The sequence below is a fragment of the Gardnerella sp. Marseille-Q9185 genome, from assembly GCF_046508745.1.
Lineage (GTDB): Bacteria > Actinomycetota > Actinomycetes > Actinomycetales > Bifidobacteriaceae > Bifidobacterium > Bifidobacterium greenwoodii.
Genome location: NZ_JBKFWK010000006.1, coordinates 1 through 57,671, shown reverse-complemented (window position 1 = coordinate 57,671; position 57,671 = coordinate 1). Strand labels below are relative to the sequence as shown.

The following is a 57,671-nucleotide window of genomic DNA, read 5'->3' as shown; positions in this document are numbered from 1 at the left end:
GCAGTCTTGATACCACCACTAACGAAACGTACAAGCAGCAGATCATTGATCACATTAATGAATTGTACAAGCAGCGTTTTGCTGGGCATCTTGTTGCGTTATTTGCAAAGTGCTACATTGGCTACCCTTACGTTGACCATTACATTTCGCTTGATGGTGGAATTGTTGAGCATTACACAGACAGTGATACTGTGCCTCCGCTATTCCAGCCGGCTCGAAGTTTAGCGGCTTCTCCGCAATACGCTTATATTGAAATTTATTCGGATGGAGAAGTGGTTCCTGTTGCTGAAGACGGCACGGAAAGATAATGAATTTCATAAAAAATAGTTAATCGAATGAGGCAGAACTTGATATAATTTATAGCATTGTTGCTATTTTGCGGCAGTGAATTGCCTTTTAAGAGAGGGAGACGACATGGAGGAAACTGTAGATCCTCGTGCGCTACAAAAGTATTTGGATAATATAACTTCGTCTATTTACCAAGTTGACAGCAAAGTTAATCTTGTTAGCGGAGAAGTAAGTCGAGTTGGTAAAGATCTTAATGAAACACATTCTGAGTTAAAAAAGCTAAGCGAAGCCTTCTATGAATATGTTGATGCAGCTAAGCGAGCCGCCATTGCTCAACGTGCAGAAACTAAGTTGGGTAATCTTAAAAGTGAGCTTGATCGACAGTACGGTCATTACGATAAAGTTCGTCGTACTTCGATTGGTGTTTTGCAAGCATTTGATGTTGCTAACGTAAGCGACGCGGTTGTTTCTCACGTTTCAGAAGAATTGATGATTCAAAGTCCTCGATATTGGCTTGCTCCTGCGCTTGTTGCAATCGCTGCCTGGAGTCGAAATGATAAAGAGATTGTAGAAAAGTCAGTTGAAGAAGCATTTAATAGAAACTCGGCAAAGACGTCGTTGTTCTTCGCGCTAGTTTTGCGCCGTATGGGAAGAAACGAATCTGCGTTGCGTTGGCTTAGGCACTATTTACAAAGCTGTGATTCTAAGGCGCTTACTCGTGAGTTTGCAGTAATTCTTGAATCTGCAGCACAGGGTGCGTTTGGTAAAAATGGTGCGCAAATGCTTTCTGCGCAAATCAAAAAATGGAATGACGAACTGCGTTTGGACGATGATATTGTAAAATCGCAGGTTCAGGAATGGGTGCATGAGCTCGAAAACAATTGCTCGATGCTTGCTCCTAACGAGTATAAGGAACTGCGTGATTGCTGTCCAGATTTCGGTAAGTTGAGGAATATGCTTGAGGCTGCAACTACTCTTGGCAACACGAGGGATAAGTATAAAGCTATAAAAGATGACACCACTACTACTCTTCAAGCATCTGCAGATATGCTCGACGACTTACTTGAGCAGTTGGTTACAGAATACGATGACGAAGAGTTGCCGTTAAGACGAGAAGTAGCTTATAACGAGGCTATTGTTGAAACTGATGGCGATATGGAAAAAGCTGAAAAGAAGGCAGATCAGTACAAGCGCGCTTTGGAAGAAACGGTTGATGCTGTCACTTTGCAAACTCGAACTGCAATCTCTCCTGATTTGATGGGTGTTTCTGTACAAACTCAGAAGGTTTCCGTTGGCGCCGGTCAAAAAGATTTCTTAACAGCTTTGAATGAGTATACGAAGAATTATCGTTCTAAAGTGGTTAATTCGGTGCGAATTGTTCTTAACGAGAAACATTCAAAATTAGCTGAACAATATCATTTTGTTGGTTATTCAGGTGAAACTAGAGAAAATGAAAACGTTGCTTTTAACAATCTTCATCACGCCTGGGATGAAACTTTTGACGAATATATAAAAAAGTTGCAGTTCAATAATGATGAACTTATTAAGCCTATTATATTTTCTATTATTGGCGTCGTTATTCTTTTCATCTTGCACCTTGTACCTGTTGCATTTTTCGTTGCTTTTGCATGTGTAGCTGGTATAGCTATTTGGGCTAATAATAAAAAGAAGAAGGCGGATGAAGCTGTTGCGGAGGCCTTGAAGAGTAAAGAGGAAGCTTTTGAAATTTCAAGGCTTCATTTAGCAGCTGCTCGTGCCGCTTTCGTTGACATTCAATTCGAATATCAGGAACTTAATAAAGATGAAGAAGGATTAAGGGATTTGATTGAAACCTGGCCTACTGCAAAACCTTCATCAGATGAATCTCAAGAGGAAGAGAAATAACGATGGACAACACTAATGGCAACAATTACCAGTATGGCCAACCATCTCAAGAACAAGGTGGACAGCAATATAACAGCGCTCAGCAAGGTAATAATGCTCAGCAAAATAACGGTGCTCAGCAAGTGAACAATAATCAGGAATATGCTGCAAATAATGAGCAGCCTACAGCTGGTAACGCTAATTATTATTCTCAATCAACGTATCCTTCTCAGTCGTCGTATTATAATCAGTCGACTTACTCTAATGGCACGTATGCTTCGTCTTATAGTTATTCGACTCCTGATCAATATGGCAATGCACAGAATAGTCAAGGCAGCTCTTCGCAGCAGTATTACGGAGAGCAATACAATAATTCGCAGGTTGGTTATTCGCAATACAATACTGATAATTCTGCGTATGGTTCTTCGTATGGTTCCTCTTACGGCTCTTCATACGATTCCTCTTACGGGTCTTCTTATGGTTCTTCGTACGAATCTACTAATTATGGTGCGAATAATTCGTCGTCTTCTTATGGATTGGATACTTCCGCTTCTAATTACGGTTCGTATTCTTCGTATAGTGCTCCTAATCAGACGAGTGTTCCTAATCAACAGGATACTTCTTCTCACAATCCTGTTGACGCAAAGACTGATGTTTCTAATCAGAATAACGCTCCAGTTCAAGGAGATGTTGCGGGTCAGTCTTCAGAGCCGAAGCATGCAGAATCTAGGCCGGAAGGATCTAAGAGTGTGGAGAATCAGACCGCTGCAACTCAGTCTGTAGAAAGTGAGTCTGATGCAAGCCAAAATGTGAATAAGTCTGAAGAAACTAAGACTTCAGAGCCGAAGCATGCGGCGAATCAGTCTGCAGCAACTCAGCCTGTAGAAAGCGCGTCTGATGCAAGTGTGCCTGCTTCTGGTATGCCTGCAGAAGGCACGCATGTAGAAAATACGCCTACAGAAGGTCAGTCTTCGTATACTGCGGCAAATGCAGCAACTAATCCTGCTGCTTCTCCTATGAACGGCGAGATGCAGGGGATGAATGCTATGCCGGGTGCTCCTATGAACAGCGTTCCAGGTGTAAATAACGGTATGTCGGGTGTTCCTATGAACGGTGGTATGCCGGGAGTGCAGGGTGGTATGCAAGGAATGAACAATATGGTTCAGCGTCCGGGTGCTCGTAGGCGTCCACGATTTGTTCCTAAGCCAAAACAGGAAGAAGACGCATCATTTGTTGAACGCAGGAATCTTCTTACCGCAACCGCCTCTACTGCAAAGCACCAGATAACTCGCGAGCGAAAAATAGCTGGCAACTTGCCTGATTGGGATCCGTTGCCACCTAGCGAAATCTTAATTACTCGATGAAATAGAGGTAGATAATGGCTGAGGATGTTTATTCTGTTTGGGTAAACAGGTTAAGTGCTTTCGGTGACGATCCAAATACTTCGTTAGCTGGATTGCCGGAGATTACAGTTGACTATTTCCCTGCATCAACATTTGAACGTTTGATGAAGCATATTAATAGAGCAGAAAATAAGGTTATGGAGCGCTGGGATTCAGAGTTATCCAGAGATATACGGCACGCGTCTGATACGCATGAGCTTTCTAACGCAATATTGCATTCTCGCAAATTGTTGGCGCGAAGAATAGCTCTAGATAACCATCCTAGCTTGCCAGAAGTTTTACGCTCTAAGCTCATGAAAAACGCAACTGATGACATTAATAATCTCCAAAAAGACCTGGAGAAAAATGTTGGCAAAAGTACAGATTCTTGGGCAGTAAATTCAAGCGATCAACTGTTGGAAATAGTGAGAACTTCTCCTCTTACCGCAGTGCTTAGTGAAAATTATCAAAATAATGATGCTATTATGCAAGTAATCAATCAAGCAGAGCAGTATTCTCAACAACCAGATTTGTCTGAAGAAGAAGATAATAACGCAAACAATGGCGGTTCGAAAGGTTTCTTCGGCCGATTGTTTGGTAAGTAGAGGTAGATTATATGCCAAATTATGCTGGAACGAGGAAGATTGTTGAGCAATTTTTGAAAGCTCGTGTTCCTCTAATTGTTATTAATTCTGTAGAACCAAGTCGCGTGGCTGAGTTACTTAGCGATATTGCAAGTGAGTTGCGCTCGCTGCCATTCTTTGAGTTTTCTGCAACTGAAGGTTTGGTTGAATTGCTGTCTAGAAAGCAAATGTCTGACGATTATTCGTTGGTTGGTGCTTTAGATACTGCAAAGCAAACATTTAAGACTCGTCAGAATGTGAATTATATTTTCAGCGATCTTGATGGAATCGAAAGTGACACAACAACAGCACGTCATTTTGCGCAAATGGTCCGTCTTGCAGAACCTCACCAAGGCTCAATGATTTTGATTGTTGACAAGCCTGTTTGGAGCGGATTGTCGCGACTTGGCATGACGACCTCGTTAGATTTGCCAGATATTGACGAATTGTACGACGTGTTGTCGGAAACTATTGAGACTAATCGTATGAACGTGCGCATTGACTGGCAGCATGATGAAATTCGTAGAGCTGCAGAAATTTTGCTCGGCGTTACCGAAGCAGAAGCGGTTAATGTGCTTGCAACGCTTATTGCTAAAGGGTTTATTACCAACGAAGACATTCCTGAATTATCTAAATTCAAGGATCGTATTTTTGGCAATATGACAGGTATTGAGCGCATTAAGTTGCAAGATGATTATCAAGTTGGTGGCCTTTCTAACCTTAAGTCTTGGCTTAAAAAACGCGAAGCGCTTATTAAATCAGATTTGACTAATTCTCCTCTACACCCGCCTAAAGGTGTGCTGCTTTGTGGTGTTCCTGGCTGCGGTAAATCACTTTCTGCTAAAGCAATAGCACATGAGTGGGAGTTGCCATTGTACAGGCTTGATATGAGTTCCGTGCTAGGCATGTATGTTGGAGAATCAGAGTCCAATCTTCGCGAAGCTTTGGCTGCTGCAGATCGAGTTGCGCCATGCGTATTGTGGATTGACGAGATTGAAAAAGGTCTTTCTGGTTCAAACAGTGACAGCGGCGGCGGAGTCTCCAAGCGACTAGTCGGACAGTTCCTGTTCTGGCTACAAGAGTCTACATCCAAAGTATTCCTTGTTGCTACGGCTAACGACGTTTCGTCTTTGCCACCAGAGTTACTTCGTAAGGGTCGATTTGACGAAATATTCTTCGTTGATTTGCCGACGGAGGAAGAGCGTGCGGAAATTCTTCGCCTTTGCTTTACGAAATATGCAAAAGTATGCCCAGATCCTTCGCTGATTAACGAGTTGGTGGAGCTTTCGGATGGTTTTGCGGGTTCGGATATTGATGCTGTTGTGCACGATATTGCTTCCGACATGTTTGCAAATAATTCCGTTATGCTTCCTGACGAAGGCTACATAATTGACGTGTTTAAGAATGTTGTTCCATTTTCTAAGTCCAATCCTGAAGAAGTTGCAGCTATTCGTGATTGGGGTAATAATCGCGCAGTGCCAGCTGGTGAAAAACGACAGGACATTCAGCAACAAACTGTTTCTACTGGTCGCAGAGTGATTATGTAAAACAGCAAAGCTGAACTAAAATTCACTAAATCACACGTCGTAACGCCAGCTTTTATCTGTAATAACGCGAGCTACAGCAAGACCAATAGGCAAGCAAATAATTACCATAAAAGCGCGGAAAGTCCAATCTAACGCTGGAAGCGTGTGGAACTGACCGAGATAAAACATTGCACGATACATATAAAGTCCCGGAACCATAATCACAATAGATGGAACGGTAAGACCTATTCGCGGATACCCCAAATATTGAGGTGCAAAGCCGTGGCGAACAATAGCTCTCCAAGCAGAAGCAAGTAAGCCTGCAAGAAGTGCGCCGCTAAACGCCGCAATTTCGGCAGCAATACCGAAATCTGTCATAGTTAAGCGCAGAGTATCCGTAATAGCTCCAATAACTCCTGCAACTATGCACATGCGCTGTGGAGAATTAAACAGCACAGAGAAGCCCCATACGCCAGCAAAGGCCGTAATAAGTCGAAGAACTGCGTTAAGCCAAGGGTTTAATCCAAGAGGAGGGAAACCTTGAGGATTAAGCTGCACAATGCTTGCAACAGTCCAGCCTGCAAGTGTTCCCATCAAAATAATCGCAAGCGTATAACACAGACGTTGAATTCCGGAAGGGAAATCTATTTTTGCAATATCTAGGCCGCCTGTAATAAGTGGGAAGCCTGGAATAACAAATAATACTGAGCCAATATATGCGGTTGTGTGATTTAATGCACTTGGGTCGAAGTAGCCAATAAGTTGCAGAGAACCTATGCACGAAAGTGCGCCGATTGCAACCGCAACGAATGTGACTACAAATTGGTTAAGATGATGCATGAACATGCGGCGACGAATATAATGGCCAATTCCTGCGCCAATAAAAGCACCGATCATGTCGTAAAGTCCGCCGCCAAGCAAGAAAGCAAAGGATGCGCAAGCTATTGCGGAAGCAAGACCTGCAAACCAAGGTTTATAAAGTGGCTTGCGATTTTTAATCAAATCGAGGCGGTCGTGCACTTCGCGAACAGTAAGAGGATGATTATTTTCATCTTCCTTATTGCTGTTTTCTGTAATTTTTTGAACATGCGAAAAATGTTCAGCGTAAGCGTTTTCTGGCTGTAAAGCAAAAATTCCTCGCGGCTTTTCTTTTTTGATTGCTTCTTGTAAAGCTTGTTTTTCTGCTTTTTTTGCAGCATTTTCTTCCGACTGTTTAGCTGTTTGTACAATATCGCGCTCAACGTCGCTTTCTTGAAGAGTATCAACTAATTCTTTAGAAACTGTAGCTTTTGAGTGGTAGAGGGAATCGTTTCCAAGTTTAACGTTAAACCAGTCAGCAAAATGCTCGAGAAGCCAAATTCGTTCAGTATTAACACCTGTTGTTGGAAGATCTACAACTTCAGTAATGCGCTCATGCTTATCTGTGCAAGTTGCTTCAATATCCGTGAGATTTACGTCTGCTCGAACGTGAACGCCCATCGGTTCGCCGATTCTGTGCATAAGTTCGCGAACACGGTAGCTTCCGGTTCCTGCTCCTAATCCGAGCGCGCCGACGCGAATAATAATGCTTGATTTTGCAGCTATGCAGGCTTCGGTAACAGGCTTATCCCAATCGCGCTCAACATCGTCCATGTCGAGCGGAATAGCATGAGTATGAAAACGTCCAGAAGGTTTTCCTACTACGTGTCCTGTTGGAAGAATTTCCGGATTGTTATTGCAACTGTTGCTGTAATTAGTATTGCAATTATCGCAACTATTGCAATTATGGACGTTTGCATTATTGCAAGTATTATTGTCTTCGTTGCTATCTACTGTGCTCACAATTTTTCAGTATACGCCCCCTGTTACCTAGTAAATTTTTGTTAACAAAATACTATTTATGCTACGTCCGGTGGTAGTTTCAAAATTAACTTGGTATTTCGCTGTAAACAAGGCTGTGGGCTTGCAACTTTTGACCTAAATAACCGCGGAGGAGCCGCGGAAGTCAGATGACCGAGCAACCTTATTTACTGGCGCAAGGAGGTCTGATGACAGAAGAAAATCAGCAGGTTACTCCAGCGGACGCAACTATTGTTACGTCTGGTTTGGGACGAAAAGGCCCAGAGGAGCGTGACCTTCCAGCATCGCTTAAGCAAGACATGGATTTGTGCTTGCATATTCTTCGCGATGTTCTTGGTGAATTCGATGAAAAATTACTAGCAGTATTCGACGACGTGCGTTTGAATGCTGTTGAGGCTAGTGCCGCGCATTTTGCGCAAATGGTAGATGCAAAAGTAACAGCTGACGATGGCTTGAGTAAGGCTGTTAGCAAGCTCAATGGAATGAATTTGCATGATACTCAGCTTCTGGCGCGCGCTTTTGCAACATACTTCCACTTGGCAAACTTGTGCGAAGAGAATTATCGAGTTTCTGTACTTCATCAGCGTGAATGTGAAGTTGAGGATTCGTTGCCGGTTGATCCAGTTAACGAACTTACTTGCGCTTATCACAAGTTACTTACTGAAATGAGCCCTGCTGAAGCGAAAGAATTGCTTGCAAAACTTGAGTTCCATCCTGTATTTACTGCGCACCCAACTGAAGCTCGTCGTAAGGCTGTAGCCGGAAAGATTCGTAGAATTTCGCAATTATTAAGCGAACATCATCGTTTAGGCGGATCCGACAAGCGCGAAAATTATCGTCGTCTGTATAACGAAATTGACGCTCTTCTTAGAACTTCGCCAATTGCTTTGAAGAAGCCAACTCCGGTTGAAGAAGCGGATACTATTCTTGACATTTTTGACGCTACATTATTTGACACTATCCCAGTCGTGTATCGTCGATTTGACGATTGGCTGCTAGGTAAGAAGGCTGGTCTTGTGCCGCCTCGCTGCCCTGCGTTCTTCCACCCAGGAAGCTGGATTGGATCGGACCGAGATGGCAACCCTAATGTGACAGCTAAAGTGAGCCGTCAAGTCGCTCGAAAGTTTAGCGATCACGTGCTTGCAGCTTTGGAAAATCGCACGCGCGAAGTTGGCAAATGCTTAACTATGGAAACGCGCACAACTCCTCCAAGTGTGGAGCTACTTGAGTTGTGGAATCGTCAGCGCGAAATGAGCGAACAGCTTACAGAAAGCGCTTCAGATGTTTCTAATAGTGAGCCGCATCGTGCTGTAATGCTCGTAATGGCTGACCGTTTGCACCGCACTATTAGCCGCGATACGGATTTGATGTATCATTCTTGCGAAGATTTTATTGAAGATTTGCAAATTGTGCAACGCTCTTTGGCAGAAGGCGGAGATCCTCGAGCAGCTTATGGTCCTTTGCAGGATTTGATTTGGCAGGCGCAAACCTTTGGATTCCACATGGTTGAAATGGAATTCCGTCAGCATTCTCTCGTGCATTCTCGCGCTTTGGAAGATATTCGCGAACACGGATTGCACGGCGAACGCGGACCGCTTCAGCCAATGACTCGAGAAGTGCTCGACACCTTCCGTGCTTTGGGCGCAATCCAAAAGCGCAACGGCATGCGTGCTGCTCGACGCTACATTATTTCCTTCGCAAAATCTGCTCAGCATGTGCGCGACGTATTTGAGCTTAATCGTCTTGCTTTTGCTCATCCACAGGATGCGCCAACAATAGACGTTATTCCACTGTTTGAACAGTTGGAAGATTTGCAGAATTCTGTAAATGTGCTTGAGGAGATTATTAAAATTCCTGAAGTGCAGGCTCGTCTTAAGGCTACTGGCCGCAAGATGGAAGTTATGCTTGGCTACTCGGATTCTTCCAAGGACGCTGGTCCTACTTCCGCAACGCTTGCTTTGCACTCTGCTCAGGAGCGCATTGCTCAATGGGCTAAGAAGCATGATATTGATTTGACACTATTCCACGGCCGCGGTGGCGCTGTTGGTCGAGGTGGCGGTCCTGCAAACCGTGCAGTGCTTGCTCAGCCTGTTGGCTCCGTCAACTGCCGATTTAAGCTTACTGAACAAGGTGAGGTTATTTTTGCGCGCTACGGGAATCCAGTTTTGGCTATTCGCCACGTTGAATCCGTTGCTTCTGCAACTTTGTTGCAATCTTCGCCAAGTGTTGAGAAAACTAATACTGATATGACGAAGAAGTATGCGGACATGGCTGCAAAGCTTGATGTTGCAGCCCATGAGCGCTTCCTAGATTTGCTGCAAACGGATGACTTTACTCCATGGTTCTCTACAGTTACGCCTTTGAGTGAAATCGGTTTGCTTCCAATCGGCTCTCGCCCAGCTAAGCGCGGTTTGGGTGCGAAGTCTTTGGACGATTTGAGAACAATTCCGTGGGTGTTCTCTTGGGCTCAGGCTCGCATTAACTTGGCTGCATGGTACGGTTTGGGTACGGCTTGCGAAAAGTTTGGTGATTTGGAAACTTTGCGTCGCGCTTACGAAGAGTGGCCGCTGTTTAGTACTTTTATTGACAATATTGAGATGTCTTTGGCTAAGACGGATGAGCGTATTGCTCGCATGTACTTAAGCCTTGGAGATCGTGAGGATTTGAGCGATAAAGTACTTTCGGAAATGCAGCTTACTCGCAAGTGGGTTTTGCAAATAGTTGACGACAAGTGGCCTCTGCAGCATCGTCACGTGCTCGGCCAGGCTATTCGCGTGCGCTCTCCTTACGTGGATGCGCTTTCTGTAATCCAATCCCTTGCATTGCACAAGCTTCGCAACAAGGTAGATAAGGAAGAGTTGAGCGAAAGCCAGCAGGCAGAGTTCATCTACCTTATTCTTTGCACTGTTTCCGGTGTTGCTGCAGGCTTGCAGAATACTGGATGATATTTAATAAATTACTGAATCAAGAAGGCTCTCGTATTTGCGAATTGCAATACGGGAGCTTTTTTGATAATAGGCTTATATTCTTAAACAAAATTCTTATTTACTACGAAAGATACAATATATTCTAAGTCAAAGATTTTTAAACTTTAAGCAACTAAAAATATTGCCAATGCCAGTGTAGGAGGTAATAATGCAAGAAGAGGCAAACGAAGATTTTGCTAATGAAGATTCAGTTTTAGCTACATCGGTATTAAGCGCAATGCTTGCGGGGAATCGCAAATTTGCAGAAGGCAATTCAGCGCATGCAGGCGTAAATTCACAAGCGCGCATGAAACTTATTGACGGTCAGCATCCTGGAGCTGTTGTGCTTTCGTGCGCAGATTCTAGAGTTGCTCCAGAATTTATATTCGACGCCGGTTTGGGCGATATTTTTTCTGTTCGCACAGCTGGAGAAGTGTTGGATGATGCAGTAATAGCTTCGCTAGAATACGCTGTGAGTGATTTGGGAGTAAAAGTGTTGGTTGTGCTTGGGCATGAGCATTGCGGCGCAATACAGGCTGTTTTGCCAAACGTGCAAAAGCTGGTTTCTGAATACGACGAAGATAAAACAAGCGAAATAATTGAGTCGAGCGAGTCAATATTGCTGCGTTCTTTAGGGCCTGCTGCGCTCGCAGGTGTTGAGGAAAATTTAGATACAGATGATATTGAACGTATTCACGTGTCTAATATTTTGGCTGAAATTTGCGAAAAATCACAAATAATTCGCGAAGCTGTTTTCAAAGACGCTTTGATGCTTGTTGGAGCAAGGTATCGAATGAGTGACGGCTTGGTGGAAGTGTTATCATGCTAAAAACAGAAACCGAAGCAAAAACAACGAGCCAAGTAGAAAAAGCAAGTAAAGCAAGTAAAACAAGTAAAGCAAGTAAAGCAAAACAAGCAAATTCTGCAAACTATCTTTTTTTGATTGCAGGAGTGCCTTTCGCAGCTCTTATTATTGCTATGGCACCGGCTTTACAAGCGCGTTACCCGTGGCTTCTTATTGACACCACTGTTCGAGGTGTTGCTGGCCTACTTTTGCAAGCGATTCCTTTCACTCTTATTGGTGTTCTTGTGTCTGCTGCTGTAGAAACTTGGGTAACGGCTGATTTTATTGAAAAACATGCTCCAAAATCTACTGCAAACGGTTTTTTAGCTGCCATAATTGCTGGAGTATGCGTGCCTGTGTGCGACTGTGTGGTTGTGCCAACATTTTCTAGGCTCGTTGCAAGAAAATTGCCGCTTCCTTGCGCAATAGCTTTCCTTTGTGCTGTTCCTGTTGTAAATCCTGTGTCTGTTTTAGCGACTTGGTACGCTTTTTCTGATGCTCCGGCTGTAGCCGTTATGCGCGTTGCTTTAGGAGTTGGTATTGCGTTATTAGTTGGATTAAGTTTTGCAATATTTCCGCCAAAATCATCTGTTTTACGTAACGAAAATTTATTAAAAAATAATCTTAAACCAAAATGTTCTTGTGAACTAAATTGTGGCTGCGATCATAAAGAAAATCAAAATTCTTCAGAACAATTAAAGACGCAAAATCGCACAAAATTAAGTATTTGTTTGCAAATAAAGCTGTATATAAAGCATATTCACGAAGATTTTTTGAAACTTTTACCAATTATTGTGTGCGGAACTATTGTTGCTTCTGTTATACGAGCTTGGTTAGGGGCGGATCCTGCTTCCAGAATACAAGCTAACAATATTTTGATTGCAATACCCGCAATGATGGCTATTGCCTATTTTAGCTCGTTGTGCTCAAGTTCGGATGCTGTAATTGCTAGAAGTTTAGCAGCTTCTTTACCAATGTCTTCCGTCTTAGTATTTTTGCTATTTGGCCCAATGCTTGATTTAAAAAATACTCTTATGCTTGTTTCTGATTGCAGAGGCAAATTCGTATTGCGTTTAACGCTAACAATTGCAGGCTTTTGCCTTCTAGCTTCACTGTTTTCTAACTGGGCTTGGGGGTTCATGCTATGAAAAATACAAGTTCTGTTAGTGAAGAAAATAAAAAGCGTAATCGTATTACTTTTGCAAAAATATTAGAATCTTTCGTGCTTTTATGTTTAGCAGCAGTTATTGCCACAGTAACTTTAAGTGGACAGTACACGCTTTTTACCACTCCTCGAGCGTTCGCATATTTGATAATTGCAGCCGTTCTGCTTTTAGTTTTAGCATTTTGTGCTGCATTGGGATGGTTTGATGTTTCTGCACGAGATTCTTGGAAAATACTAGTTTCTTTAGCGCTTCCTGCACTGCTAATTATTATTCCTCTGCAATCGTCGCAAAGATTTAGCTCTGGCGGTTTTGATCGTTACGCAGGAGGCAGAGCTATTGCTATTAGAAGACACAATTCGATACTTTCTGGGTTGAGCGAAAAATCTCGTGAAATAAAAGTAAAAAACGATGATTTCGGTTTATGGTATGACGAAATCGACCATAATATTTCAAAATATGAAGGATATACGGTTACGATTACAGGGTTTGTAAGTCGTGATACTACTTTAGGAGCAAATCAGTTTCGTTTATCTCGTCAACTCATGTCTTGCTGCATTCTAGATATGTCTCCTTTTGGTTTAGTTGCAAACTATAAAAATGCCAACAAACTTCACGAACATGAGTGGGTTATGCTTCGCGCCCGCGTTTCTAGGGGGAGCATAGGAGTTAAAGGATACCAACGTTCCGGGGTTGTACTAAAAGTTATATCGTTAAAATCTGCTAAAGCGCCAACTGGATATTTTTACCGTCCGTAATAATTTTCTATTAAAGAATTGTTGATATCGCATAGAAGTAAACTAAGATAACAAGTATGGCGATTGGTTTTAATATTCTACTCATTATGATTTTTTTGCTATTTGGTTCCGTATTTGCGGCAACCGAATTAGCTTTAGTGAGCTTGAGAAGTTCGCAAATTGATCGCATGGAGCTTCAGGATGCTCGTGGGGCTAGAGTTGCGAAAATTGCGCGAGACCCTAATACTTTTCTATCTGCACTGCAAATTGGCGTAACGCTTTCTGGTTTTCTTTCTGCATCCTTCGGCGAATCTGCGTTAGCTCCTTACGTTGTGCCTGTTGTGTGCTCATGGGGAGTGCCTAAGCATGTTGCAGGCCCGCTTACCACTATTTTCTTAACTCTTATTATTTCGTATTGTTCTATTGTAATTTCTGAATTAGTGCCGAAGCGTATTGCAATGCAGCGTTCTGAGCAGATTGCGCGAGCGGTTGTGCCGGCGGTAGATATTTTCTCGAAAATTTGCAAGCCGCTTATTTGGCTTATTGGTAAGAATACTAACGGTTTTGTGCGTTTGCTTGGATTTGATCCTAATGAAAAAGAAAGCGAAGTTTCTGACGAAGAATTGCGCGTGCTTGTTAATAGCAATAAGCGTTTAAGTCAGGATGAGCGCAATATTTTGGATGACGTGTTTGATGCTTCGGAAACAATTGTTGCTGAAGTGATGCGCCCGCGTGCTGACGTGGAATTTCTGGACGGCTCGTTAAGTCTTGAAGAAGCAGCTGCAAAAATTCGTGAGCTTCCGTATTCCAGATATCCGGTTATTGGCAAGGATTTTGACGACGTTATTGGTTTTGTGCATGTGCGCGATTTGTTGGATGTTAGAGATCCTAACGCAAAAACTGTTGCAGATGTAACTCGCGAAGGAATTAGTCTTCCTGGAACTTCAAAGCTTTTGCCAAGCCTAGAGCTGCTTCGAAAGCGCGGAATCCACTTGGCTATTGTTATTGACGAATACGGCGGAACTGACGGAATTGTAACTCTTGAAGATATGACAGAGGAGCTTGTTGGAGATATTCGCGACGAGTATGATCTGCCTGAAGAATCTGAGCAAAATAATGTGAATAAAACAACTGCTTTTGTAAATGGTGTTGCAAAAATTGATGGTGGTATGACCATTGAAGATTTTGCTGACATTACAGGCATTGAGCTTGAAGATGGACCTTATGAAACTGTTGCAGGCTATTTCTTAGCGCATACTGGTTCTATGGGAAGCGTTGGAGCTGTTTTGCACGATGCAGACGGCTACGATATGACTGTAACTGCGGTTGATGGTCGACGTATTGCTACTCTTGAAGTGCGTCGCCGCGCATAATTTAAGCCGTAGCAGTAGAATGTAATAGTAATAAAAAATCTAAGGAAGGATAAATATGGCCTTATTGCATATTTTGCCAGGTCTCGACGAGGCGGCCAGTGAAAAGGCTGTTGCTGTTTTGCAGAATCGTTTAAGCCATGAGCAGGAGGCTGCTTTGGTGCTTAAACATGCTCATTGGAATGTTACTGGCCCAGATTTTATTGCTGTGCACGAAATGCTTGATCCTCAGGTTGCTGAAGTTTTGGCGCAGGCGGATGAAACTGCTGAGCGAATTGCAACTTTGGGTGGTTCTCCACTTGGACGCGCAGACGATGTTGTTGCAGCTCGAACATGGAAGCGTTTTGCTTTAACTGGCCGCAAGTCAACTAAAGAATATTTGCAGGCTCTTATTGAGTATTACAACGATATGATTGCAGACGATCGCAAAGCTATTGCAGAGCTTGATGAGCTTGACATTGTGAGCTCTAACATTATTCAGGATCACGTGCAGCAGCTGGAAAAGTTCCAGTGGTTTATGCGTAGCCATCTTGATTAATTAACCTCTGTTTGATTTTTTTGATTCAAACCGCAACATGCCGTTTTCTTTTTTATGGCGTGTTGCGGTTTGACATTTTCTGTGGCTGTGCTACAGTAACTACTTGTATGTTTTAGGCATACAAGTTGGGCCCGTAGCTCAGGTGGTTAGAGCGCATCCCTGATAAGGATGAGGTCGGAGGTTCAAGTCCTCCCGGGCCCACGATAGAATGGTTACATTCTTTCAAATGGGGCTATGGCGCAGCTGGTAGCGCATCTGCTTTGCAAGCAGAGGGTCAGGAGTTCGAGTCTCCTTAGCTCCACGGACAGAGTTCTGATTGATTCTTCAATCAGAACTTTTTTGTTTCTTGAGTGCGTGTTCTTAGTTTTGCTTTAACTTGTGTTTGTGAGAATGTTTCTCATCAAGGCCTATTGGTATGATTACTAAATACAAATATAAATTAAATATAAATCTTTACGCCGTGTATTGAGTGCACTATTTAAGTTGCGCTCAGTGGGTTAACAAGGCGTGAAATCGTGTGTTAGCAGCGTTTTAAGCGTAGTTAACCTGATCAGCGTAAGGAAAGTGTATGCGTAAACTTTTAGCATATTGCCGTCGTGCACCACAATTAACAGTCGTAATTCTCGCTTTTCCTTTTATTGTGGCTTTTTACTCATGCAATTTGCCTATATTGGCTACTTTCAATGAGCAAATTTATAATTTTTCGCAACAAATCTTTGATTTTTTAAATCTTGATTTCGATATTTCAATAAGTCTTAGTGTTGGCAAAACTATTATCGTTATTCTCGTTTTATATACCAGCCTTGTTTCTTTGCGTAACATGATTAAAAATTTATTGCGCGGAACTTTAGGTATTGATTTGCTAGCTTTTGTTGCATTGCTTGCAACGCTTTTTATTGGTGAGTTCTGGGCAAGTTATTTGATTGTTGTAATGGTTTGGACGGGAGAGGCAATTGAAGATTTTGCGCATATGAAAGCTCAGCGCAATCTATCTCTTTTAGTAAGTGCAGCTCCAAAAACTGCTCATCTTATGACTTTGCCAGGTATTGAGCATGGAATGAATAATAATCAAGCAAATGATGAATCCTGCGAACTGCCATGTTTGAGTGAAAATCAGTGCAAGCCTAGCTCGTGTGTTCTGTGCCAGCATGCTGAATTTAGAAAAGTAGATGCCACTAATTCTAAGCAATCTAATAGTAGCGAGCAAAATTGCGAAAGTAATTGCGAAAATAATAACTTGCAAAATTGCAACTGTAAACGAAATAATTGCCCATTTTTACAAGCATCTGCAGACGGCGAAATCACCTCAAATTTGCAGCGTTACGCTACAGTTGCAGTTGATGAATTAAAGATTGGAAACGTAATTATTGTGCTTCCCGGCGAAACTGTGCCGGTCGATGGTGAGCTGCTAAGCGGTTCTGCAATTTTAGACACAAGTGCTATTAACGGAGAATCTGTTCCTAGAGAAGTCTATGCGGGAGCTTCGGTGCTTTCTGGCTGCGTAAACGGCGGCGTTGTGCTTATTATGCGCGTAACCAAGCTGTCTAAAAATTCGCAGTATCAGAAAATCATGCAGCTTGTTGAGTCTGCTAGGTCTTCTAAAGCTGCAGTAGTTAGATTTGCAGACATGCTATCTGTGCCGTTTACAATAATTTCGTTTGCAATAGCCGGCTTTGCTTGGAGCTTTTCTGGCGACGCATTGCGATTTGCGCAAGTATTGGTTTTAGCAACCCCATGTCCTCTGCTTATTGCAGTTCCAGTTGCTTGCATGGCTGGTACTGGGCGTTTAGCAAAACTTGGAATTGTTGTTAAAAGTCAGGATGTGCTTGAGCAATTAAGTCGTGTAACAGACGTATTTTTTGACAAAACTGGCACGTTGACGGTTAAACAGCCGCAAGTTGCAAGAGTTGACGTAGTTGATTCTATGCAGAAGGCTGATCGCATAGTTATGCTTGCGGGCGTTCTAGAAACTTATTCTCAGCACATACTTGCAGGCGGTATTGCTAAAGCGGGAGCAAAGCTGTGGGAAAATGCTCACCCATCGTCGGTTCCGCAACTTCCTAGCGTTAGAGAATACCCTGTAGTACACAGTGTTAAAGAAGCTGCAGGCCAGGGTATTCAGGGCGTTGTGGATGGCATTTTAGTGCGTGTAGGCAGACACAAGTACGTTACAGAACAAAACGCGAATCAAACTATAGGTAAATCTCTTGCAGCAGACGAAATGGCAACCTACGTGTCTTTTGACGGCGTGCTGGTAGGAAGAATCGTATTAAAAGACGTGCCGCGAAATAACGCGAAATCAACTATTGCTTTGTTGCGCGCTTTGGGTGTTAGAACAATAGCAATGCTTACCGGTGACGGTTTACAAGCTGCAACAACCATTGGCAAAAGCGTTGGTATTGATTCGGTGCATGCAGATTTGCTTCCGCAAGATAAATTAGCGTATGTAAAAAAGCACAATTACAATGCAGCCAAAAATAAGAAAGATTCAACCGTAACCATGATGGTTGGTGACGGAGTAAATGATGCTCCAGTTCTTGCAGCTGCAGACATTGGTGTGGCTGTAACGGATGGCACAGATACTGCAGCATCGGAGTGCGCGCAAGTAGTTATTATGAACAACAATATTGCGTCAGTTGCTAATGCTGTAAGCGTTGCAAAGCATACAAAACGAGTTATGATACAGTCAGTTTTGCTTGGAATAGGTTTGGCTATTGTAAGCATGATTTTAGCTGCTTTTGGTTTCATTCCAGCGGTTATTGGAGCAATGATGCAGGAAATTATTGACGTTATTTCAATTACTTGGGCGTTAACTGCTTTGCGCTCGCGTGAAAAGATTAAATAAAGCGTTTTAATCTAAGCTTTTTAACGTAAGCATTTTGTAAGACTTAGCAATGCGCTAGTCTAATTAGGAAAGCACTTGAAGGAAATCTGTGCTTGAAGTCCGCGCATAATGCGCGCAAAAACGGCAAAAGTGCCGTATTGTATAGTTCAATATGGGGATAATAATGAAAAAAAATAATTTAATAGAAAATGTTGCACCAGAAACATCTCAGGCCTCTGAGATTTCTAAAGTGCATGCTCCTGAAGTTAGAATTGCAGTAATTGGTGCAGGACCTGCTGGAGTGTATTCTTCCGATATTTTCTTGCGACAACTTGCTAAGCGTGGCGAAGAATTAGGACTCGGCACAAGCGCTCGCATTGATCTCTTTGAAAAATTGCCTGTGCCTTTCGGCTTAGTGCGTTATGGTGTGGCTCCGGATCATCCAAGTATTAAATTTATTGCCGATGCGCTTGAAAAAACTCTTGATAATCCAAATATTCATCTTTATGCGAATGTTGAATTTGGTAAAGATATTACTTTAGAAGATTTGCTGGCGCGCTACGATGCAGTGTTATTTGCTACAGGAGCTGTGGAAGATAGGCCATTGCGGGTTCCAGGTGCTGATTTAGACGGAGTGTACGGAGCTGCAAAATTCGTAGAATGGTACGACGGATACCCAACTAGCAAGCGCACGTGGCCGCTTGAAGCCAAGGAAGTAGCTGTTATTGGCGGCGGAAATGTGGCAATGGATGTTGCTCGTGAGCTTTTGCGAGATCCTGATTATTTGCGCGCGCATACGGATATTCCAGACGACGTGTACGAAGGATTGCAAAAAAATCAAACTCAAACCTTGCATTTATTTATTCGCCGAGGCGTAGCTCAAGCGAAATTCTCCGTGCAAGAATTGCGCGAAATGGAAAAGTTATCCGGAGTGCAAATTGTTATTAACGAGGACGATTTTGAGCTAGACGATGAAACGATAGAAGTTGCTGGTAACGATAAGCTCACGCGCCAAATGGTTGAGGAACTTTTTGCGATTCGAGACATGGCAGAAGACATGGAAGATGGCGGAAACGTTGATTTTGAAGGAAATCCTGCTAACCGACGTTACGTTATTCATTTCAACTCGGCTCCTGTAGAAATTCTTGGCGAAGATGGGAGTGTGAAAGCAATACGAGTTGAGCGAACTGTAACAAGCGCGGATGGCACAATGTCTCGCACAGGTGAATTTGAAGATTACGCTGTGCAAGCCGTGTATCATGCGATTGGCTACCATCCTGCTGAGGTTGCAGGCATTGCTTACGACGAAAAGCGTACTTTGCTCGCGAATAATGATGGTAGAATCGTAACTTCTGCGGAAAATGGTGAGGTGCGCGAACGCTTGTACGCTACCGGCTGGGCTAAAAGAGGACCTGTTGGTTTAATTGGTTCTACTAAATCTGACGCTCTTCTTATTGTTGATCGCATGCTCGAAGATTTAGCTAAATCTGGGCTGATTGCAGAGGATCGTAACGAAAAGTCCATAAATGAGCTGCTTAAATCTCGAGGCGTGAAAGCCATTGATTACGCCGGCTGGAAGCGAGTAGATGAGTATGAGCGTGAAGCTGGTGCTAAAGAGCAGCGCGCTCGAAAGAAAGTAGTATCATCTGCGGATCTTATAGCTATTGCCTTAGATTGTTAATCTGCGGTTGTTGATTTGTGGTTGCTGATTTGCGGTCTTGCCTGCCGCAATCAAACAGCAAGTGCTCTGTTTATGTAATTATTTAGCGCTAAGTAAGCATAAGTATTTGCATACTCAATAGCACATGCTAGTCTTAAAAAGTTGCATACAATAATTGTTTGCAACATGCGGATGTAGTTCATCGGTAGAATGGAAGCTTCCCAAGCTTCAGAGGCGGGTTCGACTCCCGTCATCCGCTCTTCGACAAGTTCTTTTACTATCTAGTATTTAATTCGATTTGCTTTTCTCATGCTTAAAACAACAACGAAGCTTGCAAATAGCGTTACTGCGATGCTAATAAGTGCTGGAATTGTTTGGATTCCAGTATTCGCAAGAGGATGGCTGCTTGTGGTTGGCTTGCTCGCTTCTTTCTGCGTGATTACGTTCTTGTTTGCGTTGGCAGTTGTTTCAGAGCTTGCGCTTGAAGTTAATTCGTTTTCGATAGTATTTTGCACATTTTGTGTGTTTTGTGTTTGTGGAATACCAGTTTCACCTGTGGACGGATTCTGTGAAGTGTCATCCCTCTTTACTAAAACGTTCGTCCAAGCAACTTGATTGCCGGCTTCATCAATCAGCACAATAGTGTGATTTCCCACATATTCTTTAGGAATAACAGCGTCGAAAGATGGTTTTCCATCTGCACTGAAATGAACCGTTACGTATTCGGTTCCATATTGTCCATTTAGAAGACGAGGATTTGAATAAATGTACGCGTAGGCTTTTACTGCTTTCTCACTCATCAAGCGCTGCATAAATTCATTTGTAGCGTTCAATTGCACAGAAATCTTATTGTTTTTACCTGCGTAAACAATGTTGTGTTCGCCGGCTTTTAGAGTGTTTGCAAGCTCGGTTTTAAGTTTATTAACACTTGCTGGAGCTGACGGTATTGTTGTAGTTCCCGCACTCTGATTGGTCTTGTTATGATTTGTAGGATTTTCAGGTTCAGCAGGATGATTGTTTTCATTATGCTGTGGGTTTGGAGTTGGGTTTGAAGGGTGCTCAGGCTGAGGTTGCGGTTGTGGTTGCGGTTGTGGTTGAGGCTGAGGCTGTGGGGTTGGTGGTACAGGCGCTGGCGGCACTGGCGCTGGTGTTGGAGTTGGTGGCGCAGGCGTTGGTGTAACTGGAGTTGCTGGCGTTAGCTTGGTCCAAGGAATGGTTTTCTTCGCTGGTTTTAATGGTGTTGCTGGAATTATTTTTACAACGTGAGCTTTAAGAATTACCTTCCGTTTTGCGCCACTCGCAAAAGTTACTTCTACTTTAAATGTTGCTTCACCAATGTTTGTTGTATCTGGTTGTTCTACAACTTTTACTGTGCTGTTTTCTGGTAAACCTTGCAAATACGGCTTAAAGTCGAAATCAGCAGGAATCGTAGTATCTTTTTTGACTTCTACTTTCTTACCTTCTACTACCGTAACGTTTGGAAGTTCCTCGATATTAGCCAATCGCTTATGAATAATTATTGGAACTATAATAGTTTTTACTGAATTATCAGATAATGTAAGTAATATTTTACCTTCGTATTTTCCGCTTTTAGAAGTATCAATAGCGGTTTTATCTGTAATATCTGTAATAGTAGATCCTTGCGGTCTGTCAGATGCGTTAAGAAGATAATCTGTTACTTTTGGTAACTTATCGTTTTCAAAAATGTCTATGTTTTTAATTTTAGGCTCGAAAGATTGTTCGTCAGTTTTAATAACTGGTTCATTAACTAATCCGTCAAGTGCATCAATTTTGCGACCGATTCCCTCAATTTTATTGCGTTCGCCAACTGTGAATCCTTTGAAACTATCCATTCTAGGCTCAAAGTAACTACGAGATCCGTGACCTTCTCCAGATTTTCCTATGCTTATTGCGCCGTTAAGGTTTCCTATTGGTCCTATTACTTTATCGTTATCCACTTTGTAGTGAACAGCATAACCTTCTTTTGTTAATTTATCGCCAAAATCAGATGTTTCCCAAAGCCATTTGTTGAATAGATTTCCTTTAATCTTTGGAGCGTTAAAAGTATAGGCCTTTGTAATCCATTGGTAATTTTTTTGTTTAGCGTAAATTAAAGCACGTTGAGATAAATAACCTCCGAGAGAATGCCCTGTTATATATAAATTAGTAGCAAGTTTTTCTCTATTGATTTTATCCATCACATTGTTTACATCTAAAGCTTGGCTCGGGTTTGATCCCATTGCTAGTTTAATGTCATTAGTAAAATCTCCGCCGCTTTCAGTTCCTCGGATTCCAAGAACTTGCACGCCGTTTTGTTCAATAAATGGATATGCAGGATTTACATTTTCAAAAAGAATAGCATCAAATCCGCTTCCAAAGTGGTATGTTTCTTTGACTTTCCAGAATGGCGCAAGCTCGTTATGCATAAGCTTATATTCGTTGCGATCTTTGTGAATTTTAGTGAGTGGTCTTGAGTAGTCAAGTACTTCTTTGACGTACTCGTCTTTTCTATACACAAGTTCCATAAACAGCGCCATGTCGCGAGGGCTAATATCCCACCTGCGAGGATTTTTATCGTCTTTGTCGTTTAATCCATCGCCGTCGGTGTCCTTAATAAGCGGATGTGAATTGTATCCGTAATATGTGCGTCCGTTTTTTACGTAAGTGTAAAGCTCTTCGCTGTTCTTAAGACCGTCGTCATCGCTATCTGCGTTTGGATCTAGCTCGGGCTTGTGATATAGCAATGAGTCAATCTGATTATTTTCCAAACGAATTCTGCCAGTTGAAATGTCGTGAGCAGTTTGTGCAGTCAAAGGAGTATGCACTGGTTCGCTAGCAGTAGTGCTATTTTCAGTTGCCAATGCAGCTGTAGTTGTAGCTAATGGTAAACCAATAAAACTTGTAGAAAGTAAGCCGAAAGCTACTATTATGCCGCTTATGGTTTTGAAAATGCTAGCGTTGCTTTTCATGTTTGCGCTAATCCTTTATCTGTTTTAGTGCGTTATTTCAAGTACATTATACGGTATACGCGTATCTTGCTTAATAAATCAATATGCATGCTTATAGTCTTATGCAACTAAAAACAAGACTTTCTACTATATATTCTGTTAAACAATGCTGTCAAATACCCTAATTAGTGATATAGAATACATTTTAACTATGGAAGCAACACTATTTATTGCCTATAATCAGTATTGATAGTTTCGCTTAGAAAGCACAATTAAACATATTGAGGAGCATAGTATGAGTTTAATGAACACGCATATTCTTCCATTCAAAGTAAATGGTTATAAGAATGGTGAATTTGTTGAAGTAAGCGATGCTGACGTACTCGGCAAGTGGGCTATTTTCTTCTTCTACCCAGCGGATTTTTCATTCGTATGCCCTACTGAGTTGGAAGATCTTGCAAACCACTATGAAGAATTGCAAAAGCTAGGTGTTGAAGTTTACTCAGTTTCTACGGATACACATTTTGTGCACAAAGCATGGCATGACGATTCTGAAGCAATTGCAAAAGTAAAGTACACAATGTTGGGAGATCCTTCCGGAGCTCTTTCGCGTAATTTTGATGCTTGGAATCAAGAATCAGGTTTAGCTCACCGCGCAACTTTCCTAGTTGACCCGCAAGGTATGATTCAATTCTTCGAAATGACAGCTGATGGCATTGGCCGTAATGCCGACGAGCTGCTTCGTAAAGTTAAGGCAGCGCAGTATATTGCAGCGCACCCAGGCGAAGTTTGCCCAGCAAAATGGGAGCAGGGTGAAGAAACCTTGGAGCCTTCTATCGATTTGGTCGGCAAAATCTGATTTTTGCAATTAAATATTAAAGAATCTTTTTAAAGAATTTTCGCAATGCGTAGGGGGCTACGTTCATAGTTTCCTACGCATTTAACTTATTTTTGCTTGTGGCTAAAGTTACCGAAGGAAGTAGATTATGTCTTTGTTGAATGCGTCATTAACTGCTCAGCTTTCAGAATTACTAAAAAAGATGGTATCTAAAATAGAAATCGTTTCTTACGTTGACAATTCTGAAACATCTCAAAAAGTTAGAGCATTGTTAGAAGAAGTATCTCAACAAAGCAACAAAATCAGTATTGTTGAAGTAAATAATAATGAAACCAACAATTCAAAGCGTAAGCCAAGCTTTGAATTGCGCAGAAAACTAGATAATTCAGCAAATGGAGAATCTACTGTATCGGTTAGTTTTGCAGGATTGCCTTTAGGACACGAATTCAGTTCTTTAGTATTAGCGCTTCTACAAGTAAGCGGCTATGCGCCAAAAATTAGTGATGAGCAGCGCGAAGCAATACTTAAACTTGGTCCACACAATGTAACAACTTACATGTCGGTAACTTGCTTAAATTGCCCAGAAGTTGTGCAATCACTTAATACCATTTCTATTATTAACCCTAAAATTCAGCATATTGCAGTAGAAGGTAGCGCTTTTAGAGAAGAAGTGGAGCGCCTTGGCATAATGAGCGTGCCGGCAGTGTTTGAAGATGGCAAACTTATTTCCTCAGGACGAGCAGGAATAGACGAACTTGTATCTGTGCTTGCAGCACAAGAAAAATCTGTTGTTCAGGACGAGAATGGAAATAATGATAATAGCATTTCTGCGGCAAACGCTGCGCTCGCAGAAAAAATGAATGCACAAGACCCATACGATATTGTTCTTGTGGGTGGTGGCCCTGCTGCTTCTGCTGCCGCAATTTACACTGCTCGTAAAGGCTTGCGTACAGCTATGATTATGGATCATCGTGGCGGGCAGGTTGTAGAAACCGAAAGTATTGAAAATCATATTTCGCAAACGCATACTACTGGCGCTCAACTAGCAGCAGATTTAACTAAACATATTTCGCAATACGATATTGACGTATTTACTCCTGATTGGGCAGACTCGCTCGATTTAGCCAAAGAATCATGCGGTTTGCATACGATCCATGCTCGTTCTGGCGGATCTTTGAAAGCTCGTGCAGTGATTATTGCAACTGGCGCAACTTGGCGTACATTAGGCGTTCCTGGAGAAGATGAGTATAGGAATAGAGGTGTATCATTCTGCCCTCATTGCGACGGTCCGCTTTTCAAAGATAAGAATGTTGTCGTTGTTGGTGGCGGAAATTCTGGAGTAGAAGCAGCGATTGATTTAGCTGGTATTGCAAAGCACGTTACTGTAGTCGAATTTATGGATACTCTTAAAGCGGATCAAGTATTGCTAAATACTTTGCATAATTTGCCAAATACTGAAATTATTACGAGTGCTGCTGTAAGCAAAGTTGAAGGCAATGGCAATAAAGTTACGGCAGTTAAATATATAGATAGAAATAGTGCGAATAATTCCGAATCTAAAGAGCATGTTATTGAAGCGGACGGCGTATTTGTGCAGATTGGTTTGGCTCCAAATACTCGCTGGCTCGCAAATCAGATTCCTCTAAATAATAGAGGAGAAATTATTACAAATCGCGCTGGTTGCACTGATATTCCAGGTATTTTTGCTGCTGGAGATTGTTCGGACGAACCGTATAAGCAGATTGTTACAGCGTATGGAACGGGCGCAAATGCTGCATTATCTGCATTTGACTATCTTATCCGCAGCTCGCAACGCAGATCTTAACTTCTGATGGTAGAGAAGTAATTTATGTTGCGAAAAAAATTTAACCCCGGCGCCTGTGCGCCGGGGAAATAAAGGAGAGAAGAAAAGAATAAATTCTAGGTGCTTTGCACCTGTCGTTTTGTTCGACACTATTATAAAACCATACTATTCTGAGCAGTACAGTAATACAACCTGAAAATTCTCTGTGAATATTATACTTTTCTTCTGAATTTTACGATTTTTGCAAAAAATCATGCCATAAAAGCATTGCTAGCTTAAATCAGCACGGTAGAAATGCTCATACGAACGCGACGGAGTTGGACCGCGCTGACCCTGATAGTGCGAGCCGTTAACAGCTGCACCATACGGATTCTCGCATGGTGAGCTTAACTGGAAGAAGCACATTTGGCCAATCTTCATACCCGGCCAAAGCTTAACCGGCAAAGTGCTCACGTTAGAAAGTTCCAAAGTAATATGACCTTCGAAACCTGGATCAATAAAGCCAGCGGTGGAATGTGTCAAAATACCAAGGCGTCCAAGCGAGCTCTTGCCTTCCAAGCGTGCAGCAATGGTTGCGTCAAGCTTTACATACTCCCATGTAGCTCCTAGAGCAAACTCACCAGGATGCAAAATCCAAGGCTCATTAGGAGCTACCTCGAACTGTTCTGTAAGCTCACCCTGATTTTCTGCAGGATCAACATACGTGTAAGCATGGTTGTTAAATAAGCGGAAAAAACGGTCGAGGCGCACGTCAATTGACGCAGGCTGTACCATTTCCGGGGTCCATGGGGTCAAATCAATATGACCCTCATCATGAGCTTTGAGAATGTCGTGATCAGACAACAGCATGACGTCAAATCTCCTTGCAATAAAGCTTATACATCAGTAACTTCATTGTTCGCACGAAATATTTACTGCTATTTTGCGCGAAAATTACAATACTGATAATTGTAGCGCGTGCCGCGGTCTGTGTTTGCTTGCTTTTAAGCAACCACAGTTAAAGCTTTTTGAGCCTTGTGCTTTGCGATGAAACGTAACACGCACTTTCTTAACTCCGAAGCAATAAGCACAACCATTGAAAGGCCAAGGCACTCAAACCATTCATTTAAGCTCAAAGGAACAGTTCCAAATGGTTCGTTCAAGAACGGTATGTAAATTACTGCCAGCTGTAGAAGCACAGAAACTGCAATAGCGCCCCAAAGCCAACGGTTTGCAAACAAACCTACAAATACGCTTTGTGAATCGGAACGAGAAGCTAGTGCGTTAAGCATTTGCGCAAACACAAGAATTGTGAATCCCATTGTGCGAGCGTGAGTCATTTGTGCAGCGTGGCTCATAATGCCAACAGAACGGTCAGTAAATAAGCCTCCTGCCAAATGCATATCCATTCCAATTAACGTAATAGCAGCCATAATTATGCCGATAAATACAATATCTCCCCACATTCGTCGGTCGATAACGCTATCGGTAAGTTTTCGAGGCTTTCTATCCATTACATCGTCAGTTTGCGGGTCAACGCCCATCGCTAGCGCAGGAGCTGCGTCCGTAAGCAGATTAATCCACAAAAGCTGAGTTGCAAGAAGTGGAAGCGTAACACCTACGGAATTAGGCTGCGTGATGCCTAGCGCTCCAGCAAAAACAACACCACCGAAAACGGTGCAAACTTCACCAACGTTAGAACTGAGCAAGTATCGCAAGAATTTACGAATATTGTCGAAAATTCCACGGCCTTCGCGCACTGCTGCAACAATTGTAGAGAAATTATCGTCAGCCAAAATCATCTTGGCGGACTCTTTAGTTACTTCTGTGCCAGTAATGCCCATTGCGACGCCAATATCGGCAGACTTTACTGCAGGAGCGTCGTTTACGCCGTCGCCTGTCATAGCAACAATATTTCCTTGACGTTGCAATGAAGAAACAATAGCAAGTTTGTGCTCAGGAGCTACTCGCGCGTACACGCTAGTTTTACTGATAGCTTCATCAAAAGCAATATTGTCGTCGTCGCGTGAGAGCAACTCGTCAAGTTCATCGCCTGTAAGCGCATGCTCATCTTTTCCAATAATTCCAAGATCTCGAGCAATGCGCGTAGCCGTAAGAGGATGGTCGCCGGTAATCATAACAGTGCGGATTCCAGCTCGGTGAGCTTGAGCAACGCTGTCTCGAACTTCAATGCGAGGCGGGTCAATAATTCCAACCATGCCGTTCCAAATTAAATCAGATTCCAAAACGTCACTTTGCTCAGCAACATCAGCAATCTGACCGGCAGCATTAGAAACCATGCCGTCAACTTTCGCCAAACTATCAACACCAAGCGGACGATACGCCATTCCAAGAGTTCGGTAAGCTTCCCCCGAAAGGCGCTCAACAGTTGCCAAAATATCTTCACGGTCACCGTCAGTAAGCGGACGTACAGCACCAGCTACTGCAATTCGAGTGCAGTAAGAAAGAAGCACATCTGGAGCGCCTTTAGCGCAAACAATAAGATTTCCAGAATCTGAACCATCTTTTACAACTACAGACATGCGTTTGCGTTCAGAAGTAAACGGAACTTCAGCAACGCGAGTTAAGTGAGCGTAACGCTTATCTGCCTTTGTTTTACGCGCTGCAGCAACAATAGACACTTCTGTAGGATCTCCAACTGGCTGCCAATTTTTAGTAGATTCGTCGTAATGAAGATCGCCATCGTTAGCCAAATAGCCGGAACCTAAAGCTCCTAATACTTCTGTAGCAAGATTTTGCGGGACAGCAAGATCCGCATCTGCAGAATCAAGCAGCACCATTCGACCTTCAGGCTTGTAGCCGCTACCGGTAAGCTGCACTTCTCCACTAGGAGTAATTACGCGCTCAACGGTCATTTCGTTGCGAGTTAATGTGCCTGTTTTATCGGAGCAAATAACAGAAGCAGAACCAAGTGTTTCCACAGATGAAAGTTTTTTTACAACCGCATGATGCTTAACCATGCGCTGCACGCCAAGAGCAAGCACAACAGTCAAAATAGCAGCTAAGCCTTCTGGAACTGCAGCAACAGCAAGAGAAACGGAAAGAAGAAGCGAATCAATAATATCCTGAATACTATGGAAGCCTTCTAGCAGCCACATTGAGGCAAGAACAACAGCCGCAATAATGCATACAGCAATACCAAGAACCTTAGAAACTCTTACCATTTCGCGCTCAAGAGGAGTGGATTCTTCGTCCGACTTGGAAAGCATATCCGCAATTTTTCCAACCTGCGTGCTCATGCCGGTTGAAGTTACAATAGCGCGACCAGTTCCTTGCGTAACAGCAGTTCCGTTGAAAACCATGTTTGTGCGGTCGCCCAAAGCTTTTGCGGATTGCAAAGTATCGGGACGCTTGCTTACAGCAACCGATTCGCCCGTAAGACTTGCTTCAGCAACACGCAAAGATGCTGCAGCAATTAAACGGCCGTCCGCAGAAACAGCATCGCCCTCGCCAAGAACAAGAATATCGCCAGGAACTACCTCGGTAGTATCGATGCGTATAACGTGTCCATCTCGCAAAACCGAAGTTTGAGGTGCGCTCATTCTAGATAAAGCCTCAACCGCTTCTTCCGCGCGTGCCTCTTGAATAAATCCAAGAACAGCATTTGCAATCAAAATTATGATAATAACAATGGAATCAAACGGTAGAACTTCTCCACCGCTGTTACCTTTATGCTGTGCTCTCTCCACGAACCAAGCAATTGCAGAAATAATAGTAGCTGCAATCAGCAAGTAAACAAGTGGATCTTTGAACTGTTCAAGGAATCGCTTCCATGCAGGCGTTTTTTCGGATGCAGCAAGCGCGTTCGGACCGAATTGTGCAAGTCGTTTAGATGCTTCTTCGGAACTTAAGCCGCAAGTTACGTCTACGTTTAAAGCTTGTGACACTTGTTGAACGTTTTGCAATGAAGGATCCTGATTGGCATCAGAGGCCTTGCGTTTGGATTGATCAAGAGTGTGATCAACCATGTTTTCCCCCTTGGGAGCGCCGCGGAGTAGTCAATAATCGCAACGCGAACGCTATTTTGTACGTTCAGCACTGTAACTATTGCGCGGTTGTGGAATATTGCGTCACTTTTAAAAAGCAGTTATTCGCACTTTTCTAAAAGCTTCCTGCAATAAATAAGTACCGTTCTATTATGTCATATAACGCGCCAATAAGTGCGCGAACCTAAAAAGAAGTATGTAAAATTAATAAAATTTATTGATATTTATTAAAAGTTAATGCTGCTTATTGCAAACTCAATGCCTCGGGGGCATGTGAGAATAGAGGTATGACTACGAAAAAAGGACCGACCAAGGGGTCGGGTGGAAAACATCGCAATGCATTGCGAGGCAAAGGGCCTACGCCAAAGGCTGAAGATCGCGTATATCATAAGGCTTATTTCGCTAAGAAAGCTGCTATAAAGCGCACTTTCGCTGACCCGCGTTTAGCTGCAAGGCGAAGGGTGGATAAGTTTGCCTCTGATTCGGATGAGTTGGTTATTGGCCGTAATGCTGTTCTTGAGGCTCTTAGAGTTGGAGTTCCAAGTTTACAGTTGTACGTTGCAAGCCGAATCGAACATGATGATCGCACTCGCGAAATTGTAAAACTTGCTGGAGTTAAGGGCTTGCGTCTGCTGGAAGCTGACCGTTTGGAAATGGATAGAATTGCGCGTTCTAGCAACCATCAGGGCATTATTTTGAAAGTGCAGCCTTACCAGTATTACGCTTTGCAGGAATTGGTTGAACGTGCAGAAAAGAAGTCTCGCGCAATGGAAGCTGCTGATTCTGCTGCTGCTCGAATTAATGCTCGTCCGTTGTTTATTGCTTTAGATGGTGTGACGGATCCGCAAAATTTGGGTGCTGTTATTCGTTCTGCTGCAGCATTCGGAGCTAACGGCGTGATTTTGCCTGAGCGTAGAAGTGCTTCCGTAACTGCTGCCGCTTGGAAAGTTTCTGCTGGTGCTGCAGCTCATTTGCCAGTTGCTCGAGTTGTTAATTTGAATAAGGCTATTCAAGGTTTGCGCGAGCGCGGCTGGTATGCGATTGGTCTTGATGGCGGCGGCGATAAGCTCGTTGGTGAAACTGGCTTTGAAACTGATCCGCTGGTTGTGGTTCTTGGCTCTGAAGGTAAGGGCATGAGCAGACTAACTCGTGAAGTTTGTGATGCTATTGCTGGAATCCCAATTTCTAACGCAGTTGAGTCACTTAACGCCTCGGTTGCGGCTGGAATCAGCTTGTATGCTGTGGCTAACGCTCGTCGTTTGGCTGCTGCAAAACAAAATTAAAATTAGATTCTGAAAAATGGATTCTATAAATTAGATTCACAAATATTTATAAATTATTCTGTTATGTCACGCTCGCCAAAGTGCGGGCGTGATTTTGTTTGCAAAATGAAGGAAGTTATGAACAATAATACGACTGCAAATCAATCGTCTAAAACCATATGGCTCGCTAAGCACTTTCGCGCGCTTACGCTATCAGCGTATCTTGTGGTTGTTGCTATTGTTATGTGTTTTCACGAGCCGTGGTTTGACGAAGCGCAGAGTTGGCTTATTGCACGCGATTCTTCGTTTGCTGATTTGTTAACTCTTCGTCCGCATTACGAAGGGCATCCGCCACTTTGGACACTTCTTCTTTCAATCCCTGCAAAAACAGGTGTTCCGTACGAAATTGGTCTTAAAGGTGTGCAGTTTTTGTGCGCTGCTCTTCTAGGAGGATGGCTGATTTTCCGCGCTCCTTTCAATCGCCTTACTATTGCGCTTCTGCCATTTACTTATTTTATTTGCTTCCAATACGGCGTTACTGCACGCCCTTACGCATTGCTATGCGTTTCTTTGCTAATGGTTGCACATTATTGGAAATATGCGGATTCTAAGCCATCTAATACTTGGAAACTTGTGCTAAGTCTTGTGTTAATGTGTGCGATTAGCGCTTATGGAATTGCTATTGCTGCAGGTTTTGCCTTGGCTTGGGTTGTGCGAAGTGTACAGATAGCTGGAATTAAGAATGCTGTTTGCGAAATATTTTCTAACATAAATCGTTTGCTTGGATGGATTTTGCTTGCTTTTGTTGGTTTTGCAAGCATTGCCTGCATTTGGCCTGCTGCTAACGCATTTGGTTCCCGCGCAACTTTTAGCGGAAATTCTCATCTTATTCAATTTCTGTATTTTATTTTCGTAGTTCCGTCAGAAAGCATGTTTACAGCATTCGCTGGAGATGTCTCTTTGAGAAGAATGTCTTTAGGAATATTGCCAACTATTATTTGCGTTCTTATTTCAATACTGATTTGGGCTTTCGCTATTTGTATTGCAAAGCGTAGGAAAATGTTGGTATCCCTTATTCTTCCTTATTTGACTTTTGCTATTATTGCAACGCAATATTTTACTTTGCATCATGCAGGAATCGTATTCGTATTCTTTATTGCGCAACTGTGGATGTGTGTTGCTAATAAGCCGCTTAATTTTGATATTAAGCTTGCAAATAAGTTAAGTAATAAGTGTGCATTTACTCAATCTATTATTGTTATTTTGCTAGCGCCAAGTTTGATTTGGAATATATTTGCTTGCGTTAATGATATTCGATTCGACTACTCAGGTTCTCGCGCTCTTGCTCAATTCATTCAGCGAAATCACGCAGAAAATAAGCGTTTCGTAACATCTTGGCTTCATAAAGAAGAAAAATTAGATAGTAACGGTAATACTATTTCCCCAGAATTCGAGGATGTACACCAGTATTCTTGGCAGCTTATTACAGCAAACCCTTATTTTGCGAAGAATCTTATTGATTGCAGTTATAAAAACAGTTCGTTTATTACTAATGAACGTCCTTCTGAGTCTCAAACGTTGGATGAAATATCAGCTTGCAAGGCTAAAAAAGAACCTCAATTCTTTGTAACCGAATCAAGCGAACCGTGGTACTACTTTGTTGCATTGGACTACAATATTGAGCATTACACGGCGCACGTTATTGCTAAAACTAAATCCTCTTTCAAATCGAATGTTTCCGAAGGAACAGTAACTGTATACGAGCGCAAAAGTAGTGTGAAGGAATAAATAAATACGCCCCAATTGCAAGATAATCGCAAGATGCATCTTACTGTTGGGGGCGTACTTATTATGGCCTTAAATATTTGCAGGCGTTATTTAATTTACCAGAATCCGAACGGATCAAAGATGCCGCCGTCATCTCCGTCACTATCGTCACGCTGCTGTAAATCATCGTCGTCATCGTCATCGGATTTACTACCACGATTTCGAGAGTTCTTTTTATTATTCTTCAGCGTCTTTTCTTTACGATTCATTCCGCTAACAGCAGCTTCTTCTTGGTCGAACGTAACAGTCAATTTAAGAGTGTTTCCGCCGCGAACTACAGTAAGTGTAGCCTTATTATTAAACGCTGTTGCTCGAACGTACCCAAGTAGAGCGTAATTATTAGCAACAGGTTTATCGTCAAACGCCACAATGGTGTCTCCAGCTTTAAGTCCTGCCTTAGCTGCCGGAGTTCCTTGATTTACAGAAACAATTTGAGCACCGCCGCGAGTAATGCCATTTGATTCCACGGCAACACTTTTAATCATAATTCCCAAAGCAACGTGCTTAACAGAACCATTTTTAATAATTTCTGAAACTACCCGCTTCACCAAGTTTGCTGGTATTGCAAAACCAATACCAATCGAGCCTGCTGTTCCGCCTTGAGTAGAAGTGGCTGCAATAGAAGAGTTTATGCCAATAATTTGGCCTGCTGCATTAAAGGTCGGTCCGCCAGAATTTCCTGGATTAATAGCGGCATCAATTTGCACAGCATTAGTTACGATTTCTGAACGGCTTTGATCGTCCATAACAGATACTGGACGATTTAATGCTGAAACAATACCTGTTGTAGCAGTGTCGTCATAGCCTAGCGGGTTGCCAATAGCCATAACTGCTTCACCAACCGCAAGCAAATCTGAATTTGCAAATTGTGCAGTTTTCAAATTTTTTGGCGGATTATCAAGCTTAAGAACAGCCAAATCTGTTGTTTTATCTGCTCCAACTAAAGTTGCAGAATATATTTGGCCGTTAGAAAGCGTAACTTGAATTTGTTTTGCGTCTGCAATTACGTGATTATTCGTAACTGCGTATCCTTTAGAATCAATTATTACGCCTGAACCCTTGCCCATTCCCTTGGCTAGGCGCGTTTGAATAGAAATTACGGAGCCAGAAACTTGACGAGCTACGCCACGCCAATCAGGAGATTGTGCGCCTTTAACTATTGCGGTTCCAGGGCCAGATGCTTTTGAACCGACGCTTTCTAAGGAGCTTCCTTGCGGTATTGCAATAAGGCCTTGCGAAACTACGAAAGTCATTACAACAACACAAACTATTGCTGAAATTACTGCAGATAAAATAGCAATCATAACAGGCGGAGTATTGTTATTTGCCTGAAGATTGACAAACTTTTCTCCCTTATTTACTGCGCTTGTTTCGCTGTGGTCTCCTTCATTTGTGCTATTAAACACTGGAGGAAGATTTTGCTGCGCGTTTTGATTAACATAATCGCCATTTGCTTGGTTAATATTTTCGTTAGATTCGTATGGATTTCCGAAAGCATTAGAAGTATTTGCTGAAGGGGCATAAGGATTTTGCGGCCCAACATATGAGGCAGGCGCCGCATTAGCGCTAGGCATATTTAAGTTAGGCTGGTTTGCGCTAGGCTGGTTTGCGCTAGGCTGGTTTGTGTTAGGCTGACTTGCTGTTCCACTATTATTCACAGGTCCGTATGCGCCGAACTCTGGAGCAGGACTATAAGCTTGAACATTTTGAGCAGTCCGCGGCTGCGAATTTTGTTGCGGCTGTGTGTTCTGCGAATCCTGCTGAGCTTGCGTGCCTTGCTGGTCCTGCTGATTTTGCGGGTTCTGTGGGCCTTGCTGCTGTGCAATAGCCTCAGTATTTACATTGTTATTGGATTCCTGCTGATTGGTACCATACAAATCGTCAGCCATTCATCCTCCTTAAAAAAGACTCTTGATACACCATCATAAACCATCTTCTTATTTATATGCACTATTAAATTTATTTAATGCTATCGTCATGCCTTCTAATAAAGTAAATGCTATGACAAGTATTCTTGAACATCCACGCGGAGCTGAGCCTGGGAAGCCTGGTGACCGCAAAGAATTTTCGTTTACAAATAAAACGCGACTTTCCAATACTGCTGAAGGCAAAGGTCGTGACGGCGCTCGCTACGGGCGCACTGGTGTAATACACACTCCTCACGGAGATATTCACACCCCAGCCTTTGTTCCTGTTGCAACTCAAGCTGCGATGAAGGCAGTGTTGCCAGAAAGCATTAAGGATTTGGGCGCTCAGTGCATGCTTTCAAACGCTTTTCACTTGTATGAGCGTCCGGGCGCGGATGTTCTTGACGAGGCTGGTGGCTTAGGAAAGTTTATGAACTGGGATAAGCCAACTTTTACGGACTCTGGTGGTTTTCAGGTTCTTTCTTTGGGTGCTGGTTTTAAGAAGACCCTTGCAATGGACATTACCGGCATGAAGTCGGACGATGTTATTGCAGCCGGTAAGGAGCGTATGGCTTTTGTTGACGAGGATGGCGTAACTTTTAAGTCTCCTCTTAACGGATCCAAGCACCGTTTTAGTGCAGAAATTTCTATGGGAATACAGCACAAGCTCGGCGCGGATATTATGTTTGCTTTCGATGAGCTTACAACTTTGATGAATACGCGTCGCTACCAGGAGGAGTCAGTAGAACGCACTTTCCGCTGGGCTAAGCGTTGTGTTGCAGAGCATAAGCGTTTAACCGAGGAGCGTGTGGGCAAGCCGTATCAAGCGTTATATGGTGTTGTGCAGGGCGCTAATTATGAGGATTTGCGTAGGCATGCGGCCGAGCAGATTGCTTCTTTAGATTTTGATGGCGTTGGTATTGGTGGCGCTATTGAGAAGCGAATTATTGGAGATACTTGCGCTTGGATTTGCGATGCTATGCCGGAAAATCGCCCACGTCACGTGCTTGGTATTGCAGCCGTGGATGATATTTTTGCTTGCGTTGAAAACGGCGGAGATACTTTCGACTGTGTTGCCCCGGCTCGATGCGGAAGAAACGGAGCAATTTTTACTCGTCATGGGCGTTATAACGTTAAACGCGCTGAGTTTAAGCATGATCAGCGTCCGCTTGAAGAAGGCTGCGATTGCTACACTTGCACTCATTATTCCAGAATGTATGTGGATCATTTGCTGCGCGCTAGTGAAATGAACGGATTTACGCTTGCAACAATTCATAACGAGCGTTTCTTCGTGAAGCTGCTCGACGATATTCGAGCTTCTATTGACGGTGGATATTTTGAAGAGTTCCGCGATGAAACTCTTGCGCACTATTACGAAAACGGTTCAAAAGGATGAGAGTAGTTTTTGCCACAAAATGCTAGGCTAAACATTGCGAATTTATATCAAATATGATAGCCTTGCACTTTGTATGCGAACGTGGCGGAATGGTAGACGCGCTGTCTTCAGGTGGCAGTGAGCGTATGCTCGTGCGGGTTCAAGTCCCGCCGTTCGCACTCTTTAAGAACGTTGATTTTTCAACGTTCTTTTTTATTTTGTGGCAACGGCTGCAACATCATGTGTAACAATTGTGCATTTGCTTAAAAATGTATGATAGACTGAATAGTGAACGTCGTAAGACGTCAGATGTGTTAAAACATTGATGTTTTAATTTTTACGGTCATGGAGGACTAAAATGGAACGTCGTTCAACGAAGACGACGAACCTGGGTGAAGAAATTGCCAATATCGGGGGTTCGGCACACACGCGATTCAATCATGCCACAATAAAAATTACGGCAGCTAGCGAAAATAGCGGGAATCGCGGGAATCAAAACGAAGGAATAATAGGGTTCAAATTTGTAGCAAATGCGGATTGCGATTTATTAAATATTAAGCCCGCGCGAAAATCGCAAGCTTCCACGCATCAAGAGCACGCAACTCCAATAATAAAAATAAGTATTAAAGAAGATGCTCCCCTGCTTAGTGCGCAAAATCTTTTAGAAGATAACGCCGACGCAAACGGTGCAAAAGAAATTGCACTGCACATGGAAGATGCGCTAGGCGCATGTGATGGGCGCGAACACGATTTTGCAATAACGTACGGAAGTTTTGGGAGCCGATTTTATTTAGACGGATACCAGTGCTTTGCGAGCGCAACGAATCTTGGACCGCAAAGAGTGAGCGAAAAAGCGGCCGAAGTGTGTGCAGTACAGGCAGAATCTTCGCAAATCTACGACTTTTACTACTCAAACCACTTGCCAAATCCAGAAGAAATCGCAAATTCGGCCACTCAAGCACAGCCAGACATATGGTTTGCAGGACCTACGATTTGCGCAAGAGACATAAAACGCGTATCTTGCAAGTCCAGCGGAACGCTGCACATTCAATTTAGGCTGCGCGGGCCAGGCCAACACGGAGTGCTTTTTGCAGCCGGAACTGTTGGAACGAAAACTAATCTAGAATCTAGCGAAAAAATAAGCGTGTATGCAGGGCCAGAAGGCATAAAAATCACGCTAATCGACAGCGAAACGTGCGTAAAAAGCGTAATCGAAGCAGCCGCAAGCGTTGACGACGGCGAATGGCACGACTTGATTATTCGCGCAAATCGCGGAGCAATCGACATTTACGTAGACGGATACAGCCAGTCGCACAACATAGGACAATTCTGGTTTGCAAACATAACGGGATTAAACGCCGTAAGCATTGGCGAAAACCTGCTCGGAGTGCGATTAATGGGCGAAGCTAGAACGGGCGGAATCTACTTTAGTGCGCTAAGCGAAGGCCAAATCCAAAGAATATCAAGAGTAAAACCGCTTGTAACAACTGCATTATTCGACACAGGCTACGCAGGCTCTCGCAGCTACAGAATACCGTCGCTTGTAAAAACGCGCATGGGAACGCTAATCGCGGGAGCAGACCAGCGAACAAGCGTTTCGAACGACGCTCCAAATCACATAAACTTTGTGATTCGCAGGTCTGCGGACGGCGGCAAAACGTGGGGGCCTTTGCAAACCGTAATCAACATGCCTGGCAAAAACCTTGGAAAACTGGGCGCCAGCGCAATCGACTCCTGCCCTGTTTTAGACCCAGAAGGCAAAAGCGAAAGAATCAACGTATTAATTGACATTAATCCTGGCGGAATTGGGCTAACAAATTGCAAAACAGCTGTAGGCGTAGACGCATGCGGAAGAATCAAGCTTATAGACCGCTTAGGTGGCCACTACGCGGCGGCAATGGACGCAAGCGCAGCCGTAAAATTGCCATGCAATTCTAGCGAAAAAGAATGCGCAACAAACTGGCTAATTTACCCAGATGGAAGCATAAAAAATGGCGATTTGAGCGGAGACCTGAGCAGCGGATTGCACAATAATCAAACTTGCGACAGTTCCACGTGGGACATATGGAAATCGCCAGAAATTGCAAGCGAAAGTCAGCCATTATTCGCCGAAAAAACTTGCTACATAGCGCAAATCTACTCGGACGACGACGGCGAAACGTGGAGCGCACCACGCTTAATTGACCACATGGTTAAAGAACCGTGGATGAGCTTCGCTGGAGTATGCCCAGGGAACGGAATTATTATTAGGCATAGCGAAAAACATTACGGCAGAATACTCGTGCCATTTTATTGCAGCGGCCAAAGCAAATCGCACTATTCTTCGGGAGCGCTTATTTCGGACGACGACGGCGAAACGTGGCGCCGAGGCAAAATGATTAACGAAGGGCGATTAATGGGCGGCAAAATCGTAGATCCCGCAACAATGCAAGACGACGATGCAACAAGCTCCGAAACCGTGTTTGTAGAGCGCAAAAATGGCGATATTCTGGCGTTCTTCCGCAATCAAAATCGCTCGGGCTGCGTAGGCAAGGCCATTAGTCACGATTGCGGCGAAACGTGGAGCGAGCTGATTTTTGACCAAAGCTTGCCCGAGATATTCAGCCAGCCGAGCGCAACCTGCTTCAGCGACGAAAACGCGCAAAACGCAGACTGCATAGCATTTGCAAACGCAAGCCAAATGATGCCGTACCGCGGCCGCGGAGTTGTGCGATTTAGCTTCGACGGCGGCAAAACGTGGCAAAAAAATGTGTGCGTAAACCCATTCCACCACGTTTATCAATGCCTTACCTCTAGCAATAAACACAATTTGCAACTACTGTGGGAAAAAGAGACTACTGGAATTTATATAACAGCAATAGATTCCTCGCTTTGTCGGCAAGATAGTTTGCAAACAGGTTTCAAAAACAAAGTACACAAAAACGAAAAAATGGAAGAAATAAAAGAGAGAAGACTCACGCAAACTGAAAGGAGCCAAAATGGAAGAGACATTTAGCAGCCGCGAAGACGATGAGATGACAACACTAGACCGCTTATCGTTATTGCAAGCAAGCTCTAACTCCGCTCCGATTGTTGCAAGAAAACGTTGCGACGAAACGATGGATGCAATCAGATCGCTTATTTTAAGAGAACGCTTGCAACCAAAAGACATGCTGCCAACTGAGCCAATGCTATGCAATTTGATTGGCGCATCAAGGTCATCGGTGCGCGAGGCGATTCGCAAGCTGGAAGCACTTAACATTGTGGAAGTTAAGCAAGGGAAAGGCATGTTTGTTGGCTCGCTATCTTTGGACCCAATGGTGGAAACACTCGCTTTTCGCTCCTTAATCTCCATTAATAAGAATTTTGAAGACTTGAGTAACGTTGTAGAAATGCGCAAATTCCTAGACCTTGGATGCGCGGATAAAGTTGTTGAGTCGCTTAAGGGAACGCAGCATCCAGAGCTGGAAGCGCTTTCGGAAACAATGACAAAAGAGGCGCATGCTGGAAAAACGTTCTTGGAACAAGACATTGCTTTCCACACGGGCATTTTGCGCGCGGTAAACAATACGATTGCAGAGCAATTTGTGCGATGCTTGTGGCTTGTGCATATGGCTGTTTTGCCACAATTGGGGCTGGAAGTTTCGGACGAGCTTGAAAAAACCGCTAGAGCGCATGAACTTATGCTTAAAACTGCTATTGCGGGAGACGCAGACGGATATAGGCAGGCTGTAAATAGCCATTACGAGCCAATTCAGTCGATTTTGCTTAATAGACTGCAAAAGCGCTGAAGCACATACATTCTATAAAATGGAAGAACCGCTCTAGTTTAGAGAGCGGTTCTTCCATCTTCAATGGTGATGCCTGAGTACTACAGCATCACGATTAATCGCAACGACACGATTTCCGTTACGAAATTTTATGGCCTTCTAGCCAAACGTGCTCGACGGCCAAAGTCCCAGAATTAAGCAAAAGTAAGTCGGCTGCGTAACCCTTTTCAACCAAGCCCAAAGGCGCGTTAGTTATACCATTCTGCTTATCTACCCCAAGAGCGCGGGCTGGAACGAGAGTTGCAGCCGCAATTGCCGCCGGCAAGCCAATGCCAAGCTCTTTAACAGCGCGCTTAATCGCAACGTCTAACGTTAAAGTAGACCCCGCTATAGCTCCATTAGAAACAAGCCTTGCATGACCGTCTGTAACCTGAACGTCAAGTGCTCCAAGCTTATAAGAGCCATCCGCGCAACCGGTGGCGGCCATAGCGTCTGTTACAAACGCAATACGATTAGGAGCGGCATTAAACGCCATTTGCAAAACGGGATTTTCAACGTGGAAGCCGTCGTTAATAAGCTCAATCGTGACGCGCGAATCCTCCAAGGCTGCAGGAATTGGACCTGGCTTACGGTGATGAATGCCGTTCATAGCGTTAAACATGTGTGTCATAAGCGTGGAACCTGCGTTAAAAGCTGTGCGAGCAGTTTGATAATCCGCATCGCAATGGCCAACGGCTGGGATTACGCCAGCGTCAACAAAACGTTTAATAGCCTCCATGCCATGTTCACGCTCAGGAGCAATAGTAATCTGGCGCAAAGTGCCATCCGCCGCCTCAAGCAGCGCCTCAACACGCTCGGGAGTAGGGTCCACTAGGCAATTAGGGTCGTGCGCGCCTTTTCTAGAAAGCGCCAAGAACGGCCCCTCTAAGTGAGATCCAAGCACATCTGGTCGCGTTTGCATAACGCGCTTAACAGTGCGCAAATTCTCTTGCATTACGTCAAGAGGATTTGTAATCAAGCTAAGAACTTGCCTAGTTGTTCCGTGAAGCATGTGATACGCGCGCGCAATGGCAATCCCTTCGGCACCGTCGTCAAACGAATGCTCCCAGGCTCCATGAGCGTGCAAATCAATATAGCCTGGCGCAGCAAAATAGCCACCGCCGTCTACAACATTTAAGTCAGATGCGCGCAAGCCGCAAGCATTAATCGCCAGCGCAAGGTCTTCGTCTAAAATGCCCGTTTCTAAAATCACGCCATCTTTAACCAAAATCCAAGCGTTAGGAACAATTCCGCGCGCGTCTACAACGCTAACGTTTCGCACTACAAAACTGCGCCCCTCGTTTGATTTTAGTGAATCATCAATCTTATTTACGGCATCTAAGTATGCATTTTTTGACATTTAACCCACCTGCGTTTGTGCTTTTGAATACGTTACTTAATTTTAGACTTATCTATCAGAGGTATCGGATCTATCAGATTCCCTGCCAAGATGGCTTATTTGTGTACACCCAACGATAGTAGTCTGCCAACTTAAGCTTGCTTGCTGCCGCTTCGTCTATAATCACGGTTGCGTGTGGATGCATTTGAAGCGCGGAAGCTGGGCATAGCGAGCTTACTCCGCCTTCTAGCGTTGCAGCTACAGCATCTGCCTTATTTGAGCCGAACGCAAGAAGAACAAGATGCTTAGCGCGCAAAATCGTTCCAATTCCTTGGGTTATGCAGTGAGTTGGAACCTGGTTAATATCTCCGTCGAAGAATCGGCGGTTATCTACACGAGTCTGCTCAGTTAAGGTTTTTACGCGCGTTCCAGACGCAAGCGAAGATCCCGGCTCGTTGAATCCAACGTGGCCGTCGGAGCCAATTCCCAAGATTTGCACGTCGATTCCACCAGCAGCAGCAATAGCAGCGTCGTAGTCAGCTCCAGCGTGCGCAATCTTGCTGCCTTCGCTTAATGGCGCTCCGTTAAGAACATCTCCTGGAACGTGCACTAAATCTGGGTTTAGGTCGATTAAGTCGGTTACGGTTCTGCGGATTGTGCTGTGGTAGGACTGCTCGTGCTCTAATGGCAATCCAATGTACTCGTCAAGCGCAAATCCGCGCACGCGACTAACGTCAACATTATTTTCTTTAACAAGCTTTGCAAGATGCTCGTAGGCTTTTAATGGGCTAGACCCTGTAGCCAGGCCAAGTACTGCGTCTGGCTTGCGACTAATCAAATCTACAACTGCTTTTGCGTAGAGCTCGCCAGCTTCATCCTGATCTTTTACAATAATAACTTCTGCCATCTTTGCTTCTCCTTTAAAGCTTTAAGCAATTATTAGCATTGCGGCATGCGAATTAACGCACACCGCAACACTATTTACTTACTATGCACCATAAATAAAAGGCTTTATTAGATTATTTATGATTATTTATGATTTTTACTTAAGATACGCACTTAAGCCGCTACTTAGTGGAATCGCTCACTTCTTGCGGATTCTTTGCCAAAGTCAAGCCAACTTCCTTAAGAACGCCAGCCACGGCTTCAACATTTTCTCCCTTAAGTGGGCAAACTGGATCTGGCATCTGATTTGTGTCAAACACGCCAAGCAATGCCATTGCGGTCTTAAATGCTCCAACGCCAGCGCCGAAGCCTGCCACGCCGCTAGGTACGGTAACAATTCGCATCAAAGCAGCAAGCCAATCCTGCTCCTTCTTAACCGTTGCCCAATCGCCAGCCTGAGCAGCCTTCCACATTCGTACGTAACCAGTTGCTTCAACGTTTGCAAGGCCTGGAACAGATCCGTCTGCGCCAGCCATGTATGCTCCATCAACAACAACCTCTTGGCCCGTAAGCAAAGTCAATGGGTGTCCAGCCTTGTTGTTGTCGTCTACAAGGAACCTAAACGACACGTCGTCGTTGGAAGAATCCTTAACGCCAGCAAGCACGCCATCTTTTCCAAGCTTTACAAGCAAATTGCCAGGAAGTTTCGTGTGCACGCAAACTGGAATGTCGTAAGCAAATAATGGCAAATCTGGAACAGCTTCGTGAATAAGACGGAAGTGGCGCTCAACTTCTGCCATGCCGCCGAGTGCGTAGAATGGCGCTGTTGCAACGATTGCAGAAGCCCCAAGCTCCTTGGCTTCCTTTGCGTGCTCAATTACGCGGTTTGTTTCCGTGTCAATGCAGCCAACCAAAACTGGCACACGGCCGTCAACAATGCGCATTACGTTTTCAATGATTTCACGGCGGCGCTTATCTGTGCTAAATGCCACTTCGCCAGAAGAGCCAAGTGTAAACAGGCCGTCTACTCCAGCATCAATCATGCGATTAAGTGAGCGCTCAAAGCTAACAACGTCTACTTCGCCGTCTGCAGTTAATGGCGTAACAACTGGAGGAATAACGCCGTGGAATTTTTCAGTCATAATTACACTTCTTTCGTGCTTAAAGTTTCGATATTAAATTTCGATATTAAATTTCGAATTTAAAATTTTTGTTTAATATTTTGTTTTCGTAATTTAGTTGAGTGAGATGGGCGGCTCGCTTGAATTTTGTTGTGAGGGATAGTGAACCGCCCAAGATTTTGTGTGGATTTATTTAACGCACCTTACTTGCACTCTTCTTCCGTTGGGTGCAACAGCGACGGTGCCGCTCCCATCAGAATCTTCGTGTAATCATTTTGAGGATTGTTAATAACCTGATGCGTTTCGCCTCGCTCAACAATCGTTCCGTGATTCATAACAACGACTTCGTCGGATATGTAGCGGATTGTTTGAATATCGTGGCTAATAAACACCATGGAAAGATTCAGCCTCTTCTTTAAGTCGGAAAGAAGATTCAAAATCTGAGCACGCACAGAAACATCCAAAGCAGAAGTTGGCTCATCTGCGATTATTGCATCTGGATTAAGCGAAAGCGCACGAGCGATTGCCACACGCTGACGCTGGCCGCCAGAAAGCTGACCTGGCAAAGCGCCAAGAACAGAGTGAGGCAAACCAACCATTCGGATTAGCTCCTTGGCTCTAGCATCGCGCTCAGCTTTGCTTCCAATCTTGTGCACAACAAGCGGGTCAATCAGCTGATCAATCACACTCATACGAGCATTCAAAGCCATTGCTGGATCCTGGAACACAACGGAAACCACGCGTCCAATATCCATGCGCTCTTTTGCGGTTCGGTGCGTAACGTCTTGCCCTTTAAACAAAACCTTGCCGCTCGTAACCTGCTGGAGTCCGCACATAATGTTTGCAGTAGTAGACTTTCCGCAACCAGATTCACCAACAATACCAATCGTCTTGCCTGGCATAAGCTTAAGATTTACCTTGTTTACGGCTGTAATCTTGTTCTTATGGAATAAGCCAGATCCTGCTCGAGTAGTGAACACCACTTCGGCGTCGCGCAGCTCGATGATTGGAACATCGCCATTTTCGTTCTGTACTTTGTTTGTTTCGTTAACATTCATGTTCATCGCACATCTCCTTGATCGGAGGCGGTCAAAATTGCGGAAGGTACATCCGATTCAGGCTCTGGAGGCGCGGCGTAGAAGTGCCATGTTCCTGGAATGCGCTTCATTACTGGGCGCACGTCTAGTCCTTGATCTGGATGAGAAGAGCGAGGAGCGAATCGATCTCCCTTAGGGAAGTCGGATGGGCTTGGAACCGTTCCTGGAACCTGGTGCAATCTTGGAGCACCAGCCTCAATGGAGGTTACGGAGCCAAGCAAACCACGCGTATACTCGTGATGCGGGTCGGTTAGGATTTCCTTAGTGGAGCCTTGCTCAACAACCTGGCCTGCGTACATTACGGTAATCGAGTGCGCAACCTTGGCAACAAGAGCCAAATCGTGGCTTACAAACACCATTGCAAATCCAAGCTTTTCGCGCAATTCGTTAAGAAGGTCAATCACCTGCTTTTGAACAGTAACGTCCAAAGCGGTTGTTGGCTCATCTGCGATTATCAACTTTGGATCTCGCGTAAGTGCCATTGCAATCAACACGCGCTGACGCTGGCCGCCAGAAAGCTCGTGCGGGTAGGATTCAAGCGTGCGCTTTGGATCCAAGCCTACAAGCTCCAACAACTCTTCGGCGCTACGAGTGCCACCTCTAGAAGTTAGCTGCTTCATCTGCGTTTTAATCAGCATTGATGGGTTTAAGGAAGACAAAGCATCTTGGTAAACCATTGCAATCTCGTGGCCGCGCAAAGCATTGTGCTCCTTTGGGCTAAGCTTTACAAGATCCTTGCCATTAAACAGGATTTGTCCGCTAATCTTAGCTTTTGGATCAAGCAAGCCCATAATCGCCAGCGAAGTGATTGACTTACCGCAACCAGATTCACCAACCAAGCCCATTGTCTCGCCTGGGCGAACAGAGAAGCTCAAGTGGTCTACAACATTTACGCTGCCGTAGCGTGGGAACTGAATGCACAAGTCTTTAACCTCAATAACTGGAGGCTCTGTAGACGTTGGCTGCAAACGATCCGTGCGCTTTAGTTCAGCTTCGCGAAGTTTCGCAAGAGATTCAACCAAAGCTGCGTGCTGCTCTTTGTATGCTGCAACTGGGTCAGTAAGAATCCTGTCTTCCTTACGAGCTGCATCAGCGTCGGCTGCAGTCTTAGAAACTGGAGCGGTTGGTGCCGCAACCATTGCGTCAGTAATTCCTTCAGAAAGAATGTTCAAGCACAGAACGGTAATCATAATCGCAAGGCCTGGGAACAATGCCTGCCACCAGTATCCAAAGATAACGCCCGCTTTTGCGGAAGACAAAATGTTGCCCCAAGTTGGAGTTGGCTCTGGAATACCTGCGTTAATGAAGCTAAGCGAGGCTTCGAAAACGATTGCGTCTGCAACACAAAGCGTCGTGAACACCATAACTGGAGCTGCAATATTTCGGGTTACATGCTTGAGTAAAATCCATGGTGCTCGAGCGCCAGAAACGATTACTGCTCGTACGTAGTCTTTTCCATATTCGCTTATAATATTTGCTCGCACAATTCTTGCGATTTGTGGAACGTAAAGCACGCCGATAGAAATGATGATGCCAATCATGGATTGTCCAAGAATTGCAAGGCATACGGCCGCTAATGCGATTCCTGGAATGGACATTACAATATCAATCAATCGCATTATAAGCTCAGCAATCCAGGTGCGGCTTACTGCTGCGATTGAGCCGATGATAGCTCCCATAACCAGTGCGAAAAGCACAGATGACAAGCCAATTACAAGCGAATAACGTGCGCCGTACATAACCCTAGAGAACACGTCTCGGCCAAGGTTATCGGTACCAAACCAATGCGCACCTGTTGGAGCTTGATAGTTTTGCGTAATCTTTACTGGATCGCACGGAGCTATAAATCGCGCGAAAATAGCGCAAAATGCTAGAAGCGCAATCACAATGAACGCAATTCTGGAGCCTAAGCTCATTTTGTTAAATCTATTAAACTTGATGCCTGGCTTTGATGCGGCATCTACTACCTGATTCTTTCCAAATAGCATGTCACACCGTCCTAATCCTTGGGTTGATTAATACGTAGAGCAAATCAACAATGATGTTTATGAAGATGAATGCGATTGCAACAACCAGTACAACGCCTTGCACAAGCATTGGCTGGTTGCCGTTAATACCATCGAACATTGCCGTGCCCATTCCTGGCAGAGCAAAAATAACCTCAATAACGATTGCGCCACCCATAAGGTAACCAATCTTCATGCCCAAAGTTGTAATTGGGGTGATTAGGGCGTTGCGGAATACGTTTCTAGCAACTACTACGCTTTTTGGAATTCCTGCGCCGATTGCGGTTCGTACGTAATCTTTATCCAATTCTTCTACCATTGAGGTTCGTATGATTCGCGTAAGCTGGCCGGCTACTGGAAGTCCTAGTGCGAAGCAAGGCATTGCCATTCTTGCCATGTATGCTTCTGGATCTTCAAAGAACGGCACAAAATCGCCGGAACCTGGGAGCCAAGCTAGCTTAATTTGAAGAACGTAAATCAAAAGAACACCAAGCCAGAAGGATGGGGTTGCAATTGCAATAATCGAAAGAATTCGAACTGTTTGGTCAACCCAAGTATCGCGGTAAAGTGCTGCAAAAACGCCAAACACTACTGCAAAAATTATTGCAATTAATAAGCCGATGAAAGTTAGCTGCAGAGTGATTGGGAATGCTTCTGCAACGCGTTCTGCTACGGAGTCTTTATTTACGCCGTAAACACCCATGTTTCCTTGGAAAAGACCAAGAATGTAGGATCCGAACTGTTCCCACCACGGGCGGTCGTAGCCCATTTCGTGGCGGAAAGCTGCAAGCGCTGCCGGAGACGAGTTTTCGCCTAAAGCTGCAACTGCTGGATCATATTTTGAAAATGACATAAGGAAGAATACGAGGAACGTAACGCCGAATGCCATGAACGGCAGGGCAATTAGTCGCCTACCTAAAAGTCTAAGAAAATTACTCATAAGACATCCACACATCCATTGAAGAAATTGTTATTTTTATAACAAAACCGGCCCGTCTGCACAGAAGCGAGAAAGGTAAACAGTTGGGCCGGTTTTGCGGTTAGAGGTTAGGGGATTGACGTTTATTTAATACTTCTGGTTCTGCACCTACTTTGTAAGCTTTGCTTTTACAAGGTTGATGCCGGTAGAGCCGATTGCATTCCACTCTGCCAAAGAGCCTTTCTTTACGGCAGTCGTAGTCTTGCGGTGGAAGAGTGGGTACAGAGGAACTTCGTCGCTAATCAAGTCGAAGCACTGGTTCCAATACTTTTGGCGCTCGGCTGGTGTGCTAGCTGCCAAAGCCTTGTCCATAAGATTGTGAAGTTTTGCGTATCCTTCGGAAGTCTTCCAGAATGTGCGCTGACGGGTCCAAGCGTTGTCTCCGTACCACCAGCTCATCAACAAATCTGGGTCGTTTCCGAATACGGATGGGTCGCCTGGTGCCAAAACCATCGAGTAGTTTGCGTCGTCGCGATCGGTGATTGATGGGTAAAGTGCGGAAGACTTCATAGACTGAATGTCTACTTCCATACCTATTTCAGCGAGATCGTTCTTGATTTGCGGAGCGAGCTGGGTGATCCAAGTGTGGTCGGTTGTGTAAAGGGTGAACTTGATAGGTCCTTTTACGCCGGCTTCCTTGAGTAAGCTCTTTGCTTTGTCGATGTTCTTGGTGTATACGTTCTTTGCCTTATGGTAGTTTGCGTAATTCTTCGGCAAGAAGCTTGTTGCAGGATCGCCTTGACCGCTCATTTGGTTTGCTATGAGCTTGTTTACATCGATTGCGTAGAGTACAGCTTGGCGCACGCGCTTGTCGTCGAATGGCTTCTGCTTCGTGTTGAACATAACGAATGGGAGAGTGAAGCCCTGAGCGGTTTTAAGTTCAGAACCGGAGGACTTCAAAGTATTGAAGGCTTGTGCTGGAACCATTTCCATTACGTCTGTTTTGCCGCCTTGCATAGCAGTTACGCGAGCGGTATCGTCAACGGTTATGTTCCAAACCATGTTCTTGGTTTGTGCCTTGTACTTACCGTTGTACAAATCGTTGCGCTCAAACTTTACTTGGTTATCGGTGATTGATACGTACTTCCATGGGCCGGATCCGATTGGCTGATTCTTTAAGTCTGCATCCGACTTTGCGGTTGGAACAATTTGAATCAAAGCGAGACGCTGCTTGAACAGTGGGAAGGCTTTCTTTAGCTTAAAGATTACGTGACGATTGTCTTTTGCTTCTACGGAATCAATGAAGTCGAGCATTGATATGTAGAGGCTTCCTTGCGCGGTTGTGCGCTTGAATGAGGATACTACGTCGTTTGCAGTTACTTCTGTTCCGTCCGAGAACTTAGCGGCATCGCGAATGGTTACTTCGTACTCGGTGTCGGAAATCTTCTTTGGTTCTCCTTTTGCAAGTGCGTTGAAAACTTTAAAGTTGCTGTAGTCAAGAGCGTAAAGTGGCTCCGTAACATGCCAGTTTGCTGCCATTGGCAACGCGCCAGAGGTTGTAGATGGTGCGAAATCGCGGCTTGCGTACGCAACTTGAGCTGTAATCGTATCTTTTACAGCAGTATGTGCTTTTGCTGACTTATTTTTTGCTCCACCGCAGCCAGATAGCATAACTAATGCGGCTAGGCCTGCAGCTATTGCAGTGGTTAGCTTTGAGCTAATCCGTTTCATGTTTTCTCCTCACCGTTGAGTTTGTTGATTCACATTTCATCTTTGAATGTGAATAGTTTTCAATTATGCGCTCGTGTGATTTTCACGTTACTTTAAACATAAGAGGTCTGATGTCTGATGTCAAGTTGTGCGTGTGTCGAGATTGTGAAAATTCATTTATTCTTTTTAAAGCTTTGCTGCAAACCAACGCGTAATTGACGTTGGATGCGTAATTGCCGTCCCAACAACTGCAGCCCACGCGCCCATTTGCATAACCTCATGCAATTGCTCAGGGGTGTGAATACGCCCCTCACAAATAATAGGGTAATTTGGGAAAGCTTGCAAAATCTGGCCTAAAAGTTCAAAATCAGGCCCGTCTGTTTTCGGTCTTCCTGGAGAAGTACCAGCCAAAGTAGTAGATATAATATCCGTTCCACAATCCGCAGCGCGTTTAGCGTCATCGAAGTTTCCGCAATCAGCCATAACTACTATGCCCTCATTGTGCAAAGCGCTAACAGTCTGCTCGTAAGTAAGCCCGTCTGGACGCGGCCTACCAGTTGCGTCAATCGCAATAATATCTGCTCCAGCCGCCGCACAGCAGCGCGCATGACGCAAAGTAGGTGTTATATAAACTCCATCGTGGCCATCTTTCCAAATGCCGATTACAGGAACGTCAACTTGACCTTTAATCGCGGAAATATCCGACAATCCTTGGCATCTAATTCCAATAGCGCCGCCTTCTACGGCAGCCATTGCCATTTGTGCCATTGTTTCCGGGTGCCTAAGCGGCTCCCCAGGGTAAGCTTGGCAGCTAACAATTAAGCCGCCCTTAATTTTTTCAACTACAGGATTCATAGTTTTTCTCCTTTTTAAAAATATTTCAAATTTGAGAAGCTGTAAAAGCGGCGAAAGCAGCACCAATAAGCGGAGCTGTGCCACCAAGCTTTCCCTTAAAAATCGGCGTGCTTTTAACCAAATCTAAAGCAGAATCTTCAAATCCAGCTCGCATTGAATCCCACCAAATATTTCCTGCTTCTACAACAGACCCCGAAAGCACAATAACATCCGGGTCTATAAGATTCGCCATTCCAGCTATGCATTCTCCCAATGCTTTTGCGCTTTTAGCAAGCGTTTCTTTAGCGTGCGGTTGACCTTCGTTTGCGTAAACGCATACTTCGTACCCGTTTTCTGCTTTTTGAACACCTGCAGGCAAATTATGGTTGTATAAAGTTGCAAGACCAGTTCCGGACGCAACTGGCTCAATATGCCCAGCGTGCGTTCCGCAAGAGCATTCGAATCCAACTCCCAAATCGCTAACAACGTGACCGGCGTGACCGGCAACTGAGTGTGCTCCCGTAAAAAGTTTGCCGTTTATAATAATTGCGCCGCCGATGCCGGTTCCTATTCCAATGGAAAGTACGATTGATTTTCCGCGCCCAGCTCCGTAAATAGCTTCCCCTAGTCCGTGTCCGCCAACGTCTCCAATCATATAAACTGGCAAATCAGTTATGCTTTTAAACGCGTCGTAAATTCGCTGTCCGCGCCAACCGGGAAGAATGTCTGTTGCTGCAACTATTTCGCCAGTTTTACTATTTGGCACTCCGGCGGCTGCGATTCCGATTCCGCTAATGGTTTTGCCATTTTTTTGCGCTTTTTCCAGGATTTGTTTCGCTAGTTCTACTAAACGATTTTTTATGCTTTCGCCGCCTTTTGACGCTTCGGTTGGTATTGAACCGTATTCTTGCACGGACGGAATAGCGCAACCTGCAGCATCTGCAATATTTGCCGTTGCTGTATCAGCCGCATCTGCAATATTTTTGCTGCATGCCGACTCCGGTAATGTAACCAATCCGTAAGCTATTTTTGTTCCGCCTATGTCAAAAGCAAGATATGTAGAGCGAGAATCTTTTATTTCGTTCATAAGTCACATCCGTAGAAATATATTTTATTTGCTGATTGATTGAGTTTTTAATTCACGCAATTTGTGTTGCGTTTACAGCTTCGTAAATATGCTTTAAATAATTCAAGCGTTCTGGAACGCTGGAATCTTGCGGTACGCATACTTTTACACCCAAATAGTCGATTAAATAATCGTCTTTTAAAGCTTCGCGCGCAGTTTCCTGAATTTCCGCAAGAGTCATTAAGGACGTTGGCTCGTCTGGAGCCATAGGCAGGTGTCCATCAATCCATTCGTACCCGTATTGCGTAGCTTCTGGGCCTGCTCCCGAGAACATTACTCCCTTAAGCACTCCAGCTTTTCTTGCTTCGCGTACGTGATTTATAGCGGCTTTAGCATTGCGTTCTTCAACAACGCTACGACCCCAATTAATTGTGATTCCAATTCCTGCATCTTTTGCAATTTGAATTTCGTCTTCGAGCGGAAGGAAGCCTTTTTCTGGATTTTGCCCTTCAATATACCTGTCGCAATGTTCTATTACGAGCTTTGTTCCAAGCCAATCTAATTGCGCGAGCTCGTCTAGTGACTTTTTCATTGCGTCCGCGCGCGCTATTCGAGTTGGTGCCGTGTGTATTTCAATATGCGAAATATCGCAGCTGTTTCGAAGGTTTGCAAAATCAGCTATTGCGTTACGAATATTTTTGAAGAAGTCGATTGCGCGAAGTCGCCCTTCTTCGCTCGGGCTTGCTAAGCCAAATTCTGGATCGGGATCAAAATTTATATGCCGCATTGTTCCGGGAATTGCGGTTATTGTGTTTTTGTGCCAGTTTGATGGTATTGCGTTTGCTAGCCATTCTCGGGTTTGCGAATCTGCTAAATCGCCCGGGTATGGGATTTCTGTTCCGGCAACCCAGTTTTGACTTCCGAGTAAATCGTAGTATTGTTGTTGTTCTTCGCGTGATTTTGGCAGTGACGCGTACGCGCCTACAACGAATTCAGTTTTCAGCATGATATCCTCCTTGAAATCGCGGCTGAATTGGCTTTCTTTGTATGTTACAGTAAGCACGTTACAATTCGTCAGACGTCTGATAAATTATCAAATCGTACTAAATTTGCGATACCCTGCTTTTTAATTCGAAAGTTACTAAAATCAAAATATTCATTCTTTAAATTTTTATTAATTAATTTTTATATGTGTATGCTGTAAATGAGAAAATCATAATGATTTGATACAAAATATTTATTAAAATAAAGATTTGTAACGTAACAATTTATACAAGCGGCGGTGAGGCAATGACCACTATGTCTACTAACGACGAACCAAATCGCAATAATGTAGAGGCTAATTCTTACGAACCGCATATCGGTCGCGAATCTCACGTAGTGCCGGGTCGTTTTGGAGAGCCGCTAAAAGTAACGCACGCACAATATTCACAAGGTAATGCTGTTGCGCATCCAACGCATCCGTTGCTGCTGTTCTTGCACGGATGGGGTTCTAACGAAGAAGATTTACTAGATTTATTGCGAATAGTAGCTCCGTATAACGATGCGATTTCATTACGTGCTCCGCTTAAACTTGCGCAAGGTGCGTACAGTTGGTTTCATGACGCTGTGCCGCAGCGAGAAGATTTAGATTATGACATGTATGCTGCTGCAGTCGCAATAGACGAGTGGGTGCGTGAAAATATTCCAGAAAATCGTGATATTGTGCCGTTCGGATTTTCGCAAGGCGCTGCTTTAGCCGTTCATGTGTTGCGATTAAATCCTGCTCGTTATCGCGCGTCTGTTGTGCTTTCTGGGTTCATAGCACCTAGCGTTCCTGCTTCTGCATCTGAAATTGCTTTGAAAGATAACGATTTAGCTGAGCACAATACGCCTGTATTTTTCGGATACGGTTTAGAAGATGATGTGATTCCACCTTATGAATTTTCAGCAGCGGCCGCTTGGCTTGAGGAGCACACGTGGCTTGAGGAAAAGCGGTACAAAGGTCTTGATCATGCTGTGCATATGGAAGAACTTGGTGATATTCGCAAGTGGTTCTTGCTGCACGATATTACTTCTGGTCTTTTGTAATTTTTTGCGTTTTGTGAGTCGGTTTTATGAACAAAAATGATGATTCCGTTACTTACGCAATGAAGGAAGCGTTGCGGTTGGCGGTCGAAGCGGCTAAAGCTGGAGAAGTTCCAGTTGGTGCAGTTGTGCTTGATGGTGACGGAAATATTATTGGCCGCGGAGCAAATTTGCGCGAGGAAATGCACGATCCTTTAGCACATGCGGAAGTTCTCGCTATGAAATCTGCTGCTTCTTCGCGCAAATCTTGGAATTTATCTGACTGCACTTTGGTAGTAACTCTTGAACCTTGCCCTATGTGCGCTGGAGCAATCTTACAAACTAGACTTCGCCGCGTAATTTTTGGTGCTTGGGATGCAAAGTTGGGTGCCTGCGGGTCTGTATGGGATATTTTGCGAGACCTACACGTGGGATCTTATCCGGAAGTTATTGGTTCGGTTTGTGAATCTGAGTGTGCACAAGTTTTGCGAAACTTTTTTGAAAATCACCGTTAAAACGGAATAATTTTTTAATTAGAAACGCCATTAGAAACGTAATTAGAAAATTTTTTGACAATCTCCGCGAATTGAGTAATATGCTATAAAAACAAAAAGCAAATCGTTTTTACTTTTGCTTTTGCAATATTTGTAGTCGCTTCGACGTAATTCCTGTAAAACGCATGAATCTCGCCTAAGCACATTTTTATCTAAAAGGAGGTGTCACTATGAGTGGCATGAAATATGCAATGATCGGTTCGGGAGCTATGGGATATCGCTATGGCGTTTTGTTGCAGGAAACGGCTGGCATTCATGTTGATTTCATTGACGCCTGGGATAAAAATGTGAATAAAGTTCGCGAGCAAGGCGGCGTAATGGTGAGCCGAGACCATGAAAACCGTCATTTGGTGCCTATTAATATGTATACGCCTGAAGATTACGACGGCGATCCAGACGTGTGGATTGTATTCATGAAGCAAATGCAGCTTGCGGAAATGTTGGAGCGTTGCAAGCATTTGTTCAAAGAGCATCAGGTTGTGTTTGCTGCAATGAATGGCTGGGGTCATTTTGAAAAGTTGCAGCAGTACTTCCCGGATGATCATATTTATGGCGGAACTGCCATGATTGCAACCGTTTTGAACGGTCCGGGAGACGTTGATTTTATTGGTAAAGTCGGCGTTGGAACCATGAATATGTGCGCGCTTAATGAGCAGGTGAGTGATGTTGAGCTTGCTATGCGAGACGACTTTAAGGCTGCCGGATTGAACCCTACTATTACGGAAGATTTCAAGGGTACTTGCATGGCAAAGGTGATTTTTAATTCCGTAATTAATACTTTGTGCACTATGTATCAGATTCAAATGGGTCAGTTTATTTCTTACCCAGGCGCTATGGATATGGCTCGACAGCTTATTAACGAAGCGTATGACGTGTGTGATCGCGCCGGAATTCGAATGGTTAATACGCGTCAGCAGGAGATGGAAGCTATCGATTACGTAAGTCGCGTGGCAAATCCTTTGCACTATCCTTCTATGTACCAAGATATGAGCCGCGGCCGCGAAACGGAAGTCGATTATATCAACGGTTATATTGCGAAACTTGGTCGCGAAAACGACTATGTTTGCCGCACTCACGAATTCCTAACTCACGGCGTGCATTTGGCGGAACTTGCATTCAAGCTGCATCATCAGCAGTGATTTGGAGAGCATTCTAATTCGTTCCATGAATGAGAAGGAGGAACGGCTCGCGGTTTTTACTGCGGGCCGCTTTTTTATTAGCTGTGCAATATATGATATTCTGCTAGAATTTAGAGTCTAAAATTATAAATACTATTAAATATAAAATTATTCGTAATAGAAAATACGCAATAAAATACTTACTTACGTAAATAAATGGGGAATGTATGACGACTTTTAACAGAGCAAACTTGCCAGAATCCGTGCGCACAAACGGCGCTACGCCAAACCCTTGGTGGGCGAATGCAGTTGTGTATCAGATTTATCCGCGAAGCTTCCAAGATACTAACGGCGACGGAATCGGCGATTTGAAGGGAATTACTTCGCGCCTTGATTATTTGGCTGATTTAGGCGTTGACGTGCTCTGGCTCAGCCCTGTTTACAAGTCCCCACAAGACGATAACGGCTACGATATTTCCGATTATCAAGATATTGATCCGCTTTTCGGCACTTTGGAAGATATGGACGAGCTTCTGGCTGGCGCTCACGAGCGCGGGCTTAAAGTTGTGATGGATTTAGTAGTAAATCACACTTCCGATGAGCATGCTTGGTTCCAAGCTTCAAGAGATGCTTCGAGTGATTATGCGGATTGGTATTGGTGGAGGCCTGCGCGTGAAGGCCATGTTCCAGGTGAGCCGGGTGCGGAGCCAAATAAGTGGGGCTCGTATTTCGGCGGTTTAGCGTGGACTTACGATCCGAAGCGCGGAGAATACTATCTTCACCAGTATTCGCCAAAGCAGCCAGATTTGAATTGGGAAAATCCTGCGGTTCGTTCTGCAGTGTACAAGATGATGAATTGGTGGATGGATCGCGGAATTGACGGCTTCCGCATGGACGTGATTACGCAGATTTCAAAGCATGTTGATTCTGAAGGTCGCTTGCCGGGTGAAGATGGCTGCCAAATTGAAGATTTTCCGGCTGGTGCTGACGGATATTCGTCGCCATTCCCATTCTGCTCGGACGGGCCTCGTTTAGACGAGTTCTTGCGCGAGATGCGTGCAGAAGTTTTCGAAGGGCGCGAAGGTTATCTTACTGTTGGTGAGGCTCCTGGAATTTCTCCGCATCGCAACACATATATTACGGATCCTGCTCACAGCGAACTCGACATGTTGTTCCTGTTCAATCACGTAGATATTGATTGCGAAAACGGCACGAAGTGGAATCCTGTGCCGCTAAAGTTGACTGATTTAAAGCGCGTAATGACTGAGCAGCAGCAAGCTGTAGCGGATGCTGGTTGGGCGAGCCTGTTCTTTAATAATCACGATCAGCCGCGTGCGCTTTCTCGCTGGGGAAGTGAATCTAGCGATGAGATGCGCGTGCGATCCGCTAAGGCAATTGCAATGCTTCTTCACATGCATCGCGGCACTCCGTACGTGTATCAAGGTGAAGAAATTGGTATGACTAACGCGCACTTTACTCGTCTTGAGCAGTATCGTGATTTGGAAGCGTTGAACATGTTTAAGCAGCGCGTAGAAGAAGCGCATATTCAGTCGGCGGAGTCTATGATGGATGCGCTCGCAAAGCGCGGTCGCGATAATTCTCGAACTCCAATGCAGTGGAATGCTTCTAAATACGCGGGATTCATGCCTTTTAATGTTCCGTCGCTAAACAATGCGGAGCCGTGGATTAGTGTGAATCCTAACTACGTAGACATTAATGCAGCTGAGCAGATGGAAGATTCGGATTCTGTTTATGCTTTTTACAAGTATTTGATTGCGTTACGCCATTCGGAGCCGATTGTTTCCACAGGCTCTTGGAATTTGGTTGATGCAGACGACGAGTGCGTGTATGCGTTTGTGCGTGAGCTTAAAGCTGATTGCGTAAAGCGGGAGGATTCTACTAAAAAATCTTCTGCAGAATCTACAGAACGCATGCTCGTAATGGTTAATATGACAGAATCAACTGTTCCTATTCCTGCAGAAAGTGCGAAAATGCTGCAAAATCGCCTTTCTAGCAGCTTTACGGAGCATAACGTAATGGTTACAACCTACGACGTAAATCATGCGCTTACATCGCTTAAAAATGGCACGCTTTCGCCTTGGGAAGGTATAGCTGTTACTTTGCAATAGTTAATTTGTGATAATTGTTTCGCAATAACTACTTTGCAATAGTTTCGTCTACTAATTTTGGAAGAGCTTTCGCAATATCTTCGCGAATAATACGCTCTGCCAAATAATCGTATTGCGTAGCTCCCAGGTTCATTATCGTAATTGGCACTCCTGCACGCGCGGCTAACGGTACAAGGCTTGCAGCTGGAAATACTTCTAGCGTGGAGCCAATAACCCACAATTCGCTTGCGTGCATAATTGCTTGCGCGCTTCTTTCCATAGCGCCTTCTGGAAGTGCTTCTCCAAAATATACAACGTCTGTTTTAATCAGACCATTGCAAGGCATATTTCCGCGGTACGGTAGTGCGCGCCTGCAATGCGGATCTGGATGCTCGTCTAAATCTGCCATAATATCGGCAGTTTTATAGCTCGCGTGGCAGCTCATGCAGTGCGATGTTCCAATGCTTCCGTGCAAATTCACTATGATGTCTGGGTCATTGCCAGCTTTTTCGTGAAGTGCGTCAAAGTTTTGTGTGGCTATAAGGTCGAGCATTCCTGCCTGCTCGAGTTTTACAAGTGCCTTGTGAGCTGTTCCCGGCTGTGCGTTCCAAACTGGCGACTCTTTTTGCCATCGCCAAGAATATATGCGTTCCTCTTTACTGCTTAAAAATGCGTCTATATCGTAAACACTCATTTGTTCTGGGTGCTTGGTCCATACGCCGTCTGGTCCGCGAAAATCTGGAATGCCCGCGCTCGTAGATATTCCCGCGCCTGTTAGCACAACAATATGATGATGTGCGTTATTCTTGCTATTTTTCTCGCTATTTCTCATATACATATATATAGCACGCATATATATTGTGCGCATATATATATTGTGCATATTGTTTTTGCTGAGTTTTTATCTATTTTGTTTTTTATATTTTGCGCAACACTCCGTGTTTTGGATATTTTGATTATTTCTTTGATTATTTTTTCGGCGTATTTGCTGTTATTTGCGTGATTGCGATTTTTTTGTGCGTTGCTGGCGTTGTTTCAACACGCCGATGTTTTGGCTTGTTTCCAACGTTTTTGTGGCTGATTTGTGGGGTGGGTTTGCGTTTTGGTTGGGTTTGGTGTAAGTTTATCTCTTGCTGCTCAGCGCGGCTGGTTCTTCTCCTTCGGGGTTGATTGAGCCGGCTGGTGTGGTGGTGGTTTGAGAACTCAAGAGCGTGTCTGTACTACTTATTAGTTAATTATTGCCAGTTCATTGCCTGCCTTGCATGTTGCAGGGTGCCTGAGAGATGGTTAAATGGTGGTGAGGTTTTGTGGGATGTTCTTTCCTTAAAGAATGTCTCGTCTTTTTCTTATTTTTTGGAGCCTTTTGTTGGCTCTTCATTGAATTTTTTCGTGGAGGGTTCGATTCTGGCTCAGGATGAACGCTGGCGGCGTGCTTAACACATGCAAGTCGAACGGGATCTAGTCAGCTTGCTGACTGGTGAGAGTGGCGAACGGGTGAGTAATGCGTGAC

The 57,671-nt window shown here is 44.1% G+C and carries 40 protein-coding genes, 4 tRNA genes and 1 rRNA gene (1 of these 45 running past the window's edge); 29 read left to right on the top strand and 16 right to left on the bottom strand.

Annotated elements, in window-relative coordinates; translation table 11 throughout:
• From ACLD5M_RS05455 to ACLD5M_RS05435, 5 genes are all read left to right on the top strand, one after another.
• Positions 1 to 308, top strand: partial view of a hypothetical protein gene (locus tag ACLD5M_RS05455; RefSeq protein WP_375169207.1) — the 3' portion only. The gene continues 190 nt to the left of window position 1, outside the view; only the last 308 of its 498 coding nucleotides appear in the window; its start codon lies off the left edge, out of view; it ends in the stop codon at positions 306 to 308.
• Positions 309 to 414: 106 nt separating this feature from the next.
• On the top strand, positions 415 to 2,172 hold the full coding sequence (locus ACLD5M_RS05450) for a hypothetical protein (protein ID WP_410314768.1): 1,758 nt from the start codon (positions 415 to 417) through the stop codon (positions 2,170 to 2,172).
• 2 nt (positions 2,173 to 2,174) lie between these two features.
• Positions 2,175 to 3,515: a hypothetical protein gene (locus ACLD5M_RS05445; RefSeq protein ID WP_410314767.1), complete on the top strand. Its 1,341-nt coding sequence runs from the start codon at positions 2,175 to 2,177 to the stop codon at positions 3,513 to 3,515.
• A 14-nt stretch (positions 3,516 to 3,529) separates the two neighbouring features.
• Positions 3,530 to 4,138, top strand: coding sequence for a hypothetical protein (locus ACLD5M_RS05440; RefSeq protein WP_410314766.1), 609 nt, complete (start codon positions 3,530 to 3,532; stop codon positions 4,136 to 4,138).
• 11 nt (positions 4,139 to 4,149) lie between these two features.
• Entirely contained in the window at positions 4,150 to 5,703 is a 1,554-nt protein-coding gene (locus ACLD5M_RS05435) for an AAA family ATPase (protein ID WP_410314765.1), read from the top strand.
• A 30-nt stretch (positions 5,704 to 5,733) separates the two neighbouring features.
• Here the strand turns inward: ACLD5M_RS05435 and ACLD5M_RS05430 are convergent, their stop codons facing one another.
• Positions 5,734 to 7,503 (bottom strand): threonine/serine exporter ThrE family protein, encoded by a 1,770-nt coding sequence (locus ACLD5M_RS05430; RefSeq protein ID WP_410314764.1) that lies wholly within the window; start codon positions 7,501 to 7,503, stop codon positions 5,734 to 5,736.
• A 206-nt stretch (positions 7,504 to 7,709) separates the two neighbouring features.
• Between ACLD5M_RS05430 and ACLD5M_RS05425 the strand changes: the two genes are divergently transcribed.
• From ACLD5M_RS05425 to ACLD5M_RS05375, 11 genes are all read left to right on the top strand, one after another.
• Positions 7,710 to 10,466 carry a phosphoenolpyruvate carboxylase gene (locus ACLD5M_RS05425; RefSeq protein WP_410314763.1) on the top strand — a complete coding sequence of 919 codons (2,757 nt, stop codon included), beginning with the start codon at positions 7,710 to 7,712 and terminating at the stop codon, positions 10,464 to 10,466.
• A 190-nt stretch (positions 10,467 to 10,656) separates the two neighbouring features.
• Complete coding sequence (locus ACLD5M_RS05420) at positions 10,657 to 11,316, top strand: carbonic anhydrase (protein WP_410314762.1); 660 nt, start codon at positions 10,657 to 10,659, stop codon at positions 11,314 to 11,316.
• Positions 11,310 to 12,479 carry a permease gene (locus ACLD5M_RS05415; protein ID WP_410314761.1) on the top strand — a complete coding sequence of 390 codons (1,170 nt, stop codon included), beginning with the start codon at positions 11,310 to 11,312 and terminating at the stop codon, positions 12,477 to 12,479. The genes ACLD5M_RS05420 and ACLD5M_RS05415 overlap by 7 nt, the downstream gene beginning before the upstream one ends.
• Positions 12,476 to 13,252 (top strand): TIGR03943 family putative permease subunit, encoded by a 777-nt coding sequence (locus ACLD5M_RS05410; protein WP_410314760.1) that lies wholly within the window; start codon positions 12,476 to 12,478, stop codon positions 13,250 to 13,252. Before ACLD5M_RS05415 ends, ACLD5M_RS05410 begins: the two co-directional genes overlap by 4 nt.
• A gap of 56 nt (positions 13,253 to 13,308) precedes the next feature.
• Entirely contained in the window at positions 13,309 to 14,604 is a 1,296-nt protein-coding gene (locus ACLD5M_RS05405; protein WP_004136666.1) for a hemolysin family protein, read from the top strand.
• A gap of 55 nt (positions 14,605 to 14,659) precedes the next feature.
• Positions 14,660 to 15,139, top strand: a complete 480-nt coding sequence (locus tag ACLD5M_RS05400; RefSeq protein WP_410314759.1) for a Dps family protein — start codon at positions 14,660 to 14,662, stop codon at positions 15,137 to 15,139.
• 127 nt (positions 15,140 to 15,266) lie between these two features.
• A tRNA-Ile gene (locus ACLD5M_RS05395) sits at positions 15,267 to 15,340 on the top strand.
• Between the two features lie 27 nt (positions 15,341 to 15,367).
• A tRNA-Ala gene (locus tag ACLD5M_RS05390) sits at positions 15,368 to 15,440 on the top strand.
• 267 nt (positions 15,441 to 15,707) lie between these two features.
• On the top strand, positions 15,708 to 17,984 hold the full coding sequence (locus ACLD5M_RS05385) for a heavy metal translocating P-type ATPase (protein WP_410314758.1): 2,277 nt from the start codon (positions 15,708 to 15,710) through the stop codon (positions 17,982 to 17,984).
• 163 nt (positions 17,985 to 18,147) lie between these two features.
• A complete protein-coding gene (locus ACLD5M_RS05380; protein WP_410314757.1) occupies positions 18,148 to 19,644 on the top strand; it encodes an FAD-dependent oxidoreductase in 1,497 nt (498 codons plus the stop codon).
• A 167-nt stretch (positions 19,645 to 19,811) separates the two neighbouring features.
• A tRNA-Gly gene (locus tag ACLD5M_RS05375) sits at positions 19,812 to 19,882 on the top strand.
• A gap of 22 nt (positions 19,883 to 19,904) precedes the next feature.
• Here the strand turns inward: ACLD5M_RS05375 and ACLD5M_RS05370 are convergent.
• Positions 19,905 to 22,592 carry a Rib/alpha-like domain-containing protein gene (locus tag ACLD5M_RS05370; RefSeq protein ID WP_410314756.1) on the bottom strand — a complete coding sequence of 896 codons (2,688 nt, stop codon included), beginning with the start codon at positions 22,590 to 22,592 and terminating at the stop codon, positions 19,905 to 19,907.
• A 274-nt stretch (positions 22,593 to 22,866) separates the two neighbouring features.
• Here ACLD5M_RS05370 and ahpC point away from each other — a divergent pair, with 274 nt between their 5' ends.
• Both ahpC and ahpF read left to right on the top strand, forming a co-directional pair.
• Entirely contained in the window at positions 22,867 to 23,430 is a 564-nt protein-coding gene (gene ahpC, locus ACLD5M_RS05365) for an alkyl hydroperoxide reductase subunit C (RefSeq protein ID WP_004133847.1), read from the top strand.
• A gap of 127 nt (positions 23,431 to 23,557) precedes the next feature.
• Entirely contained in the window at positions 23,558 to 25,234 is a 1,677-nt protein-coding gene (gene ahpF / locus ACLD5M_RS05360; protein WP_410314755.1) for an alkyl hydroperoxide reductase subunit F, read from the top strand.
• A gap of 249 nt (positions 25,235 to 25,483) precedes the next feature.
• Here ahpF and dcd read toward each other — a convergent pair whose 3' ends face one another.
• Both dcd and ACLD5M_RS05350 read right to left on the bottom strand, forming a co-directional pair.
• On the bottom strand, positions 25,484 to 26,062 hold the full coding sequence (gene dcd / locus ACLD5M_RS05355) for a dCTP deaminase (RefSeq protein WP_004136673.1): 579 nt from the start codon (positions 26,060 to 26,062) through the stop codon (positions 25,484 to 25,486).
• A gap of 134 nt (positions 26,063 to 26,196) precedes the next feature.
• A complete protein-coding gene (locus ACLD5M_RS05350) occupies positions 26,197 to 29,181 on the bottom strand; it encodes a cation-translocating P-type ATPase (RefSeq protein WP_410314754.1) in 2,985 nt (994 codons plus the stop codon).
• A gap of 305 nt (positions 29,182 to 29,486) precedes the next feature.
• On the opposite strand from ACLD5M_RS05350, the gene rlmB reads away from it, so the two are divergent.
• Both rlmB and ACLD5M_RS05340 read left to right on the top strand, forming a co-directional pair.
• Positions 29,487 to 30,482, top strand: coding sequence for a 23S rRNA (guanosine(2251)-2'-O)-methyltransferase RlmB (rlmB, locus tag ACLD5M_RS05345; RefSeq protein ID WP_410314753.1), 996 nt, complete (start codon positions 29,487 to 29,489; stop codon positions 30,480 to 30,482).
• A 105-nt stretch (positions 30,483 to 30,587) separates the two neighbouring features.
• Positions 30,588 to 32,249 carry an ABC transporter ATP-binding protein gene (locus tag ACLD5M_RS05340; protein ID WP_375169213.1) on the top strand — a complete coding sequence of 554 codons (1,662 nt, stop codon included), beginning with the start codon at positions 30,588 to 30,590 and terminating at the stop codon, positions 32,247 to 32,249.
• A gap of 95 nt (positions 32,250 to 32,344) precedes the next feature.
• Here the strand turns inward: ACLD5M_RS05340 and ACLD5M_RS05335 are convergent, their stop codons facing one another.
• Positions 32,345 to 34,177, bottom strand: a complete 1,833-nt coding sequence (locus tag ACLD5M_RS05335) for a trypsin-like peptidase domain-containing protein (protein ID WP_410314752.1) — start codon at positions 34,175 to 34,177, stop codon at positions 32,345 to 32,347.
• An 88-nt stretch (positions 34,178 to 34,265) separates the two neighbouring features.
• Here ACLD5M_RS05335 and tgt point away from each other — a divergent pair, with 88 nt between their 5' ends.
• From tgt to ACLD5M_RS05315, 4 genes are all read left to right on the top strand, one after another.
• Positions 34,266 to 35,591 carry a tRNA guanosine(34) transglycosylase Tgt gene (gene tgt, locus ACLD5M_RS05330; protein WP_410314751.1) on the top strand — a complete coding sequence of 442 codons (1,326 nt, stop codon included), beginning with the start codon at positions 34,266 to 34,268 and terminating at the stop codon, positions 35,589 to 35,591.
• A 75-nt stretch (positions 35,592 to 35,666) separates the two neighbouring features.
• A tRNA-Leu gene (locus tag ACLD5M_RS05325) sits at positions 35,667 to 35,749 on the top strand.
• A 179-nt stretch (positions 35,750 to 35,928) separates the two neighbouring features.
• Positions 35,929 to 38,565 (top strand): exo-alpha-sialidase, encoded by a 2,637-nt coding sequence (locus ACLD5M_RS05320; RefSeq protein WP_410314750.1) that lies wholly within the window; start codon positions 35,929 to 35,931, stop codon positions 38,563 to 38,565.
• On the top strand, positions 38,549 to 39,340 hold the full coding sequence (locus ACLD5M_RS05315; protein WP_004136681.1) for a FadR/GntR family transcriptional regulator: 792 nt from the start codon (positions 38,549 to 38,551) through the stop codon (positions 39,338 to 39,340). Before ACLD5M_RS05320 ends, ACLD5M_RS05315 begins: the two co-directional genes overlap by 17 nt.
• A 118-nt stretch (positions 39,341 to 39,458) precedes the next feature.
• On the opposite strand, the gene nagA is transcribed toward ACLD5M_RS05315, so the two are convergent.
• From nagA to ACLD5M_RS05265, 10 genes are all read right to left on the bottom strand, one after another.
• Positions 39,459 to 40,718, bottom strand: a complete 1,260-nt coding sequence (nagA, locus tag ACLD5M_RS05310; RefSeq protein ID WP_047923672.1) for an N-acetylglucosamine-6-phosphate deacetylase — start codon at positions 40,716 to 40,718, stop codon at positions 39,459 to 39,461.
• Between the two features lie 73 nt (positions 40,719 to 40,791).
• Positions 40,792 to 41,604, bottom strand: coding sequence for a glucosamine-6-phosphate deaminase (gene nagB / locus ACLD5M_RS05305; protein ID WP_047923673.1), 813 nt, complete (start codon positions 41,602 to 41,604; stop codon positions 40,792 to 40,794).
• A gap of 160 nt (positions 41,605 to 41,764) precedes the next feature.
• Positions 41,765 to 42,724, bottom strand: a complete 960-nt coding sequence (locus ACLD5M_RS05300; protein ID WP_410314749.1) for a dihydrodipicolinate synthase family protein — start codon at positions 42,722 to 42,724, stop codon at positions 41,765 to 41,767.
• 182 nt (positions 42,725 to 42,906) lie between these two features.
• A complete protein-coding gene (locus tag ACLD5M_RS05295) occupies positions 42,907 to 43,767 on the bottom strand; it encodes an ABC transporter ATP-binding protein (RefSeq protein ID WP_004133826.1) in 861 nt (286 codons plus the stop codon).
• Positions 43,764 to 45,788, bottom strand: a complete 2,025-nt coding sequence (locus ACLD5M_RS05290; protein WP_004126708.1) for a dipeptide/oligopeptide/nickel ABC transporter permease/ATP-binding protein — start codon at positions 45,786 to 45,788, stop codon at positions 43,764 to 43,766. The genes ACLD5M_RS05295 and ACLD5M_RS05290 overlap by 4 nt, the downstream gene beginning before the upstream one ends.
• Position 45,789: 1 nt before the next feature.
• On the bottom strand, positions 45,790 to 46,695 hold the full coding sequence (locus ACLD5M_RS05285) for an ABC transporter permease (protein WP_004133824.1): 906 nt from the start codon (positions 46,693 to 46,695) through the stop codon (positions 45,790 to 45,792).
• Positions 46,696 to 46,893: 198 nt separating this feature from the next.
• Positions 46,894 to 48,456: an ABC transporter substrate-binding protein gene (locus tag ACLD5M_RS05280; RefSeq protein ID WP_102695140.1), complete on the bottom strand. Its 1,563-nt coding sequence runs from the start codon at positions 48,454 to 48,456 to the stop codon at positions 46,894 to 46,896.
• A 165-nt stretch (positions 48,457 to 48,621) separates the two neighbouring features.
• Positions 48,622 to 49,290 carry an N-acetylmannosamine-6-phosphate 2-epimerase gene (locus ACLD5M_RS05275; RefSeq protein WP_410314748.1) on the bottom strand — a complete coding sequence of 223 codons (669 nt, stop codon included), beginning with the start codon at positions 49,288 to 49,290 and terminating at the stop codon, positions 48,622 to 48,624.
• Positions 49,291 to 49,315: 25 nt separating this feature from the next.
• Positions 49,316 to 50,356 (bottom strand): ROK family protein, encoded by a 1,041-nt coding sequence (locus ACLD5M_RS05270; protein WP_410314747.1) that lies wholly within the window; start codon positions 50,354 to 50,356, stop codon positions 49,316 to 49,318.
• A 52-nt stretch (positions 50,357 to 50,408) separates the two neighbouring features.
• A complete protein-coding gene (locus ACLD5M_RS05265) occupies positions 50,409 to 51,341 on the bottom strand; it encodes a DUF4862 family protein (protein WP_410314746.1) in 933 nt (310 codons plus the stop codon).
• Positions 51,342 to 51,634: 293 nt separating this feature from the next.
• Here ACLD5M_RS05265 and ACLD5M_RS05260 point away from each other — a divergent pair, with 293 nt between their 5' ends.
• From ACLD5M_RS05260 to ACLD5M_RS05245, 4 genes are all read left to right on the top strand, one after another.
• The gene (locus tag ACLD5M_RS05260) at positions 51,635 to 52,405 is read left to right on the top strand and encodes an alpha/beta hydrolase (RefSeq protein ID WP_410314777.1); all 771 of its coding nucleotides are present in this window, start codon (positions 51,635 to 51,637) and stop codon (positions 52,403 to 52,405) included.
• A 26-nt stretch (positions 52,406 to 52,431) separates the two neighbouring features.
• The gene (locus tag ACLD5M_RS05255; RefSeq protein WP_410314745.1) at positions 52,432 to 52,896 is read left to right on the top strand and encodes a nucleoside deaminase; all 465 of its coding nucleotides are present in this window, start codon (positions 52,432 to 52,434) and stop codon (positions 52,894 to 52,896) included.
• A gap of 209 nt (positions 52,897 to 53,105) precedes the next feature.
• Positions 53,106 to 54,074, top strand: a complete 969-nt coding sequence (locus ACLD5M_RS05250; RefSeq protein WP_004136693.1) for a ketopantoate reductase family protein — start codon at positions 53,106 to 53,108, stop codon at positions 54,072 to 54,074.
• Positions 54,075 to 54,280: 206 nt separating this feature from the next.
• Positions 54,281 to 56,182, top strand: coding sequence for an alpha-glucosidase (locus tag ACLD5M_RS05245; protein ID WP_410314744.1), 1,902 nt, complete (start codon positions 54,281 to 54,283; stop codon positions 56,180 to 56,182).
• 28 nt (positions 56,183 to 56,210) lie between these two features.
• Here ACLD5M_RS05245 and ACLD5M_RS05240 read toward each other — a convergent pair whose 3' ends face one another.
• On the bottom strand, positions 56,211 to 56,993 hold the full coding sequence (locus tag ACLD5M_RS05240) for an SIR2 family NAD-dependent protein deacylase (protein ID WP_410314743.1): 783 nt from the start codon (positions 56,991 to 56,993) through the stop codon (positions 56,211 to 56,213).
• 554 nt (positions 56,994 to 57,547) lie between these two features.
• Between ACLD5M_RS05240 and ACLD5M_RS05235 the strand changes: the two genes are divergently transcribed.
• A 16S ribosomal RNA gene (locus tag ACLD5M_RS05235) occupies positions 57,548 to 57,671 on the top strand; the annotation flags it as partial.

Excerpts from the sequence above, each read along its gene's own strand:
- ACLD5M_RS05450 (WP_410314768.1), top strand. The coding sequence starts at position 415 with ATGGAGGAAACTGTAGATCCTCGTGCGCTACAAAAGTATTTGGATAAT.
- ACLD5M_RS05445 (WP_410314767.1), top strand. The coding sequence starts at position 2,175 with ATGGACAACACTAATGGCAACAATTACCAGTATGGCCAACCATCTCAA.
- ACLD5M_RS05440 (WP_410314766.1), top strand. The coding sequence starts at position 3,530 with ATGGCTGAGGATGTTTATTCTGTTTGGGTAAACAGGTTAAGTGCTTTC.
- ACLD5M_RS05435 (WP_410314765.1), top strand. The coding sequence starts at position 4,150 with ATGCCAAATTATGCTGGAACGAGGAAGATTGTTGAGCAATTTTTGAAA.
- ACLD5M_RS05425 (WP_410314763.1), top strand. The coding sequence starts at position 7,710 with ATGACAGAAGAAAATCAGCAGGTTACTCCAGCGGACGCAACTATTGTT.
- ACLD5M_RS05420 (WP_410314762.1), top strand. The coding sequence starts at position 10,657 with ATGCAAGAAGAGGCAAACGAAGATTTTGCTAATGAAGATTCAGTTTTA.
- ACLD5M_RS05415 (WP_410314761.1), top strand. The coding sequence starts at position 11,310 with ATGCTAAAAACAGAAACCGAAGCAAAAACAACGAGCCAAGTAGAAAAA.
- ACLD5M_RS05410 (WP_410314760.1), top strand. The coding sequence starts at position 12,476 with ATGAAAAATACAAGTTCTGTTAGTGAAGAAAATAAAAAGCGTAATCGT.
- ACLD5M_RS05405 (WP_004136666.1), top strand. The coding sequence starts at position 13,309 with ATGGCGATTGGTTTTAATATTCTACTCATTATGATTTTTTTGCTATTT.
- ACLD5M_RS05400 (WP_410314759.1), top strand. The coding sequence starts at position 14,660 with ATGGCCTTATTGCATATTTTGCCAGGTCTCGACGAGGCGGCCAGTGAA.
- ACLD5M_RS05385 (WP_410314758.1), top strand. The coding sequence starts at position 15,708 with ATGCGTAAACTTTTAGCATATTGCCGTCGTGCACCACAATTAACAGTC.
- ACLD5M_RS05380 (WP_410314757.1), top strand. The coding sequence starts at position 18,148 with ATGAAAAAAAATAATTTAATAGAAAATGTTGCACCAGAAACATCTCAG.
- ACLD5M_RS05370 (WP_410314756.1), bottom strand. The coding sequence starts at position 22,592 with ATGAAAAGCAACGCTAGCATTTTCAAAACCATAAGCGGCATAATAGTA.
- ahpC (WP_004133847.1), top strand. The coding sequence starts at position 22,867 with ATGAGTTTAATGAACACGCATATTCTTCCATTCAAAGTAAATGGTTAT.
- ahpF (WP_410314755.1), top strand. The coding sequence starts at position 23,558 with ATGTCTTTGTTGAATGCGTCATTAACTGCTCAGCTTTCAGAATTACTA.
- dcd (WP_004136673.1), bottom strand. The coding sequence starts at position 26,062 with ATGCTGTTGTCTGATCACGACATTCTCAAAGCTCATGATGAGGGTCAT.
- ACLD5M_RS05350 (WP_410314754.1), bottom strand. The coding sequence starts at position 29,181 with ATGGTTGATCACACTCTTGATCAATCCAAACGCAAGGCCTCTGATGCC.
- rlmB (WP_410314753.1), top strand. The coding sequence starts at position 29,487 with ATGACTACGAAAAAAGGACCGACCAAGGGGTCGGGTGGAAAACATCGC.
- ACLD5M_RS05340 (WP_375169213.1), top strand. The coding sequence starts at position 30,588 with ATGAAGGAAGTTATGAACAATAATACGACTGCAAATCAATCGTCTAAA.
- ACLD5M_RS05335 (WP_410314752.1), bottom strand. The coding sequence starts at position 34,177 with ATGGCTGACGATTTGTATGGTACCAATCAGCAGGAATCCAATAACAAT.
- tgt (WP_410314751.1), top strand. The coding sequence starts at position 34,266 with ATGCCTTCTAATAAAGTAAATGCTATGACAAGTATTCTTGAACATCCA.
- ACLD5M_RS05320 (WP_410314750.1), top strand. The coding sequence starts at position 35,929 with ATGGAACGTCGTTCAACGAAGACGACGAACCTGGGTGAAGAAATTGCC.
- ACLD5M_RS05315 (WP_004136681.1), top strand. The coding sequence starts at position 38,549 with ATGGAAGAGACATTTAGCAGCCGCGAAGACGATGAGATGACAACACTA.
- nagA (WP_047923672.1), bottom strand. The coding sequence starts at position 40,718 with ATGTCAAAAAATGCATACTTAGATGCCGTAAATAAGATTGATGATTCA.
- nagB (WP_047923673.1), bottom strand. The coding sequence starts at position 41,604 with ATGGCAGAAGTTATTATTGTAAAAGATCAGGATGAAGCTGGCGAGCTC.
- ACLD5M_RS05300 (WP_410314749.1), bottom strand. The coding sequence starts at position 42,724 with ATGACTGAAAAATTCCACGGCGTTATTCCTCCAGTTGTTACGCCATTA.
- ACLD5M_RS05295 (WP_004133826.1), bottom strand. The coding sequence starts at position 43,767 with ATGAACATGAATGTTAACGAAACAAACAAAGTACAGAACGAAAATGGC.
- ACLD5M_RS05290 (WP_004126708.1), bottom strand. The coding sequence starts at position 45,788 with ATGCTATTTGGAAAGAATCAGGTAGTAGATGCCGCATCAAAGCCAGGC.
- ACLD5M_RS05285 (WP_004133824.1), bottom strand. The coding sequence starts at position 46,695 with ATGGCATTCGGCGTTACGTTCCTCGTATTCTTCCTTATGTCATTTTCA.
- ACLD5M_RS05280 (WP_102695140.1), bottom strand. The coding sequence starts at position 48,456 with ATGAAACGGATTAGCTCAAAGCTAACCACTGCAATAGCTGCAGGCCTA.
- ACLD5M_RS05275 (WP_410314748.1), bottom strand. The coding sequence starts at position 49,290 with ATGAATCCTGTAGTTGAAAAAATTAAGGGCGGCTTAATTGTTAGCTGC.
- ACLD5M_RS05270 (WP_410314747.1), bottom strand. The coding sequence starts at position 50,356 with ATGAACGAAATAAAAGATTCTCGCTCTACATATCTTGCTTTTGACATA.
- ACLD5M_RS05265 (WP_410314746.1), bottom strand. The coding sequence starts at position 51,341 with ATGCTGAAAACTGAATTCGTTGTAGGCGCGTACGCGTCACTGCCAAAA.
- ACLD5M_RS05260 (WP_410314777.1), top strand. The coding sequence starts at position 51,635 with ATGTCTACTAACGACGAACCAAATCGCAATAATGTAGAGGCTAATTCT.
- ACLD5M_RS05255 (WP_410314745.1), top strand. The coding sequence starts at position 52,432 with ATGAACAAAAATGATGATTCCGTTACTTACGCAATGAAGGAAGCGTTG.
- ACLD5M_RS05250 (WP_004136693.1), top strand. The coding sequence starts at position 53,106 with ATGAGTGGCATGAAATATGCAATGATCGGTTCGGGAGCTATGGGATAT.
- ACLD5M_RS05245 (WP_410314744.1), top strand. The coding sequence starts at position 54,281 with ATGACGACTTTTAACAGAGCAAACTTGCCAGAATCCGTGCGCACAAAC.
- ACLD5M_RS05240 (WP_410314743.1), bottom strand. The coding sequence starts at position 56,993 with ATGAGAAATAGCGAGAAAAATAGCAAGAATAACGCACATCATCATATT.